The organism is Mycobacterium sp. 1482292.6 (assembly GCF_001672995.1).
GTDB lineage: Bacteria > Actinomycetota > Actinomycetes > Mycobacteriales > Mycobacteriaceae > Mycobacterium > Mycobacterium europaeum_A.
Map to the genome: position 1 here is coordinate 55,786 of NZ_LZKV01000099.1, position 55,464 is coordinate 111,249.

Genomic DNA, 55,464 nt, shown 5'->3' on the forward strand with positions numbered 1-55,464 from the left:
GAGGTCAAGAACCGGTTGGACAGGCCAGGAGGAGGACTGTCGGGCGGGCAGCAGCAGCGCCTGTGCATCGCGCGGGCCATCGCCGTGCAACCCGACGTGCTGCTGATGGACGAGCCGTGTTCGGCGCTGGACCCCATCTCGACGATGGCCATCGAAGAGCTGATCAGCGAACTGAAGCAGGACTACACCATCGTCATCGTCACCCACAACATGCAGCAGGCGGCGCGGGTCAGTGACTACACGGCGTTCTTCAACCTGGAAGCGGTCGGAAAACCGGGGCGGCTGATCGAAGTCGACGACACCGAGAAGATCTTCTCCAACCCGAGCCAGAAGGCCACCGAGGACTACATCTCGGGCCGCTTCGGCTAGCCCGATCGTTACTGCGACGCGGATTTCGCTTCTTCCTCGGGCAGCCTGCCGGTCGCCTGGAAGATGACCCGCCGGGCCACCTCGACGGCGTGGTCGGCGAAGCGCTCGTAGAACCTGCCCAGCAGCGTCACGTCGACGGCCGCGGCGACGCCGTGTTTCCATTCACGGTCCATCAGCACCGAGAACAGGTGCCGGTGCAGATCGTCCATGGCGTCGTCTTCTTCGCGGATCCGGGCGGCCTTCTCCGGGTCGCGGGACAACACCACCTCCTGGGCGCTGTTGCCCAATTCGACTGCGATGCTGCCCATTTCGGCGAAGTAGCCGTTGACCTCCTCGGGCAGGGCGTGCTGGGGATGGCGACGACGGGCGATCTTGGCGACGTGCAGCGCCAGCGCGCCCATCCGGTCGATGTCCGCCACCATCTGAATGGCACTCACGATGGCCCTCAGGTCACCGGCGACCGGTGCCTGTAATGCCAGGAGTACGAAGGCGCTTTCCTCGGCGCGCGCGCTGAGCGCGGCGATGGCTTCGTGATCGGAGATGACTTGTTCGGCTAGCACCAAGTCGGCCTGCAGCAGAGCCTGGGTGGCCCGCTCCATGGCGATTCCCGCCAAGCCGCACATCTCGCCGAGGCGCTCGGATAACTCCGAGAGTTGCTCGTGGTAGGCGGTCCGCATATCAACAAGGGTACGGTCTGTCCGCCCGAAACGGACAGCGCAGCGCCGTCAAAAGCGGTTACTCGCAGGTGGTGTCGGCCGCGTTGGTGACGGTCAGGTCCTCAGGCAGCTTGGCCGGAGCACTGCTCGAGCCGCGTTCGATTTGCAGATTCATCGACGAGCCGCTGGGCGACGGAGTGCTGACCGACTTGAAGTCGGGGCCCAGCACCACCTGCACCACCTGCCCGTAGCCGGAGACCCGCTGCACCTTCGCGTTGGTCAACGAGGACGCGACGGTGGCGGCGGCCTCCTCGTTGCCGGGCGAGAACAGCACCGTCGTCGCGCTCACCGAACTCGGGTAATCGTCGGGTGACATCACGTTGAAGCCGTCCCGCTTGAGCTGGGTGGTCGCGGTGGCGGCCAGACCGCTCTGCGTGGTCGCGTTGGACACCCGCACCGTCACGCCGCTGGGCGAGGTCGTGGTGATCAGCTCGTGTTGGGCCTCGGGCGCCGGCGCCGGCGACTTCTTGGTGGTGGGCGCCTTCGAGGGCCCCGTCGTCGGGGAGGCGCTCAAATTCTGTGCGTTCTGGTCGTTTTCTTCGGGCAGCGGATCATCGTTGATGATGGCATCGAACAGTGCCCGCATGTCGGCCATCCGCGGCGGCTCGTCGCCGTTCTGGTCGGTGACACCGGTCGGGACGGTGACGAAGGTGACGTGCCCGGCCGCGATGCCCTGCAGCGACTGCCCCAGTTGGACCAGGTCCTTGGACTGGACGTTGTCGACGACGGTGTTGCCGATGATCATGTTGACCACGTTGTTGAGCTTGTTGAGGTCGAGCAGGGTGTCCGCGGAGATCAGCGACCGCAGCAGCGACGACACGAACAGTTGCTGGCGTTTGATGCGGCCGTAGTCGCCGTTGACTTCGGTGGTGACCTGGCGGGCGCGCACGTAGTTCAACGCGGTCGAACCGTCGAGAACCTGCCGACCACCGTGTTCGAGGACGGTGCCGAGCTCGTAGTCGTGCAGCGGGGTGCTCGAGCAGACCTCGACGCCGCCCAGGGCATCGACCATTTTCGCGAAACCGGCGAAATCGACGGCGATGAAGTGGTTGATGCTCAAGCCGGACAGTTTCTGGATCTCCTTGACCAGGCACTTGGGGCCGCCGAAGGCGAAGGCGGAGTTCAGCTTGGTCTCGGTGTAGATCGTCTTTGGCCCGTAGGTCTTGGTCTTCGGGTCGTAGAGGGGCCCGTACTTGCCGGTGTCGGGATTCCACGCCTCGCACTGCATCGGGGTGATGGCCAGGTCGCGGGGGAACGACACGGCCACCACGCGTTTCCGGTTGGCCGGAATGTTGACCAGCATCACCGAGTCCGACCGTTCTCCGTCGGCGTCGTCGGTGGTGCCGGCGCCCATGTTGCCGTTGTCACCCGTGCGGGAGTCGAGGCCGACGATCAAGAAGTCCTCGTCGCCGTACTGGCCGCCCGGGTCGCGGATGTCGCTGGAGTTCCGGTCGAGCGCGGCGACGTTGTTGAGCCGGGCGTTCTTCGACGCGCTCCATTGCCACGCCCCACCGGTCATGGCCAACGCCAGCACGGCGGCCAGGGCCGCCGTCGACCGCGCCGCCAGCAACAGCGGACGGCGCCGCCGCCTGGGCTCCGCGGCCTCGATGAATTCTGGGGCCTCGCCGTCGTCCGCGTCGTCGTCGTTGGGATAGTCGGCGGCCTCGAGGGCTCGAAGCTCGGCGACCGCGTCCAGGGAGTAGGCCAGGTCGTCGATCACCTGCGTTGTCTGCAGCTCGATCGGCAGGCCCGGCTCGTCCCCGCTCGGCTCGGGCTCCGGATCCTCGGGAGCGGCGCGGTGGTGAACGGGCCGGTCGGGGGCGCCGATCTTGGCGATCAGGTCCGCGACGCTGACGCCGCCCCCGGCGTGAGAGCCACCCCGGTCGGTGTCGTCCACGGGCGCCTCGACGGGCTCGATGCCGGTGTCGGGCTGCCACCGGTGCAGGCTGTCGTCGGCCGGTGGTTGGAAGAATCGCTCCCAGGGCGCGGCGCCCAACGGCGCCGGGTCCGGCGCGATCGGGCGGGCGTGCGCCCCGCCCGGGCCATGCCGACCATTACGAGTGGCGTCGTTCTCGGCGTCACTCATGTCCTACCGGCCTCCGAAGCTCTGATGCAGACGTCAGCGTGTGCGTGCGTAGTGTCAGCGCAGCGCCGCATCGTGAGCGCTGCTGCTGGTGCCAACCATTTTTTGCCGCCCTCGTGCAGTGGCACGAACCCATCCGCTACCCGAGCGCATGCAACAAAGCCCACATGCTACTGAGTTATCGGTCCGGACGCGATCTCGAGTCGGTCGACTCAGCCCCCGGAGTGCATGACGTCGGCGCCCGCCGGGACCGTGCAGTCGTCCGGGTCGGTCAGCCACCCTTCCGGCAGCACTACCCGAGCCGGTGAGCCCTGCCGGCCGCGCGGGCCCGTCGCCTCGTCCGGGAACGGCACCGTGCCGTCCAGCCGGTCGAGCAGACGGTCCAGCTCGTCGAGCGTCTTGACCATCGCTAGCGCCCGGCGCAGCTCGGAGCCGGCCGGGAAGCCGTGTAGATACCAGCCGATGTGCTTGCGGATGTCGCGCATGCCCTTGTCCTCGCCGAAGTGCGCGGCCAGCAGCTGCCCGTGCCGTCGCACGATGTCGGCGACCTCGCCCAGCGTGGGCGGCGTGGGCGGCGCGCTGCCGGTGAAGGCGGCCGACAGCTCGGCGAAAAGCCACGGCCGGCCCAGGCAGCCGCGGCCGATGACGACGCCGTCGCAGCCGGTGCTGGCCATCATCGTCAGCGCGTCGCTGGCGTCATAAATGTCGCCGTTGCCGAGCACCGGGATCGTCTGCACATGCTGTTTGAGCCGGGCGATCTCGTCCCAGTCGGCGGTCCCGGAGTAACGCTGCGCCGCCGTGCGGGCATGCAGCGCGACGGCGGCCGCCCCTTCGGCTTCCGCGATGCGGCCGGCATCGAGGTGCGTGTGGTGCTCATCGTCGATGCCGATGCGGAACTTGACGGTCACCGGTATGTCGGTGCCCTCGGTGCCGCGCACCGCCGCGGCGACGATCTGGCCGAACAGTCGCCGCTTGTACGGCAGCGCCGATCCGCCGCCGCGCTTGGTCACCTTGGGCACCGGGCAGCCGAAATTCATGTCGATGTGATCGGCCAAGCCCTCGTCGGCGATCATCTTGGCGGCGGCGTAGGTGGTGGCGGGGTCGACGGTGTAGAGCTGCAGCGACCGCGGCGACTCGTCGGGGGCGAACGTCGTCATGTGCAGCGTGGCGGGATGACGCTCCACAAGCGCACGCGCCGTGACCATTTCGCAGACGTAGAGCCCGCTGACGGTGCCGACCTTGGCAAGCTCTAGTTCGCGACACAGCGTCCGGAAAGCGACGTTGGTCACGCCCGCCATCGGAGCCAGAACCACCGGGCTCGCGAGCGCGATGGATCCGATGCGCACCGCTTGGTTACCGCCGGCTCATGGTCAGCGTGCCCGCGGTCTTGTGCAGCTCGAACGCGGTGGTCCGCTTGCCCGTGCGGGCTTCCCGCTCGAGCTGACGTTGCTTGGAAATCTCGAACTTCTCGCAGGTCGCCTCGAGTTCCTTGATCAGCAGCGCGAGATCGTCGCGCATGGCGGCCGCCTCGCCGGTGAAGTCCTCGCGCTCGAAGATGCGCCATTTCTTCAGCACCGGCATGACCACGTCGTCGAGGTGGATGCGCGGGTCGTACACGCCGCCGACGGCGATGGCGACGGCCTTGCGGCGGAACTCGGGCACCTGGTAGCCGGGCATCTGGAAGTTGCGCAGCACCTTGTGCAGCGACCTCATCGCCTGGTTGGGCGCGGCGGCGAACCCGGCGTCGCTGACGTCCCGGTAGAAGATCATGTGCAGGTTCTCGTCGGCCGAGATCTTGGCCAGCAACTGATCGGCGATGGTCTCGTTGCAGGCCCTGCCCGTGTTGCGGTGCGAGATCCGGGTGGCCAGTTCCTGGAACGTCACGTAGATGACCGAGTCGAAGAGGCTCTCGGCAAACAGATCGGCGCGAACCTGGTGGTTCTGGCCGGGGCTGAAGCCGCGGTTCACCACCTCGATGCGCAGCTTCTCCAGTTCGACGGGGTCGACCGCGCGGGTCACCACCAGGTAGTCGCGCAGCGCGATGCCGTGCCGGTTCTCCTCGGCGGTCCAGCGGTTGACCCACTGGCCCCACGCGTTGTCCAGGCCGAAGTTCATCGCGATCTCGCGGTGATAGGACGGCAGGTTGTCTTCGGTCATCAGGTTCTGCACCATCGCGATCTGGGCGACGTCTGACAACTTCGACTGACCGGGCTCCCAATCCTGCCCACCGAGCGCGTAGTAGTTCTTGCCGTCCGACCACGGGATGTAGTCGTGCGGGTTCCAGTTCTTGTGCATGCTCTCGTGCCGGTTCAGGTATTTCTCGACGAACGGCTCGAGCTCGTGCAGCAGCTGTAGGTTTGTCAGCTCCGCTGACATAGGGCCTCCAGTTATCTGTGTCGATGGGTAGCAGTCAATATATCTGTGTACTTCAGTAGCATCAAGTTCCTCGTCCGGCGCGCCAGGTGACGTTTTGATGCCGGTTTCGAGGGTCCGGTTCGGTAGGTCTAGTTGTACGGCTTGCCGATGCGGCGGAATTGAAAACGCGTCACTGCGACTTGCCGAGCTCGTTGGCCGGGACGTAGGGCGCGGCGCTGATATAGAGCATGTTGATGCAGTAATCGATGAACTGCGTGCGGCTGGCACCCAGCTGCCCATGCAGGTAGGCGGTGAACAGGCTCGACAGCCCGCCCACCAGGCTGGTCGCGATCATCTTCTGCAGCACGGCGTCGCCGATGCGGGACAGCTTGCGCTGCAGCAGGTCGATGAAATTGGGCATCCACTCCGCCCCGGAGCGGGTGAGCACCGGCTCGACCGCCGGCGCCAGCAACAGCACGCGTCCGCGGACCGGGTCGTCGACCATCAGCTCGACGAATCGCTCGACGGCCTCGCGCGGGGTCGTCGCCGAGGTCAATGTGTCCATCGCGCGCGTGCACACATCGTCGTAGACCGCGCGCACGAATTCGTCACGGTCGGCGAAGCTTTCGTAGAAGTAGCGCTCAGTCAGCGCGGCCGCGCGGCAAACCGCGCGCACGGTCAGCGCCGGCCCACCGGGGCTGCCCAGCAACTGCACCCCGGCGCTGATGAGGTTGTCCCGGCGAAGCGCGAGACGGCTCTCCAAGGGGACGCCGGTCCAGCGTCCCCGTCGTTGACCCGTCTGCACATCGCTCCTAAGCTCTAAATTGACAACGGTTGTAGTCAGATTTTCACGATACCTACAGGGATCCAATAGTGACTCAAGATACGTCCGCATCGCGCCCTCTGACCAGCGACGTAGCGCGCAGCGACGCGACCGGTACCGCTGAGCAGTCGGTTTCGAGCGACTCGCCCGACGGCGTCGCGGGGGGCTGCCCGGTATCGCCGGCGGGATACGACTCGCCACCCGCACCGCTGGGACCCGATTCGCTGACCTGGCGGTACTTCGGCGACTGGCGGGGCATGCTGCAGGGCCCCTGGGCGGGATCGATGCAGAACATGCACCCGCAACTGGGCGCGGCGGTCATCGACCACTCCACCTTCTTTCGCGAGCGCTGGCCGCGCCTGCTGCGCTCGCTCTATCCCATCGGGGGTGTCGTCTTCGACGGGGACCGCGCGCCCGTCACCGGCGCCGAGGTCCGCGACTATCACACCGACATCAAGGGGGTCGACGAACAGGGCCGGCGCTACCACGCGTTGAACCCCGACGTCTTCTATTGGGCGCACTCCACCTTCTTCATGGGCACCATTCACGTCGCCGAGCGATTCTGCGGCGGAATCACCGAGGAGCAGAAGCGCCAGCTGTTCGACGAACACGTCGAGTGGTACCGCATGTACGGCATGAGCATGCGGCCGGTGCCGAAGTCGTGGGAAGAGTTCCAGGTCTATTGGGACCACATGTGCCGCGACGTGCTGGAGAGCAACTGGGCGGCGCGGGCCGTGCTCGACCTGACCGAGTTGCCGAAACCCCCCTTCGCGCAATGGATTCCGGACGCGCTATGGGCGGCCCAGCGCAAACTGCTGGCGCCGTTTTTCGTCTGGGTGACGGTCGGCCTGTACGACCCGCCGGTGCGCGAGCTGATGGGCTACCGGTGGTCGGCCCGCGACGAATGGTTGCACCGGCGCTTCGGCGACCTCGTTCGCGGGGTGTTCGCCCTGGTGCCGAGCAGGTACCGCAAGCACCCGCGGGCGCGCGCCGGTCTGGACCGCGCCAGCGGGCGGATCCCCCTCGATACGCCGCTGGTGCAGACGCCGGCGCGCAATCTGCCGCCCGAAGACGAGCGCAGCAACCCCAAGCACTACTGCCCGATGGTCTCCTGAGCCGCTTGGGCGACGGACGCGCTACGCGTGGGCGTGACCGTGGACCTCTTCCAGGCCCGCCTGGTGCACGTGCGCGTGGGTGTGTTCGGTCCCGTCGGCGTGAGCGTGTGAGTGTTCGTGCTCGACGTGCTCGTGCTCGTGGGTGGTGTGCGCGTGGGCGTGGGTGACGTCGCCGTGCTGGTGTTCGTGCGCGTGCGGCGCGTCGTGAGTGTGCTGTTCGCTCATCGCTGTTCCCTCCTTGGGTCAAATGCCGTGTGGCTGCTGCCCGCTCAGCGTGCGGCGCTGTGCCGCCGGTTCGGTGGACGGGACGGCTCGGCGACGGCCGTCAGCCCGCCGTCGCCGCGGTGGTGACCGGGGACGCCGGGGCCGGCGTGCTCGGCGTTGAACACCGCATCGATGACGAGTTGACGGACGTGGTCGTTTTCCAGGCTGTAAAAAATCGTCGTGCCCTCCCGGCGGGTGCGGACCAGCCGGGCCATCCGCAGCTTCGCGAGGTGCTGGGAAACCGACGGCGCCGGCTTGCCCACGTGCTCGGCGAGTTCGTTGACCGACATCTCGTGGTCGGTCAACGACCAGAGCACCTGCACGCGCGTGGCGTCGGCGAGCATCCGGAAAACCTCGACGACCAGGCTGGCCTGGTCGTCCGGCAGCCGGCCTTTGCCACTATCTGCATGCATACGCAAATATTAGCGAAGCCCGGTCGGGCTGCCAAGGACACGGTTCAGCAGGACGGGACGACCGTCGCCCGCCGTCCGCCGTTGCGCTCGTTCCAGAACCGGTAGACCTCGACGGCGTCGTCGTTGGGCTCGTAGCGCATCGGCAGGCGGCGCCGGTCCCATGGCTTCGCGAATTCGTCGTAGAACGTGGACAATTCGAAATACTTGCGGTCGTCCAGGTAGTACTGCTCGTAGGTCTCACGGGTGGTCAGGAAGACCACTTCCTTGGGTGAGCAGTAATACAGCGAGCCCAGGCACATCGGGCACGGATGGGCGAGCACGTAGATGGTGGCATCGACGAGGTGCTCGGTGCCCATCTTCATGCACGCCTCGCGGATGGCGAGGATTTCCGCATGCGCGGTGGGGTCGTTGGTCTGGGCCACCTTGTTGGCGCTCTCGGCGAGCACGTCGCCGTCCTGGACGATCACCGTCGCGAAGGGGCGGCCCCCGTCTGCCACGTTTCGGCGCGCCAGGTCGATCGTCCGCTGTGCGAAATCGGTCACGGGCCCTCCTGAAACGGGAGCAGATAGCTCGCAGAGTAGCCCCGCACGGCGGAACCCGAGCCTGTGATACTAACTAGATTGTCTATCTTTTTTTCGGACCCGGTTTCAAAGGGGGCACCATGGCGCGCGCCGAACGTGATCGATGGGATCTGGCGACCAGTGTCGGGGCGACGGCGACCATGGTGGCCGCCCAGCGGGCCCTGTCCTCGGACGCGAAGTTGATCGACGACCCCTACGCTGCGCCGCTGGTGCGGGCGGTCGGTATCGACGTCTATGTCCGGTTGGTGAACGGCGAAATCGCGCCCGGCGGCAACACGGAGTTCGATCCGCAGCGAATGGCGCGCGGGATGGCCTGCCGGACCCGGTTCTACGACCAATTCTTTCTGGACGCCACGCGCAGCGGCATCGGCCAGGTGGTGATCCTCGCGTCGGGGCTAGATTCCCGGGCCTACCGGCTGCCCTGGCCGACGGGCACCGTCGTCTACGAGGTCGACATGCCGGAGGTGATCGAGTTCAAGACCCTGACGCTGGGTGACCTGGGGGCCGAGCCGACGGCCGAGCGTCGCACCGTGGGCATCGATCTGCGCGACGACTGGGCCTCGGCTCTGCAGGCGGCCGGATTCGATCCGCAGGTGCCCTCGGCATGGAGCGCCGAGGGTCTGGTGGTTTACCTGCCCGACGACGCCCAGGACGCGTTGTTCGACAACGTCACCGACCTGAGTGCCTCCGGCAGCCGCCTCGCCTTCGAATTCGTGCCTGACACTGCGGTTTTCGCGGACCCGCGGTGGCGCGCGCACCACGACCGGATGAGCGAACTCGGGTTCGAAATCGACTTCAACGATCTCGTCTACCACGGCCAGCGCAGCCACATCGTCGACCACCTGGGCCGGCGCGGCTGGCAGACCACGTCACAGACCATCGCGGAGTTGCATGCGGCCAACGGGTTTGTCTACGCCGACGACGACGTCGCCGCGGCCTTCGCCGATGTCACCTACAGCAGCGCGGTGCTCGGGCGATGATTGCGGTGCGCGCAGCGGCACCGCGCGCAGTGTGGTGCCCCCACCAGGGCTCGAACCTGGGACCTGCGGATTAATGGTCCATCTGTTCCGACGATTCCCAGTCATGCCTCAAAAGGTGACGTAAGCATGCGTTCGACGCCCACACCAGCTCAATGCTTCCCGAGTGATCCGACTCGTTCCCGATTATTAACGTCGATAAGACGGTGAGCGTGTCTTAATTGTACGGGCGCACATCAGTAAAGCCGCCACCCACGGACGACGGGCAGGTTCGACCAGAAAGGGGAGCGGTGGGCGGTCTGGTGTCGACGTACTCGTTGTTTAGCTCATTCCACAGCAGAATTTCGCTGAAAGAGGAGTCACAGCAGCAAGGTCTGTACCGCGTCATCCAATGTGGAGAGGCCTTGAGAAGGAGGTACTTCCCCGACAGTGAAAACGTCAGCGACCACATCACCCTTCTCGGATCGCTGGTGAAAGACACAGGTATCGAGCCGCTACTCGACGCCGACGTCTTGTTTCGGATGCCAGCAGGCACATACAGCCGATTCGACAACTACGCCGGCAACGGCCAGTCGGCCCTTTTGCAGGAGGTGCGGGACGCACTACAAACGCGTTACCCCCGAACCGTCATCCGCGGCGATGGACCCGTAGTTGTGGTGTCCTTCTCGGAACCCCCCGCTATCGAGGTTGTGCCCGCCGTACTGCTTAGCGAGGGAAGCAACATTGTCTCCGCAAGAGGATTTGTCCCTGTCACACGCGAGGGCGGCCGCTGGGAACACGAGGATTACGGCGCGGAGTGGACCACGCTCAATTCGCTTGACAAATCGGTCAACGGCCAACTCCGCCGCCTGATCTGTTACATGAAAGTATGGCGCCGTCATACAGGCGCTCTAATGAAATCCATCGTTCTCGAGATGATGGCGACTGCATTCATGAGCGGTTGGGACCGTTCACAAACCTCATACACTTATGACGATTGGCTTGTCAGGGATTTTTTAAAGTACATGGTTGACCACTACACAACCACCTATTACACGCCGGGAACCGGCAAGGCCATTGATACCGGAGTCGGTTGGTATGTGGACGCCACCAACTCGGCGGAGGCGGCGGCCAACGCATGCCTCCACCTGGCAGATGATTTGCTGTATCGGTACTACTGGCGGGAGGTTTTCGGGAGTGAGTTCGGTATCTGATGCCTTCATGTCAGACGTTCGACAAACCTACGGACGGCTGGTCTACACACACAAGACACACGAGAAAGAGGCCGAACGGAAGGTCACGCAGAATCTTTGGCTTACCTGGACCAACTTGGTCGTCATTGCAGTCACACTCGCGGCAACGCTCGCGATGCCAGTCCTGAAAAATACGTGGGCGCAGTGGATTCCGGTTGGCTCAGCGGTAATCGCCTTCGGCTTTGCTACGGCGCAGCTCAGCTTCCAGCCACAGCGTGAGGCGGCGGAACAACGTAATGCCGCCAAATCATTCCTGAACCTACGTGACGATTTCGGGCGATTGATCGCGGACGCGCAGGAAAACGCAGACACCAACACCGTCCGGGCGAGATACGACGTGCTGACCGCCCGGTTGGCCGAACTGTACGCCTACGCCCCGCAGACATCAGGGCGCGCCTACCAACACGCGCGAGACGCGCTCGCCGGCGATGAGGAACTCGTATTCACGGATGTCGAGCTGAACCGCATGCTGCCCCAGGAGTTGCGCAGAGGCGGTCGAAGATAGCTGCATCTCCGGACCGTTAAGATTCAGAGAAGCGTTGTGGCACAGTTGATTTCGCCGGCTGGCCTGTGACGGGCGAAGTTGTGCGAAACGTACAGAGCATTTTCAGCAGTGCCGTGTCGGGGTCCGCTGGGGTGGACGGAGGGTTCCCTCCGCCCCCTCTGGGATTAGGTGACTGCACCGCATCTCGCCTTTTGGCGTACCGATGCGGTGGTGCTCAGGGGCGGTGACGCCCTCGGTCAATGATCGCGTCTCTTGCCAGCGGTTCGCTCCGCAACCCGACCAGCGGCATATTCGGCATAATCGTGCGCGGAATGCCAGGGGAGGTTGCCGAGGTGAGGTTCACGTTGGACTTCGGCGATGCGGAGTCCGTTGATGCGCTCGTAGCGGAACGGCATCGACTTGTTCTGCGTCGGATCAAACGCCGTTCCGTCGGACTTGCCGAACCGGCCAACCCATTTCTGCGCGAGCCTGCAGTTGCCCTCGATTATAATTCCGTCCTTACATAGGTACGCCACCACGGTGGTGTACTCTGTTCCTTCGGCGCGATCGAACTCGACACCTTCAGCCAGCATGTCGTATCGATTCTCGCGGTAGTCGCGCTCGCATAGTGCGAATACTTCCGCGCCACCCGCGATGAGGGCCGCATATGCCTCTCGGTTTAGTTCTTGTCGTTCGTGTTGCGCTCGGGCAGCGGCTTGGTCTTCTTGCTCCTTACGCGATGCCTGTTCGCTCTGCTTCGCGGCTCGCTCTGCCTGGATGCGACGAACGCGGTCCTCGAATGACTCGAATGACATGCACCCATTGTCGCCGCATTCGTCTCAAACTTGGGAAATCGCCAAAACTAGGTCCGGTGTGTGCCAACCCCACTGGGCTGAGCCGCGCGGGCAACTCGGACCGAAGTGTCGAACAGCGGTCACTGTTCCTTCGTGTAGGTGGCGGCGGCAGGGCGCAGGTGTCGGCTCTGGCTCGAACGAAAGGAGCAAAGCTCACCGTCATGGCCGGCCCTTGGCCCGGTTGGCGGTGCGGGGTTGACGCCCCGCCGCCGCCAGTCTTTTCATGCGGAGGTCGAGGGCCGGCCCAGCTCACACGATCAGTTCACTCAGGGGCTTGCCCTGCCCGCGCAGGGCAGCCGCTTCCCAGAACTTCAGGGTGTTCGGCTGCAGGTCACACGGCACCCCGACCGGGGTCGTGAGGATGCGGCCGGCGGTGCTGAGCCAGCGGTTGCCGCCGAGGGTCGGAATCTCGTCGGGGTCAAGGCCAAATGTCAAGCATCACCCGACGTCATACACGCGTTGTGGTGCCCCCACCAGGGCTCGAACCTGGGACCTGCGGATTAAAAGTCCGTAGCTCTACCAACTGAGCTATAGGGGCCGCGAAGATTCAGGATACTTGGACCGAAAACGAGGCTCGTTTGAGGATTGGGCACACCGTGACCTAAGCTGACGTGGCTCCCAACGAAACCACGTTGCGAGTACCCCGGAGTGATTCGGTTCTGGCCCCCATCGTCTAGTGGCCTAGGACGCCGCCCTTTCACGGCGGTAGCACGGGTTCGAATCCCGTTGGGGGTACGCGACGCGGTGACGCGGAGCAGCAGCAAGGCCCTGTGGCGCAGTTGGTTAGCGCGCCGCCCTGTCACGGCGGAGGTCGCGGGTTCGAGTCCCGTCAGGGTCGCCAAGCGCGGCGAGGCACTCGCTGCCTTCCGGCCAGGTAGCTCAGTCGGTACGAGCGTCCGCCTGAAAAGCGGAAGGTCGGCGGTTCGATCCCGCCCCTGGCCACCACGGATATGCGACTTCTCGATGTTGCGCGGCGTCAAACCACGTAGGGCGCAATCAGAGTGGTCGCGCCCAACACCACCAGCCCGATCAGGAACGCCACAATCGTGAACCCCATTACCTGACGGACATTCAGTTTCGCGATCGCGAGCAGCGGCAGCAACCAGAACGGCTGGATCATGTTCGCCACCCCCTCGCCGACGGCGACCGCCATGGACATCAGCCCGAGGTAGGCCGGCGAGGTCTGACCGACCGCCCGCGCCGAATCCACCGCGATCGGGCCCTGCACGGCCCAGTGCCCGCCGCCGGACGGCACAAACAGGCTGATGATCAGCGAGCCGATGAAGGTCAGGAACGGCAGCGTGTACTGCGTCGCGCCGCTCACCAGCCCGTGGGCCAGCAGCGTCTGCAGGGGCACGGCCTTGCCGCCGGCGTGCGCGGGCGCATACCCGAGCAGAGCAACCAGACCCCCGTAGAGCGGGTACTGCAGCAACAGCGGACCGGATACCTTGGCGGCGCCGGTGAAGGCCCGGATGAAGCGGATCGGCGTGCGATGCAGCAACGCACTGGTGATCGTGAACAACATGATCATCGACGAGATGTTCAGCGCAAAACCGCTGAGGCAGAAGTAGGCAACGCCCGCGGCGAACACGAGGACATTGAGAATCCACTGGTTTTCCAGCCATTCGGCGAACGATCGCGTGCCCTCGGCCTTGCCCTCCGAGCCGCCCTCCTCCTCGAACACGGCGGGATCGGGCGCCAGGCGCTGCGTTGGCTGCATGCGCCAGATCGCAAGCGCGAGCAGCGCCAGAACGACGAGCACAGACAGCCAGCTGTAGGGCTCGAAGATCGTCAGCTTGAGCGGCACCGTGGCCCCAGTCATCTTGTGAATGACGTTGATTGGGCTGCCATCGTCCGTGTTCGCCAGCGCGATCGACGACGACAGTCCCTGCGTCCAGACGATGAAGCCCATGAACGCCGCCGCGATGAGGTAGCCGAAATGTGTGTCGGTGCAGCGCTTCGCGACCTGGCGGGCGATCAGCGCGCCCGCGACCAGCCCGAGCCCCCAGTTCAGCAGCGACAGTGCGGCGCTCACGCCGAAACAGAGCAGGGCGCCCTGCACCTGGTTGCGCGGCTTGCTCGCGATGTGGACGATGGCCCGTTTCAGCACCGGCGCCTCGGCGAGCGTGTAGCCGGTCACCAGGATCAGGACCATCTGGAAGGCGAAGGTGAAGATGTTCTGCGATCCCCACACGCCGCCGTACCACGCCCTGAGCATGCCGCCCGCCGAGGCGCCCTTGACCAAGAGCGCCACCAGCGCGGCGACGATGACGGTGAGGATGACCGCGAACAGGTAGGGGTCGGGCATCAGCCGTTCGACGTATCGGACACAGAGCGCGGTGAAAGCCTGGATGACGCCGCGTCGTCCGGGTTCGGGTTCTTCTCCTGACGCCGTTGGCCGTTCGGCCTCGGGTGTCTCGGTCGCGGCCTTGGGTTCTTCGCTCGTCGTCATCGACCTGCCCTCGCGTTCTCTGGCCAGCTCGCGTTCGACCGCGCGCATTGGCTGATCGTAATGGCGGAACCGATGAGGTCTGAACCTGACGGCAGATGTCGTGGCTATGAACTGTCCGTGGCCACCACGTTGCGATCCGGGGCGACGGCGTGCCCGGGCCGACGGCCGCCGGCGCCTGCGGCTACTTGAGCATGCTTCCGGCGTCGACGGTGACGGGAAGCCCTGTGATATACCGCGATTCGTCGGATGCCAGGAACAGCACGGCGTTGCTGATGTCCACCGGCTCGACCCAGCCGACCGGCAGTACGTGCATGAACTGCGCGGCGACCTTGAGGTCGTCCGGGCCGGGGTTCTCCAGATCGGGCCGAAACAGCTTCATCGTCCCCTCGTTCATGAACATCGGCGTGTTCACGTTGGTCGGGTGAACGGAGTTCACCCGGATGAAGTGCTGGCCGAGTTCCACGGCGAAGGCTCGCATCAAGCCGACGACGCCGTGTTTTGCGGCGATGTAGTGGCCGGTGTGCGGGTAGGCCTTCAGGCCGCCGACCGAGCTGGTCAGAATGATCGACCCGCCCTTGCCCTGCGAAATCAGATGCGGCACAACAGTTTTGACGGTCTTCCAGACGCCGGAGAGGTTGACGTCAATCATGTCTCGCCAGTCGTCTTCACTGGTCTTGTCCAAAGTCTGTCCGCCGTTGCCGATTCCGGCGTTCGCGCAGATGATGTCCAGGCGGCCGAGCTGTTCGACTCCGCTGTCCACCACGGCCTTCAGGGCGTCGTAGTCGCGCACGTCGACCTCGGCGGTCACGATGCGCCGGTCGAGGCCCTTGATCAGATCGGCGGTCTCGGCCAGGTCGTCGGGCGTCGAGGGTGGGATCTCGCTGCTGCTGCTGATCGGTGCGCAGATGTCGACGGCGATGATGTCGGCGCCCTCCTGCGCCAGCCGCACCGCGTGGCTGCGGCCCTGGCCCCGAGCGGCGCCGGTGATCAACGCGACCTTGCCCTCAACTCTTCCGCCCATGACTGCACCTCACTGATCCGGGAGCCCGGGACGACGTGGCCCGGCGCGTACCTGTCCGTCGACTTTCGATTTAGTCGATCGATCAGGAAGGGTGGCACCATTTGGCCGCAGTGTCAACACTCGCGGGTGCGACCGTGGGATCGGGTGTCACGCCACGGACGCGGTCGGTGCCGCTGTGGCGGAAGCGTCGGGCAGTCCTAGCGAGTCGGCGCCGCGGGCGCTTTGAGCAAGCGCATCCGGCGTTCGACGAAGGCGCGTAACTCGTCGTGGCCCTGGGTGACGCCGACGGCGTTCTCATTGCACAGGCTGCGGGCCACCTGCGCGATCAGCATCGAAATCGCCACCGGGGGATATTCCTCGAGGTCGATCTGGTTGGCGCGCAGCACCATCGTCACAGCGGCCGTCTCGATGTCGCGGACCCGCTCGGCATAGGCCTTGAGTTCGGCGCCAATTGCCTTGCGGTGGTTGGCCAATGCCATGAACTCGGCGTTCAGCGTGGTGACCGCGGAGTCGCTGTTCATCACCCACAGCGCTTGCAGTGGGTCGTCCTCGGTCAGCAGGGCCCGCATGCGCGTCAGTGCGGTCTCGGCACCGGCGCGCAGCACCTCGACGAACAGATCGTCCATCGTCGGGAAGTAGTAGTAGACCAGCGCCTGCTTGACGCCGGCCTCCGCCGCCACCCGCCGCGACGTCGCCGCGGCATAGCCCTCCTCGCGCATGATTCGGGCCGTGGCCTCGATCAGCTTGCCGCGCGCCCCCGCGTCGGCGCCCCTCCTGTTTTGGCGACTCGCCGCCGGGTTGGGCGCGGCCGATTTGCTTGACCGGCCTGGTCGATCCGTGGTAGGCATACCGCATCCTAACAATTTGGTCGATCGATCAGTTTCGGATGATCGCAAGCACGAGTCAATCGGGAGGCAGCGGCCGATGACGACCGCACACCTGCGTGTCCGGGTGGATTCCCGGCTCTGTGAGGCGCACGCCCTGTGTGTGGAGATCGCCCCCGAGGTTTTCGACCTCGGCGACGATGTCGCAACCTGCGAGGAGGAACCCGGTGAAGCGTTGCGCCACAGCGTCGAAGCCGCCGTGGCCGCCTGCCCGCGCCAGGCCATCAGCGTGGTCGCAGAGGACGCGTGACGCGCGGCTTTCTAGCCCGGAAAAGGAATTGAAACCATGACTGAACTCGCCGACGTCGATTACTTCACCGACGCCGACATCGCGCAAGATCCGTATGCCTACTGGGACTACCTGCGTGGCCAGGGGCCGGTGTTCCGCGAGCCCCACTACGGGGTCGTGGCCGTCACGGGGTACCAGGAGGTCCAGGCCGCCTTCAAAGACGTCGCCTCGTTCTCCGCCGTCAACGCGATCGGCGGCCCGTTCCCGCCGCTGCCGTTCACCCCGGAAGGCGACGACATCAGCGAGCAGATCGAAGCCCATCGCCACGAATTCCCCATCTTCGAGCACATGGTCGTCATGGACCCGCCCGAGCACGAGAAGGCGCGCTCCCTGCTCGGCCGGCTGCTCACCCCGCGCCGGCTGCAGGAAAACAAGGACTACATCTGGCAGTTGGCCGACCGGCAGTTCGACGAGTTCATCGCCAACGGCCAGTGCGAGTTCCTCGGCGAGTACGCGAAGCCGTTCGCGACGCTGGCGATCGCCGATCTGCTGGGTGTTCCCGACGAGGACCGTGCCGAGATTCGCCGCAATCTCGGGGCAGGTAACGCGCCGGGCGCCAGGGTGGGCGCGCTCGATCACGAACCCGTGGGCAGTAACCCGCTGCAGTACCTCGACGACCTGTTCAGTGCCTACATCGCCGACCGGCGAGAACGACCCCGCGAAGACGTGCTGACCGGCCTGGCGACCGCCACGTATCCCGACGGCTCGACCCCGCCGCTACTGGAGGTGGTGCGACCGGCCACCTTCCTGTTCGCGGCCGGCCAGGAGACCGTGACCAAGCTGCTGAGCGCGGCGGTACAGGTGCTCGGTGATCAGCCCGAGCTTCAGGCACGGCTGCGTGCGGATCGGAGCCTGATCGGCTCGTTCATCGAAGAGGCGTTGCGCATGCAGAGCCCGACCAAGGTCGACTTCCGGCTGGCCCGCAAGACCACCACCCTGGGTGGGGTGCACATCCCGGCCGGCACAGTCCTCATGCTGTGCCTGGGAGCGGCCAACCGTGATCCGCGAAAATTCGAGAATCCCAACGAGTTTCAGGTTGACCGGAAGAACGTCCGCGAGCACATCGCCTTCGGTCGCGGTATCCACACCTGCGCTGGCGCACCGCTTGCGCGGGTGGAAGGTCAGATCACCATCAACCGGCTCCTGGACCGCACCAGCGACTTCAGGATCAGCGAGGCCAAGCACGGGCTGCCCGCCAACCGGCAGTACCTCTACGAGTCGACGTTCTTGCTGCGCGGGCTCAAGGAACTGCACATCGAGTTCACCCGGGCCGACTGACGCTGGGTGTCGCCTACTAGCCGGAGGAACGTCCGCATTGTTGTAATGCGGCGCGCAGGATCGCGTCCGCGAGTATGAACGCGGGCTTGGCGCGGTCGGCACCCTCCACGGGCAGGTTTGCGGCGCGCCGCAGCACCATGAGGGCCAACCCGCTGTGCGTGGCGTAGGAGACGATCAGCAGGTTGGCGCACGCGTGCGCCCCCTGCACCGTCATCACGTGCTGGCGTTTGCCTTCCCACCCGGGCCAGTTGAAATCGGGCGGTCGCTGCAGCGATGACCAGTTCACGTTGATGGAGGTGACATCGCCGAGCAGAGGCGTCAGTACCGCAACGAGCTCGGGCAATTCATTGGTGATGCGATCCGCGCGCGGCCACCACGCGCCGTCGATATCCCGGCCGAGTTCGCGAGCCACCGAGAGCCGGATGGGAGTGGATTGGCGCCGGGTCCTGACCGCGAAGCTCATCGGAGATACCGCAGCCGGCAGATTGCGCACCTGCTCGCGGCGCCGCCGCGGGCCGCAACGGTCGCAAAATTATCGTGTCGTGTCCTGGCCGGGCTTGCACAACCCATGGGCGGTTCCTTCGCGCTCGGCGTCGTCGGGCCACGGACGCGGACCGACGGAGGAATCACATTGCCCGTGGGGTGTCGCCCGCGGCGATCGTGCGGTAGACCACCGCTGACAACGAACGGCTCGATTTCGACGCTACGCCACCGTTGGCCCACCCGGACGATCGGGTGATCGGCGCCAGCGCGCAAGCAGGACACGGCCTTGGCCGGCCAACTCTGGGGAATTCGCCCGGCGGATGGACTTTGTCATTGCCGCTGGCACGAAATCCCTTGCGGTGCAAGGGATGAGAAAACAGTGTGTGCCATCCACCCCGGTAGGGCGGGATGACGGGTAGGCTGGTAGCAACTGCGAGGATGGGTTACATGGCAATAGAGAACTGGTGCGACGCGGTCGAGATCCACCCATCGCAGATCCGGGTCGGTGACGTTATCGGCACGCGGCGCCCCACCGAATTGCGGCTGACGGTCAAGATGATCAGTGCTCCGCAGAGTGGTCCGGGGCAGTGGACGTTTTTCAGCCGAGACGACAACGGTCAACAGCGGACCAGTACGTTCGGAGAAGGCGAATTGGTCCGCAGGTACGCCAAAGCATCTTGACGTCCACGCACCCCACCGTCGATCAGCGACGTTGAGTGGTGGAGCCGTCGGTGTCGGGCCGATCGGAAAACGTCGGGTGCTCCACCGGTTTTGCGGAGCTTTCGCCCGAGGCGACATGCTTCGGTGCCTCGGGGTGGGAAAACAGGTTCGACTGGTCCATGGGCTGTCCTTCCGAATGAAAAGTTCGGCCGATACGCACTGTTACTGGCGTCGGACGACGATCGAATCGCACGGCGACCTCATTCGTGGTTCGTTCGCGATTCGCGGTGACCGCAAGAACGCGGTTCCTCTCCACTGTACAGGCAGCGGGCGAGTACACGCCGTGTTCAGGTGAAATGCGGCCTGGGCGCCGCTTCCGCCGGTCGCGGGGTGCCATCTTCGGGGTCGATATGCAGATGAAATAGCAAGCGCCACAACTAGTTTAGAAATGGCGCAGGTTCGTGCTACCCTGGGCAGGCATGGGTGTGTTTGGTACATCCGCATTTGATGAGAGAAGTAAGTAAATGACACAGGGAACTGTGAAATGGTTCAACGGTGAAAAGGGCTTCGGCTTCATCACCCCTGACGACGGCACGAAGGATCTCTTCGTCCACTACTCCGAGATCCAGGGCAACGGCTATCGCTCACTCGACGAAAACCAGCGTGTTCAGTTCGAGGTGGAGCAAGGTGCCAAGGGACCCCAGGCGGTAGGAGTCAGCGCCGTCTGAAATTCACATACGTCACGGTGGGCTGGTGCGAATACCTTCGTACCAGCCCACTGCTTTTCTGACGCCTGGACGCCGGTAGCGACGACATCTGGCGCCTCACCCGATCCGGGCCGGCCGACCGGGATAATGACCGCATGCGTCTCGCCTGGGTGCTGCGATCGACCATTGCGGTGTCGCTGGTCTGGGTGGGCGCCGCACTAACGCCACCGGCCTCGGGCGATCCCGATATCCCGCCGGTCGGCGACGCCGCGCGAGCGGCCGGTTTCGTGGACATCCGCAGCGTCGTTCCCGATGCGGTCCTCGATCTGCGCTACGCAACGACGAACAATTTCACCCACACGCAGCTGTATCCCTCCGACGCCAGATGCCTTGTGCACCAATCGATGGCGCCCGGCCTTGCCGCCGCGGCCGGCGCCCTGCGCCCGCAGGGCCACCTGCTGGTGTTCTGGGACTGCTATCGCCCGCACGAGGTTCAGGTCAAGATGTTCCACCTGGTTCCCAACCCCGCGTGGGTGGCACGCCCGGGTCCGTACGCGCACAGCCACGAGTCGGGGCGCTCGGTGGACGTGACGTTCACGACGGCTCAGCAGCCGTGCTCGTCCGGGCTGCATGCCGGCGGGCTCTGCCTGGCCGACATGGGCACCGACTTCGACGACTTCACCTCTCGGGCAACCGCTTTCAATACCCAAGGCATCAGTGCCGACGCGGTGGCGAACCGGGCCGCGCTACGGAACGCGATGAACTACGGCGGGTTGAAGGTGTATTCGGGGGAGTGGTGGCATTTCGACGGCCCGGGCGCCGGTGTCGACCAACCGATTCTCGACGTGCCCGTCGACTGATCTGTCTCAATATATGAGACAGAAATACCATATTATGGGCGGTACGCGTAGTCTTCCAGGCGAGCCACGCAGGCAAGGAAGGCCACCATGGACGACGAACACCGAGCGGCCTACACGCACGGACACCACGAGTCGGTGCTGCGTTCCCACCAGCGACGCACCGCCGAGGACTCCGCGGCCTACCTGCTGGCGCACCTGAAACCGGGGCTGTCGGTGCTCGACGTCGGTTGCGGGCCCGGGACCATCACCGCCGACCTGGCCGCGCGGGTCGCGCCCGGTCCGGTCACCGCCGTCGATCAGGTCTCCGATGTGCTCGGCGTGGCCCGCGCCGAGGTCGAGCAACGGAAGCTGTCCAACGTCTCGTTCGGGACCGCCGACGTGCACAAGCTCGAATTTGCCGACGGCACTTTCGATGTCGTGCACGCGCATCAGGTGCTGCAGCACGTCGCCGATCCGGTGGCGGCGCTGCGAGAGATGCGACGGGTGTGCGCGCCGGGCGGCATCGTGGCGGCCCGGGATGCCGACTACTCGGGTTTCGTCTGGTATCCCGAGCTGCCGGCGCTCGACCTGTGGCGCGACCTCTACCAGCGCGTCGCGCGCGCCAACCGTGGCGAACCGGACGCGGGGCGGCGTCTGCTGTCGTGGGCGCAGCAGGCGGGATTCACCGACATCACGCCCACCGGCAGCCTGTGGTGCTATGCCACGCCCGCGACTCGCGACTGGTGGGGCGGAATGTGGGCCGACCGAATCCTGCACTCCACCGTGGCCCGCGACCTGGTACGCCTCGAGCTGGCCACCGGTGCGCAGCTCGAAGAGATCTCCGCCGCGTGGCGCGAATGGGCCGCCGCCCAGGACGGTTGGATCGCCATACCGCACGGCGAAATCCTTTGCCGCGCGTAGGACTCAGTCGAGGAACAGGTCCGGAATCGGTTGGTCGCCGCCGCCGTAGCGGGACAGGTCCGCGACTCCGGCGGAGTGCAGAACATCGGCGTCGATGTAGCAGTTGCCGGTGGCCTCCCGGCTGGGGCGTGAGACGATCTCGACGGCCGCGTCGGCCATGATCTCCGGGCTGCGCGACGACTCGGCCAGCTTGTCTCCGTCGGCCATATTCGCCACCGCGGCGGTCGCGATATAGGTCTGCGGCCAAAGGCAATTCACGCCGATCCCGGCGTCGGCGAATTCCGCAGCCCAGCCCAGCGACAGCAGCGTCATCCCGTACTTGGACAGCGTGTAAGCGGGGTGGGCCCCCAGCCAGCGCGGGTTCATGTTCACCGGCGGCGAGATGGTCAGCACGTGCGGGTTGGCCGATTTCTCCAGATGTGGCACGCACGCCTTGGTCAGCAGGAAGGTGCCCCGCAGGTTGATCTCCTGCATCAGGTCGTACTTCTTGGCCGGCAACGTGGCGGTCGGTTCCACCGCGATGGCGCTGGCGTTGTTGACACAGACGTCGACGCCGCCGAAGCGCTGCACCGCCGCATCCACCACCCGCTGCACGTCCTCTTCGCGGCGGACGTCGCCGACGACGGCCAGCGCCTTGCCGCCCGCGGCCTCGACCTCGGCGGCTGCCGTGTGAACAGTGCCGGGCAGGCGGGGATGCGGGGTGTCGGTCTTGGCGAGCAGCACCACGTTGGCGCCCTGCCGGGCCGCACCGATTCCGATCGCCAGCCCGATTCCGCGGCTGCCGCCGGAGATGACGACGGTGCGATCGACGAGCGAACCGTTGGGCATGGAGTCTCCTTTTACCTGGTCAACCGTATGGTATTGGCATTCTCTTTTTTTGCAAGTACGTTATTCACCGATGGATAATACGGCCCACACTCCGTCTGGTATCCCGCTGCAGCCCGTCTACGGGCCGGGGGACGTACACGCGGAGCCTCCGCAGCCGGGGGAGTTCCCCTTCACCCGGGGTAACTTCGCGTCCGGCTACCGCGGCAAGCTCTGGACCTTCCGGCAGTACTCCGGCTTCGGCACCGCCGAGGAATCCAACCGCCGCTACCGCTACCTGCTGGAGCAGGGCGGGACGGGGCTGTCGGTGGCGCTCGACCTGCCCACCCAGTGCGGGTACGACTCCGACGACCCGGAGTTCGGCGAGGAAGTCGGCCGCGTCGGCGTCGCGGTGGACACCCTGGCCGACTTCGAGATCCTGTTCGACGGCATCCCGCTGGACAAGCTAAGCACGAGCATGACGATCAACGGAACCGCGGCGATCCTCCTGGCGTTCTACGTCGCCGCCGCCGAGAAGAAGGGAATCCCGCGGGCCAAGCTCACCGGCACCATCCAGAACGACATCCTCAAGGAGTACGCCTCGCGCGGTACCTGGATCTGGCCGCCGGAGCCTTCCCTGCGGCTGATCGCCGACACCATCGAGTTCTGTGCGGCCGAAGTTCCGCGGTTCAACGCGATTTCGGTGGCGGGGGCGCATTTCCGCGATGCCGGGGCCAACGCGGTGCAGGAGATGGCGTTCACCCTGGCCGACGGGGTGACCTATTGCGACACCGTGGTCGAGCGCGGCCGCATGACGATCGACCAGTTCGCGCCGCAGATCTCGTTCTTCTTCTACACCCACGGCGACTTCTTCGAGGAGATCGCCAAATACCGTGCGGGGCGGCGACGTTGGGCGACGATCGTGCAGGAGCGCTACGGGGCGAAAACGGCCAAGGCGGCGATGTTCCGCTTCGGTTGCGTCTGCGGCGGCGCCTCGCTGTACGCGCCGCAGGCCCACAACAACATCGTCCGGGTCGCCTACGAGGCGATGGCCGCGGTGCTGGGCGGTGTCCAGTCGATGTTCACCGCGGCCTGGGACGAACCGTTCGCACTACCCACCGAGGAAACCACGACCCTGGCGCTGCGCACCCAGCAGATCCTGGCGCACGAGACCGGGGTGGCCAGCGTCGCCGACCCGCTCGGCGGCTCCTACTTCGTCGAGGCGCTGACCGATGCCACCGAGGAGCGCATCATCGAGATCATGTCCGACCTCGAGCGGCACGGCGGGATGGTCCAGGCCATCGAGGACGGTTACCTGCAGGGCCTGATCGCCGACGAGGCGTTCAAGCTGCACCAGGACGTCGAAGCCGGCACCCGGCCGGTCGTCGGGGTCAACCGGTTCGTGACCGAGGAGCCCGAGCACGACGTGGTCACCTACGAACTCGACGCGGAGGGCCGCGACCTGCAACTCAAGCGGCTGTCCAAGGTCAAGGCCGAAAGGGATTCGGCCGCAGTGGAATCCACGTTGGCCGCGCTGTCGCGGTCGGCCGAGGGAGACGACAACCTGATGCACAAGCTGATCGATTGCGCCAACGCGTACTGCACGGTCGGGGAAATGGTGTCCGCGCTCAAGGCGGTCTGGGGCGAATTCCAGCAACCGGTGGTGTTTTAGATGACGGCCCGCATTCTCGTCGCCAAACCCGGCCTGGACGGGCACGACCGCGGCGCCAAGATCGTCGCCCGCACCCTGCGTGACGCCGGTTTCGAGGTCATCTACACCGGCATCCGGCAGCGCATCGAAGACATCGCGTCCATCGCCGTCCAGGAGGACGTCGCCGTCGTCGGCCTGAGCATCCTGTCGGGTGCGCACCTGGCGCTGACCGCCCGGACCATCGAAGCGCTGCGCGCCGCCGATGCGGCCGACATCGCCGTCGTCGTCGGCGGGACGATCCCGCACGCGGACGTACCCAAGCTGCTATCGGCCGGTGCGGTAGCGGTATTCCCCACCGGGACACCCCTGGAGAACCTGGTGCGCGAGATCCGCAAACTGACCGACACCCCCGAGCCAGCCCTGGAGGAACCGTGCGCGTCGGAGTAATGATCGGCGCCGAGCGTGGCGATATGGCCCGCAAGGTGGACAGGCTGGTCTCCGACATCGAATGGGCCGAATCCGCGGGCCTGGACACGGCGTGGATGCCGCAGGTACCCAACGACTTCGACTGCCTGACCATGGTGTCGCTGATGGCCGCCCACAGCTCACGCATCGAGCTGGGCACCGCCGTGGTGCCGCTGCAGGCCCAGCACCCCATCGCCCTTGCCCGCCAGGCCCTCTCGACACACGCGGTGGCCGGCGGCCGGCTTGCCCTTGGTGTCGGGCCGTCGCACCACTGGATCGTCCGCGACATGCTCGGCCTGCCGTACGAGAAGCCGGCCGCCTACACCCGCGACTATCTGCAGGTGCTCAACGCCGCCATCGCCGGACCGGGAGACGTTGACGTCGAGAATGATTCGTTCACCGTGCACAACCCGCTGGCGATCGGGGCCGACACCCCGATGCCGGTGCTCGTCGCCGCGTTGGGGCCGGTGATGCTTCAGATCGCCGGTGAACTGGCGGACGGCACCGTGCTGTGGATGGCCGACGAGCGCGCGATCGGCGATCACATCGCACCGAAGATCACCAAGGCCGCCGCCGACGCCGGCCGTCCGGCGCCGCGCATTATCGCGGGCATCCCGGTATGCCTTTGCGAGCCTTCGCGAGTCGACGAGGCCAAGGAGCGGGCCAACCGCATCCTGGGCGAGGCGGAGGTGTCGCCCAACTATCAGCGCCTGCTGGACCGCGGCGACGCCCGCGACGTCGGTGACCTGTGCGCGGCCGGTGACGAGGAACTGATCCTGGGCCGGATGCGCCGGTTCGCCGACGCCGGCGTGACCGATCTGTCGGTGCGGCTGCTGCCGATCGGCGACAATCGCGACGAGCTGGTCGCCTCCAAGCGGCGCACCCGCGAAATGATCGCCTCACTCGCCGCGGAAATGCGTTGACCGCAAACCACTCCGGGCCGCTGGCGGGGGTCCGTATCCTCGAGGTCGGCACCATGCTGGCGGGGCCGTACGCCACCATGCTGCTCGCCGACCTCGGCGCCGACGTCACCAAGATCGAACCCGCCGGCGGCGAGATCTCCCGCAGCGTCGGCGCCACCTACTTCGCCAGCCTCAACCGCAACAAATCCAGCATCACGCTGGACCTCAATTCCGATGCGGGGCAGCAGCGGTTGGGTGAACTGGTCGCGGATTCGCACGCGCTGCTGGTGAACCTGAAACCCTCAGCCATCCGCAGGCTTGGCCTGACCTACGACTCGCTGCGCCGGCACAACGAGAAGATCGTCTGCGTGGCGATCACCGGCTTCGGGCTCTACGGCGGCGACGACCCGGCGTTCGACTACGTGGTGCAGGCGGGCGTCGGCACCGCCGCCCTGACCGGCGACCCGGACGGTCCGCCGACGCTGCCCGGCTACTCGTCGGCCGATAACTCCACCGGAATGACCGCGGCCCTGGGGCTGTTGGCCAAGATCATCTCGGGCACCGGCGGCCAGGTGGATGTGTCGCTGCGCGACGTCATGCTGTCCCAGCTGAACTACCACGCGTCGGCCTATCTCAACGGCGGCGTCATACCGCAGCGCCGCCCCTACGGGGCGCATTCGTATTATGTTCCGGCTCAGCTCTTTCCGACCGCCGACGGATATCTGGCGCTGTTCATCACCCACGACGGTTTCTGGAAGTCGTTCGCCGCGGAAGCCGGCATCGGCGGCTTCGAAACCATGGCCGAGCGAGTCGCGCGCCGCGACGAAGTGCTGGCCGTCGTCACGGCGATGCTCGCCACCGACAGCGCGATCGGCTGGGAGGGGCGACTGCGCCCGCTGGGGGTTCCCGCCGCCGCGGTCCGGAGCCTGCCCGAAGCGCTCGAGGCCACGCCCGAAGTGGTTGTCACAGCGGGTGAATTCCGGTTGGTGGGCAGCCCGATCCACGTCTCGGGGTATGAGCCCGAGTACCGTCCGCCGCCGGAGTTGAGCCAGTAGGCACCTCCGCCGAGCGTCGAATGTGAAGCCAGTGTCACGTTCGGGTCCGAGCGTGAAACCAACTTCACGTTCGGCGTCAGGCGCCCGGCCCGGTGAGGTGAGCCTCGGCCGGCCCAGACCCTGCACGCCGCGACGGCCCGACTCGCCCAGGCTTATCCGGACAGAATCGTGCTGGGGTTAGGCGTCGGCTATCCGGAGCAGGCGGCCAGCGTCGGCCGCGACTACGGGAGCCCGGTGGCCACCATGCGTGACTATCTGCGGGCGATGGACGATCCCACAGTGGTGCTGCTTGGGCCCATTGGCGGTGAATTCGGCGCAGGCATTCACCAATTCGAAGAGTTGGCTCCGGCGCTTCACGCGCTCGGGCGCGTCACCTGATGCGCCCTTGTGTCCGAAAGGCCGACCCGCCTCCGGGCTGACCCCCGGGCTACGTCAGCTACGCGAGCTGCTTCTCCGCGTACAGGCGCGCCCACTCGGCACGCGACCGGATCGACACGTCGACGTCACTTCCCTTGGCGCGCAGGGCCTGCACGGTGGCCTGCTCACGGGGGGTCCGGGCGAACGGATCCCAGCCGAAGAACCGGCAGGCGTTGCCCCAGGTGATCTTGTTGATGTCGGCGTCGTCGGCGCCGGCGGCGTTGAGCTCGGCAAGCACCTGCTCGGGCGCGTCCGGCCAGAAGCAGTCCGAGTGCGGGTAGTCGCACTCCCAGGCGATGATGTCAATGCCGATCTCGTGGCGCAGCTTCAGTGACGTCTTGTCGGTGACATAGCAGGCCAGCGAGTGTTCACGGAAGACGTCGCTGGGCAGCTTGTCGCCGAAGTCACGGCGCAGCCATTTCTGGTTGGTGTAGTGACGGTCGCTGCGATCCAGATAGAACGGGATCCAGCCGATACCGCCTTCGGAGAAGGCGAATTTCAGGTCGGGATAGTTGCGCATGGCCGGGCCCCACAGCAGATCTTGGGCGCACATCGCCGAGACCTGGGTGGCCAGAATGATCAGGTTGTCGATCGGCGCATTCGGTGCCATGCTGATCGCCCCGAACCCGGTGCCGATGTGCAGGCACATCACCACGTTCTCCTCGGACAGCGTGCGGAACACCGGACCCCAGTAGTCCTCGTCGTGGTAGCTCGGAAGTCCTTCCAGGTGCGGCAATTCCGGCATCGTCACCGCGCGGCAACCCTTCGCCGCGACGCGGCGGATCTCGGCGCACATGCCCTCGGGAGTCCAGGTCGGCAGGATCGCGATCGGGATGAAGCGGTCCGGATAGGAGCCGGCCCATTCGTCGATGTGCCAGTCGTTGTACGCCGACACCATCACCAGGGTGACGTCCTCGCGGGTCATGTTGAGGTGGCGGGCCGAAAAGCCGGTGAACGTCGGGAAGCACATCGATGCGAGGATGCCGTTGCGGTTCATGTCGCGGACGCGTTCGTGGACGTCATAGACGCCGGGGCGCATCTCGGCGAAGCCGGCGGGATCGCGGCCCCATTCCTCGGCGGGCCACGACACCACGGCGTTCAGACCGCTGACGCCCTGCGGCCTGCCCTGGTACATCCATTGGTCGACGCCCTTGTCGTCGGTGACGACGACGGGTGCCTCTTCCTTGTACTTGGCGGGAACGTGCCGCAGGAACATGTCGGGCGGTTCGACCACGTGGTCGTCGATGCTCACCAAGATCAGGTCGTCGACCTTCATCAAGCAGTCCTCTCTGGCACAGCGATTCGAACCGAAGTCGGCTAGCCGCTGTGCTCCGTGGTGGTCTCGAGCAGTCGGGGAATCGGCGCCGGGTCGAGCTGCAGGGCGTCCGACATGTGCAGCTGCCCGGCGTTGGCGATCATGTTGTCCAGAATCGCCTGCAGATCGTCGCCCTCGATCTCGTAGATGGCGACGTAGGGTCCTTCGCCGTCGACGGGCCGCAGCCGGCGCGCGGAGACGAACCCGTCCAGGGCCACCAGCTCACCCAGGTGCACCTCGTCGTACCAGGTGTTGTATTCCTGTTCGCGTTCGGGCGAGCTGGGTCGGCTCTCCACGAGGATGATGCCCTTGGCCATCGTCGCCACCTCTCTGGCTGCTACTCGTAGCGCACCGTGACCGAGTCCGTGTCCGGAACGCCCTGGCACGTCAGAATGTAGCCCTCGGCGACCTCGTCCTCCTCGAGAGCGTCGTTGACCCGCATGGTGGCGTGGCCCTCTTCGAGCTTGGCCATGCAGGTGCCGCAGTTGCCGGCCTCGCAGCTGAACGGCGGCTCCAGCCCCGCGCGACGGGCGCTCTCCAACAGCGTCTCGCCCGGGACCCTGGGCACCGAGACCTTCTTGCGGTCGAGGTGAATCGTCACCGTCCCGGCACCGGAGCCGTTTGTTGCCGGATCTGTCACCCCTGGGGTCTCCTCGATGATCCGGGTGACCGTCACTGAGACCGCCCCCTCTCCCGTATTTGCATTCTTCAGTATAGAGAATACTATTCTCACGAAGCGATAGCATCTTCTCAAGACTGTATGGATGTCGGGTCAGCCCGGTCTGTCAGGGAAGGACGGGACGTGACCGAGCCGGCGGCGCTCGTGTTCGAGGAACGGCGATTCAGCGCGCCCGAACTCGACGCGTTGGCCGACGGATGGGCCGCAACCCTGGCAAAAGGCGGTGTCGCCGCGGGCCAACGCGTCGCCGTCATGGCCTCCACCCGGCCGGAATTTCTTGCCGTGGTGCTCGCGATCTGGCGGCTGGCCGCCGCGGCGGTACTCATCAGCCCCGCGTGGAAGCGCGACGAGGTCGACCATGCGCTCGCGCTGACCGAGCCCGCGCACGCCGTCGGGGACCACCCGGTGCTGGCCGGCCTGATGCCGATGCGGCACCTCGACGAGCCGGCCGCGCCCGCGGAGCCGATGGCCGCGTCACCGCCACCCGGGGCCGACGCGGCGCTGGTGTTCAGCTCCGGCACCACCGGCCTGCCCAAGGCCGTCCGGCACACCCACGCCTCGCTGGACGAAGCGGTGCGGCACTGGCGCCAAGCGCTGCAACTGACTCACCGCGACCGGATCCAGGTCGCCACGCCGCCCTCGCACATCCTCGGGCTGCTGAACCTGCTGACCGCGCTGAAGGCCGGCGCCGGTGTGCGCCTACATCCCCGGTTCGACATCGAGCGGGTGCTGCAGCACATCGAAAGTGACCGCATCACAGTGGAAATGGCGGTCGCTCCCATTGCGTTGGCCATCGCTTCACATCCCAGCCTCGAGTCCTATGACCTGTCCTCGCTGCGCTACATCATGTGGGGGGCCACGCCGGTCAACGCACACGTCGCAGAGACGGTGACCCGGCGCACCGGTGTGGGTTGGCTTCCGGCGTACGGGACCACGGAATTGCCTGTCGTGGCGTGCAATCCGATTGAGGACCCGCGCCTGGACACCGTCGGACGGGCGGTGCCCGGTGTGGACCTACGGATCGTCTCACTGGAAACCGGCCAGCCGGTCGGCCCCGGTGAGGTCGGGGAGATCCATGCCCGCGCGGCGTCGCTCATGGCCGGCTACCTGCCGGCGGACGCGACCCGCGAGGCGATCCGTGACGGGTGGTACCGCACCGGAGATGTCGGCTGGCTCGACGCCGGCGGGTGGCTGCGGATCACCGACCGGCTCAAAGAGATGATCAAAGTGCGCGGCTTCCAGGTCGCCCCCGCCGAAATCGAGACGGTGCTGCACAGTCATCCGGCCGTCAAAGACTGCGCGGTGTTCGGGATTCCGGACGGCCTCAACGGCGAAGCCGTCGTCGCCGCGGTCGCGACGTCCGCGCCGGTCGATGCGACAGACCTGACCGCCATGGTGGACGAGAAACTGGCGTCCTATAAGCAGCTGAGCCGAGTGGTGTTCGTTCCCGACATTCCCCGCCTGCCTTCGGGCAAGGTGCTGCGCCGAGTTCTGAAGGAGCGTTATGGATGTACGTCTGACAGCTGAACAACAGCAATTACGCGACGCCGCAGCCAAACTGGCCGACGACCTCGGGCCGGCCGTGGTGCAGGATCTCGACGACCACACGCGAATCACTCGTCTGGACAAGCAGATCGAGAACACCGGCTGGCGGTCGTTGCGTTCCGACGGGGCCTCCGGCGTGGAGGTAGCCATCGTGGCCGAGGAGTTCGGCCGCCGGCTGGTTGACAGCCCCTTCCTCGGCCCGGTGCTGGCCGACGATCTGGGCCGCCACGCCGGTGCGGACGTGTCCGCGGCCACCGTCGCCTTCGGCGATCGGGTTATCGACGCCCGCGGCGCGCGGCGCGCCCTATGGCTCTCGGGGGATGTCGTTCTCGCCGGTGATGTGCAAACCGCACCGGAGAGCGTCGATCTGACGCGGGCCGACGCGACGATCACGGGATCGCCTCAGACGCTGGCGGAAGTGTCCTCCGTGGTCGCCGAGCAGTGGCGGGCCCTCGCCTTGGTCGCCACCACGGCGGACCTGGTCGGCATCGCGAGGGGCGCCCACGCCCTCGCGTGTGACTATGCCAAAATCCGTGAGCAGTACGGCAAGCAGATCGGCTCCTACCAAGCCATCGCCCACCTGCTTGCCGAAAGCCTTGCGCTGATCGAAGGTTCGGTGAGCGTGCTGCGCCATGCCGCGTGGGCGGTCGACGAGCTGGCTCCCGCCGAAGCCATTCGGGCCGCCCAGATCGCCAAGGTGTACTGCGCGCGCGCCACCCGCACCGTCTGCGAGACGGCCATCCAGGTGCACGGCGGTATCGGCAACACCTGGGAATGCGTGGCGCATGTCTATCTGCGCCGCGCCCTCACTTCGACCGAGCTGTGGCCGGTCGCGTTGAAGGAGATCGATTTTGGACTTTCGTGACTCACCCGATGAAGCCGCCTTCCGGGAGCGGCTGCGCACCTGGCTTGCCGCACACGCCAAGGGATTCTCCGGCTCCGGTGACGAGTATTGGGCGCGCATGGCCGACTGGCACCGCGCCCTCTACGACAACGGCTTCTTCGGCCTGTCCTGGCCACGTGACTGGGGCGGTCAGGATCTGGCGCCCGTCTACGACGTCATCGTCGACGAGGAGCTGGTGCGGGCCGGTGCCCCGCCGCGCCCCAGCGTTGGCTATCTGGTGTACGGCATCGGTGAACACGCCAGCGACGACCTGCGAAAGCGCTTCCTGCCCGGCATCATCAACGGAACCGAGCGCTGGTGCCAGGGCTTCAGCGAGCCGGGTGCCGGTTCGGACCTGGCGTCGCTGACCACCACCGCTCGCCTCGAGGGCGACACGTATGTGGTGAACGGGCACAAGATCTGGACCAGTTATTCCGACGTGGCCGACTGGTGTCTGTTGCTGGCTCGCACCGACCCCGAGGCCAAGCGCCACCGCGGCCTGTCGGCGTTCGTCCTGGAGATGAAACAGCCCGGCGTGCAACAGCGCCCGCTGCAGATGATCAACGGGGTGACCAACGAATTCGGTCAGGTGTTCTTCGACGGTGCCAAGGTGCCGGCGGACCGGATGGTCGGGGCGCCCGGTGACGGTTGGGCGGTGGCCATGACCGTCGTCGGGCACGAACGCGAGCCCTCCACTCTCGGCTACGCGGCGCGCTACGGCAAGCTTGTCCGAGAGTTGTTGTCCCGCAACGACGGCGAGGTGCCCGAGGAACTGGCCTGGGCCGCCGTCCAGTCGGATATGCTGACCCACCACGTGCGCCGGCGGCTGTCCGAACAGCTCGACGGGGTCTCGCACGGTTCGGAAGGATCGCTGGACAAGCTGTTGATGACCTGGGTCGAACAGTCCGTCGGGCACGCCGCCCTGGCCGTGGCGGGCACCCGGGATCCAGATCTGCTCAGCGCCTACCTGTACAGCCGAGCGCAGAGCGTCATGGGCGGGACGTCGCAGATACAAAAGAACATCATCGCTTCACGAATCTTGGGATTGTAGAGAGTGATCGCGAACGCGGGCGCAGCCCGGGTGAAGCGGGTCACGACCGTAGTAGGAGTGATCGCGAACGCGGGCGCAGCCCGGGTGAAGCGGGTCACGACCATGGCAGGAGTGATCGCGATCGCGGGCGCAGCCCGGGTGAAGCGGGTCACGACGATCGAAGGAGTCTGACGTGTACGACATGCCTACCGAAATCGACGTTCAGGCCGACGGTGCCTTGCGCATCATCACGCTCAACCGGCCCGATTCGCTCAACTCGGTCAACGACAACCTGCACGTCGGCCTCGCGCGGCTCTGGCAGCGACTCACCGATGACCCCACCGCCCGCGCCGCGGTGATCACCGGCGCGGGCCGGGCGTTTTCGGCCGGCGGTGATTTCACGTATCTGGAGGAGCTGGCGAACGATGCCGACTTGCGCGCCAAGACAATTCGCGACGGACGCGAGATCGTGCTGGGCATGGCGCGGTGCCGGATTCCGGTGGTGGCGGCGGTCAACGGCCCCGCCGTCGGACTGGGCTGCAGTCTGGTGGCGCTCAGCGACATCGTCTACATCGCCGAAGACGCCTATCTGGCCGACCCGCACGTGCAGGTCGGCCTGGTGGCCGCCGACGGTGGGCCGCTGACCTGGCCGCTGCACATCAGCCTGCTGCTGGCCAAGGAATTCGCCCTCACCGGAACCCGTATCGGCGCACAGCGGGCCGTCGAGCTCGGCTTGGCCAATCACATTGCCGACGACCCGGTTGCGGAGGCGATCGCCACCGCCAAAAAGATTCTGGAACTGCCGCAGCAGGCGGTCGAGAGCACCAAGCGCGTGCTCAACATTCACCTGGAGCGGGCCGTGCTCGCCAGTCTGGACTATGCGCTGTCGGCCGAGAGCCAGTCATTCCTGACCGAGGACTTCCGGGCCAACGTCGCAAAGTTCAACGCGGCCAAGAAGAACTGAGGTGTAGCGGCGCGACGGCCTCACGAGTCATGCCGGCGCAGGAAGTCACGCATCACCGCGTCGAACTTGTCGGGTTCCTCGATGAACGGCATGTGAGCACTGGATTCGAACAACTCGAACCGTGAACCCGCTATACGGCGGTGCATCTCCCACATGTGTTCGGGAACGCATTCGTCGTACTTGCCCGCGAGAATCAGTGTCGGCAGGGTTATTTCGTGGAGCCGGTCGACCACATCCCAGTCCCGGATGGTGCCGACGATGTGAAAGTCGCTGGGGCCGAACATGGTCTCGAAGATCTCGGTGCCCATGTTCCGGAACGCATCCTCGAGCTCTGGCGGCCAGGGGCGCACCCGGCACAGATAGGTTTCGTTCCAGGTCCGGATGGCGGCCTGATAGTCGGGAGAGTGCGTGGTGCCGGCGGCTTCATGGCGGTCGATGGCGGCTTGGGTGGCCGGATCCAGCTCGGATTTCAAGCGCCCCACCATCTTCGCGAACTCCGGGATGGACGCGATGCTGTTGGAAATGATCAGGCTCGCCGTCCCGGCGGGGGCCGCGTCGAGCGCGTATTGCTGGGCCAACATTCCGCCCCAGGAGTTACCGAACAGATGGAAGCGGTTCAGGCCCAGGGCCCGCACCACCGCGTCCACCTCCGCCACCGAGCGCTGCATCGTCCAAAGCTCGCGATCGGGTGGGCATTCGGAGTGCCCGCAACCGAGCTGATCCCAGAAGATGACCTCGCGCTCTGTCGCCAACCGCGCCAGCGACCGCAGGTAGTCGTGCGGCAGGCCAGGCCCGCCGTGAACGACGAGCAATGGAAGACCCGCGCCGCCTCCGGTCCGCTTGAACCACACGTGGCCGCCCGGGACCGCGACCATGCCCTGAGTCATTCATCCACCATCGCAAATCGAGGGGTTTCCCGCACTGTGACGCCGTTGACACGGGGTTGTCTCGTGGCGCTGATTTGAGTCAGGGCGGCGGTGACGGGGCGAAGAAGATTTCTTTGACCTCGCGCAGCGCGTAGAACACGAGCACGTAGCCGGCGAGGGGGTCCGCCCACCACCAACCGGCGATGCTGTTCAGCAGCAAGCCGAGGAGCACCGCGGCCGCCAACAGGCCATCGACGAGCGTGACGCGGCCCTCAGTGGTGAGCACGGGGTTGCTCAGGGCGGCACCGGTTCGGGCCTTGCCGGCCGCAAGCGCGAACATCGTCACCGCGGTGATCGCCGTCCATGCGATCCCCAGGCGCGAGGGCTCGGGGTGAAAGCCGGTGACGAGGACCATCGTCGACTGCACCGCCAGGTAAATACTTAGCGCCGCAAAGGCGACGCCGATGAGCCGCAACGCTTTTCGTCGACGGGCCGCTCCTGTTCCCGACAGCTCCCAGATCACCACCGATGAGGCGCCGATCTCGATCAGCGAGTCCAGACCGAACCCGGCCAGCGCCACCGATCTGGCCGCGATGGCGGCCGACGCGAGGATAACGATGCCAACCACGTTCCAGGCCAGGGTGGCGTATTCGAGGGCAAATCCGCGCCGCAGCAGAGACCGGCGGGCGGCCTCGTCCAAGTGGCTCATCGCAGTCAGTCTCACATACCGGCATACCGCCATGGCCGATATCGTCGAAGGACGGTGCAGGAAACCTCGACGTTGCCGGGCGTGGTTGCCGCAGCAGCCGCGTTTCCGGCAGGATTTCCCAGTGCAGGAGCTGCGGGGCCAAACGGGGAGGAACGGCAATGACGAGTGTTGACAATCCGATTCCGGCGCAAGACCTTTCGGGAATCGTCGGGCACCGCTTCATCTACACCTACGCCAACGGTTGGCAATACGAGATGTACGTCAAGAATGCCACCACCATCGACTACCGGATCCACTCCGGGCACGTCGGCGGCCGCTGGGTCAAAGGCCAGCACGTCGACCTCGTCCAACTCGACGATGACAGCTTCAAACTCTCGTGGTCCGAACCCACCGGCACCTGCGTGGCCGTCAACGTCTTGCCCGCCAAACGCCGCGTTCACGGGGTCATCTTCTTTCCCCAGTGGATCCGGCAGCACGGTGAGCGCACCGTCTGCTTCCAGAACGAACACCTGGATGAGATGCAGGCCTACCGGGATCAAGGCCCGACCTACCCGATCTACGAAGTCCCGGAATTCGCCTACATCACCCTGTTCGAATACGTCGGTGCCGACGACGAGAGCGTCATCGACACCGGTCCCGAACATCTGCCCGCGGGATGGGCCGACCGCACCAACTGATCGGTGGGCGATTGTTGCGACTCACACTCTCGCAATGAGAGAATATGATTCTCACTGGACGTGCGAGTGCCGCTGCGGCCCCGTACCCGCTGGCTGAACTGGAGAACGACCCGTGTCTGAAGCCGTCATCGTGTCCGCCCTGCGCACCCCCATCGGCACCGCTCGCAAGGGCACGCTGCGCGATACCAGTGCGTTCGACCTGGCCCACCACGTCGTCAGCGAGGCCGCCAAGGATCTGGACCCGACGCAGGTCGACGACGTGATCCTGGGCGAGGGTCTCTACGGCGGGGGCGTGCTCGCCCGCCACGCCGCCGTCACCGCTGGGCTGACGCAGGTGCCCGGATTGGCCAACAACCGGCACTGCGCGGCGGGGCAGGCGGCCGTGCAGACCGCGGCCGCCGGCGTGCGCGCGGGCATGGACCAGCTCGTCATCGCCGGGGGCGTGAACTCGGCGTCGACGTCACCGCGATCGCGGATGCAGGTGGACGGCGAGTGGGTCGACTGGTTTCCGCCGACCCACCCGGACCGGCCCGACGCCCCCAACATGGACATGTCGATCACCGTGGGCTGGAACGCTGCGGTCAAGGCCGGCGTGAGTCGCGAGGAGATGGACGCCTGGGCGCTGCGCTCACACCGCAACGCCATCGCCGCCATCGACGAAGGCCGCTTCAAAGAGGAGATCGTGCCGATCGAGACCCCGCACGGGTTGTTCGCTGTCGACGAGCACCCGCGCCGGGACACCAGCATGGAGAAGCTGGGCGCGCTCAAGCCGCTGCACCCAGAAATCGAGGGCTTCTCGATCACCGCCGGCAATGCCTGCGGCGCCAACGACGGCGCCGCGGTGCTGACGATTGCCAGCGACCGGCTCGGGTTGCCCGCGCTCGCCACCATCCGGTCCTGGGCATCCGTCGGCGTCGACCCTGCGATCACCGGCCTGGCGCCGGTGGAAGCGATACCGAAAGCCCTTAAGCGAGGCGGATTTTCGATCGCCGACGTGGACCTGTTCGAGATCAACGAAGCGTTCGCCGCGATGTGCGTGGCCACCATCAAGCTGCTCGAGCTCGACCCCGACAAGGTCAACGTCAGCGGCAGCGGTTGCTCGCTGGGCCACCCCGTCGCGGCCACCGGCGCCCGGATGTTGGTCACCCTGGTGCACGAGTTGCGCCGCCGCGGCGGCGGCATCGGCGTCGCGGCGATGTGTGCGGGCGGCGGGATGGGCGCGGCGACGGTGATCGAGGTCGCGGCTCCATAATGCGTACATGATCATCGCTGATCTGATTGCCCGCGCGCGCAACGGATCTCCCCGCGCGGTCGGTCGCCTGCTCAGCCTCGTCGAGGGCGACCAGCGCGACGAGGTCTTGGCGAATATCGGGTCATCGCCGGGCGGCATGGGCCCGGTCGTCGGCATCACCGGTCCCCCGGGGGCGGGAAAGTCGACGACGGTCGCCGCGCTGGTCAGTGCCTACCGCAAGCGCGGTTCCCGGGTGGCGGTGTTGGCGGTGGACCCGTCGTCCCCGTTCAGTGGGGGTGCGCTGCTGGGTGATCGAATTCGGATGGCCGCCCATATCAACGACTCCGACGTCCTGATCCGTTCGGTGGCCACCCGTGGGCACCTGGGCGGCCTGGCCGCCGCGGTTCCGGCGGCCATCCGGTTGTTGGGGGCGATCGGGTATGACGTCGTCCTGCTGGAGACGGTGGGGGTGGGCCAGTCCGAGATCGAGATTGCCGCCGTCGCCGACCCGACGGTCGTCATCCTCAATCCCGGTGCGGGCGACGCGGTTCAGGCGGCCAAGGCGGGCGTGCTGGAAGTCGCCGACATCGTGGCGGTCAACAAGGCGGACCGCGACGGTGCCGAACAGACGGTTCGGGATCTGCGGGCCGAAACCAGTGCCATGATCGTCTCCCTGATCGCCGCCCGGGGCGAGGGCATCGACGACCTGATGGCCGCCATCGAGGACCATCGCCGCACCGACAGCCGTGCCCGCCGGCTGGCGCGGGCGCGGGCGCAGATTCTCTCCCTCGCGCAGACCAGGCTGCGGACCCAGCCGGATCTCGACCGGCTCGCCGAGGCGGTCGTCGACGGCGACCAGGACCCCTACGCGGCCGCCGATCAGCTGATCTCACCTCCCACACCCCGGACCGATTGAGCCCGGCTGTCCCCCAATCGGGGGAACGGGCATTCATCACGTTTGCGGGCCGATCGGCGGAGGTGCCACCCCGCGCAATCGCCCTACGTTGAGGTCGTGTTCGACGCGGCGGCCACCTCGGCCAGCGAGTTAGGAGATCCGGCATGACGCACACCCCCCAGCCTTTGGCAGCGCTCGACCGTGATGACCACCTGGAGCTGTATCGGCGAATGTGGGTACTGCGACTGCTCGACATGGCGTTGGAGGAGCTCGAAATCGACGGCCTGATCGACGACGCCACGCGAACCGAATTCGGCCAGGAGGCGGTGGCGATCGGCGCGGTTGCGGCTCTGCGGCCCGGCGATCTCGTCAACGCCACCACCCAGCAATTCCGGCACGCCCAGCAGGTCGGCCTGGCCCTTCCCCTAGGCCCCGCCATCGCCGACATGATCGGCCCGCGGCGCCGTGTCGGCGCCGGGGTCGCCGACTGGAAACGGTCGATGGCCAACGAAAGCGCTCTGGGGCAATCGACTATGTTCGCGCTGGGTGACGCCAACACGCAGCGCCTGACCGGCGAGGGCAACGTCAGTTTGTGTGCCGTCGGAGGCCGCGACACCCACTCCGTCGAGTTCACCACGGCCGCAAAGATTGCCGTGCAATGGCGGCTGCCGGTGGTGTTCGTCGTGGAAAATATCCGCGGTGGAACGAACGCGCGCCGGCGCGCCTACGAATTCGACGCGATGCCCATGCTGTCGGTCGACGGCAGGGACGTTGTGGCGGTGGCCGACTCGGTCGCCGAAGCGGTGCACCGCGCGAGCGCCGGTGACGGCCCCGCCCTGGTCGAGGCGATCACCTATCAGACGAACCACCCCATTGCCGTGGATCCGTTGGTCTTCGCACGCCGCCAGCTGATCGCGGCCGGCGGCAGCGGCGATCACCTCTGCGAGGTGGAACGCGGGGCACGCCACCTGATCGCCGAGGCCATAGCGTCGGCCAAAGCAGTGGTGCGGGCGCGGCAGATCGCGTCCACGCCCAAGCCGAATCCCTGGTCGGCCGCTAGCTGAGCAGACCTTGCCGCATTGCCTCGGCGACGGCGGCCGCGCGATCGCCGACGCCGAGCTTCTCGTAGAGGCGTTGCACGTGCGTTTTGACCGTCGACGGGGCCACGAAGAGCTCACCGGCGATCGCGGGGATGCTTTGACCGCGGGCGATCCGGTTGAGCACCTCACGCTCGCGCGCACTGAGCACGGGTGCCGACGGCTCCGCACGCTGCCGGATCTCCGCGGCAAGACCACCGACGAGCGCCGGTGCCACCACGTCGCGGCCCTGCGCGCAGTCGAGCACGGCCTTGACGATCTCGCTGCGCGTCGAGTCCTTGAGCACGAACCCGGCGGCGCCCTGTTGCAACGCCTGGTACACGATCGCCGACTCGTCGTGCGCGGAGATCAGCAGCACCCGGGTGGGCAACCCCTGCGTCCGCACCGCCGCCGCCACCTGGGCGCCGTCCAAGCCGGGCATCCGGTAGTCGAGCAACGCGACGTCGGGCACGTGCGACTTGATCAATTCCAATGCGGCAGAACCGTCTTCCGCCTCACCGACGACGTTCACCGAACCACTCGACGACAGGGCCCGCACCACGCCCTCGCGAAAAAGTGGGTGATCATCGCCGACGACCACGCGCACCTTTTCCGGGCTAGCCGCGCCGACCATGGCGACGAGTGTAGCGGTTTGCGGAGCAGCGACGTTCGCGATCTCCGGACGGCCCGATGAGTCAATTTCCCGTTTGCTTCGGGGTGACGGACGCGGATGAGTACGGTGATCGGGTGGTGGTAGCCGGTGACGCAGAGCTGGAGCGGGTGCGCACGGTTCACCAGTTGCGCTCGTACCGCATCGGCTCGGTGCTGCGCATCGGAGTGGTCGGCCTCATGGTCGCGGCCATGATCATCGGCACCAGCCGATCGGAGTGGCCGCAGGAAAGCGTCCTGATCGTCCTGTACACACTCGTCGCGCTCTGTGCATTCGGGCTGGCCTTCGCCCCTTTCCGACGCTGGATCGGGATGGGCCGACTGGTCGCGATCGGCCGGCTGGAGCCGTTTGCGTTCACCGTCATCGACATCGTCGCGCTGACGGTGTTTCAGCTGTTGTCCACCAACGGGATCTACCCGCTGCTGATCATGGCCATGCTGCCCGTCCTGTTGGGGCTGGACGTCTCCTCGCGCCGGGCGGCGGTGGTGCTGATCTTCTCCATGCTCGGGTTCGCCATTGCCGTACTACAGGATCCGGTGATGTCGAGCGGGGACAGGTTGGCCGAGGCGGGGTTTCGGTTCCTGCTCTATGCATTCCTTTGTTGCGCGGCCTTTCTGGTGGTGCGCATCGAGGAGCGCCACACCCGCTCGGTGGCCGGATTGAGCGCGCTGCGGGAGGAGTTGCTGGCCCAGACGATGAACGCCTCGGACGAGGCGGCGCGCCGGATCTCGGAATTCATTCACGACGGACCGCTGCAAGACATCCTGGCGGTGCGCCAGGAGCTCGTCGAACTGGACGGGGCGTTCGAGGGCGACGAGCGGGTCGGCCGGGCGCTGGGCGGCTTGCAGCTGGCCTCGGAACGGCTGCGGCAGGCCACTTTCGAGCTGCATCCGGCGGTGCTCGAGCAGGTCGGGCTGGGGGCCGCCGTGCAGCAGCTCGCCGAGTTCACCGCGCAGCGTTGCGGCATCGACATCAGCACAGAGATCGAATACTCGGGGCGCCGCGACATCGACGCCGTCGTGTTCGGGGTGGCGCGCGAGTTGCTGTCCAACGTGGTCCAGCACGCTCGGGCCCGGCAGGCGACGGTCATGCTCGGGGTCACCGACCGGACCTGTGTCTTGCATGTGGTCGACGACGGTGTGGGGTTGCGCCAGGAGACGGTGGCGCGGCGGCTGGGCGAGGGGCACATCGGGCTGGCATCGCATCGAGCTCGGGTGGAAGCCGCCGGGGGAGCCTTGATGTTTCTCGATGCCCCGGTGGGAACCCATGTCTGCGTCGAAGTGCCGTTGAGGAATTGACCGCTCCGCGCACTCGTGAACGGCACGCATTAGGTGAATTCCATCCGCGCTAGCACCGGCGCTATCACGAACGAAAGTCACCTACTGGTTCGGCGGAGGTTCACCACGGAGCGCCATCACCGTGCCACATGCTGAACGGTTTGCGCCACCGCGCTCGGCGGCGCCCATCGACAAACCCCTATTTCAGGTCGACCGACTTCCCGGTGGCGGCCGCATGGCCCGCACGGTAGCCGAAAACCATTGCCGGGCCCAGTGTTCCGCCGGCGCCGCCGTAGGCCCGTCCGGTCACGCCGCCCATCGCGTTGCCCGCGGCGAAAAGACCCGGTATCGGCTCGCCGCCGACGTGCAGGACGCGGGCGTCGTGATCGGTGCGGGGGCCGCCCTTGGTGCCCATTGCGCCGATGCTCACCGGCACCGCGTAGAAGGGCGCGGTGTCGATGGGGCCCAAGGTCTTACCGGCCGGGGTGGTCGCGCTGTCGTCACCCCAGTAGCCGTCGTACGCGCTCGAGCCGCGACCGAAGTCGGGGTCCGCGCCGGCGGCTACGTGACGGTTCCAGCTCTCGACGGTGTGGGCCAGACCGTCGGCGTCGATACCGGTCTTGGCGGCCAACTCGGCGAGGTCTGCCGACTCGCAGAACCAGTCGGGGACGGGCTGCCCCGGCTCGATACCGAGAAATCCATAGCGCTGCAGGTGAATCGAATCGAACACCATCCATCCGCGGTCGTTGACGTAGCCGCCGCGAGGGTCCAGGTAATGAAAGGCGCCGGCCATCGAGTTGTAATCGCAGGCCTCGTTGACGAAGCGGCGGCCGGCCGAGTTGACGATGATGCTGCGCGGCCGCGTCCTTTCCAGTCGCACGCTGCGGCTGCGGGGCTTGCCCTCGATGGTGTCGCCCGGGATTTGCACGATCGGTACCCACCACGCTTCGCACATGTTGGCCAGGTCGGCCCCCTGCTCCATCGCCATGCGCAAGCCGTCACCGGTGTTGTTGGGCGGCGAGACCGCCCCGTGCATGGGGCCGCGCAGAAAGGCTTGTGTCAGAGCGGGATCCCACTCGAAGCCGCCGGTGCCCAGGATGACGCCATGCCGGGCGCGAACACTGATCGTCCCGTCCGGCAGGGCCACGCGCACTCCGGTGACCTCTCCGTCCTCGGCGATGAGACCTTCGGCGCGGGCATTGGTGTGTGGGGTCACCCCCGCATCCAGCAGGCCCTTGAGCAGTCCCGCGATCAGCGCGGTGCCGGCCACGCACAGATGGCTGGTTCGTTCGTCGATCGCCGCGTGCAGGCGCGCCCTGGTCTCGGCATCGAAACCGACGTTGGACCAGTCGGCCGGGAAAGACGTGATGCGAGTTGCCCATTCGCCCAACTGAGCCAGGTCGAAGGGGGCGGCGCTCAGCGACCTGCCACCGGCCGGTTGTCCGCCCGGTAACTCGGGACGATAGTCGGGAAAGCCGGTGGCGATCTCGAACTGAAGACCGCTGTGCGCCTCGATGAAGTCGAGCATCGCCGGCCCGGTGCGAACGAACGTTTCCACCAGCTCGTCGTCCATCGAACCGAGCGACTGCGCGCGCAGATATCGCAACGCGTCAGCCGGGGTCAATTCGCCGTCCGGAGAACGGTTGTGGGCGGGGATCCACACTATGCCACCTGACACGGCCGTGGTCCCGCCGACGGTCGAGGCCTTTTCGTAAACCTCCACCGAGGCACCCGCCACGGCTGCGGTCAGCGCGGCCGTAAGGCCGGCACCACCACTGCCGAGCACGACGACATCGGCTTCGTGGTCCCATGACATGGACTGCTATCCCTTCAGCTCAGTGGCTAGCTCAGGAGCTCCGACAACTGCTTGGCGGCTTTCACGACCGCGTCCTTCCCGCGCATCACCACGTCTTCTCGGTGTGAGATGAGGTTGATGCACGTCGGTGGCGAGGGCACCGGGCGGCGCACCCCGACGGCCAGGCCGTAGGTGTTCGGTTCGATCTCGCCGTAGGTCGTCACCCAACCACGTTCGCGCGCACGGGAAACCAGCTCCCGTTCGCCCGGACGCGGAGGCATGCACGCGAGCAAGGCGATCCCGGCCGCGCCGCGGTCCAGCGGATATCGGCTGCCTTCGTGAAACGAGAGCTGGTAGGCGACGTGGCTGGGCACGATCACCGCGATCGCCACCTGCTGGTCGCCTTCGGCGATGAGCAGCGACACGGTCGTGCCGAGCTCGTCGGCCAGCGCGCGCAGCGTCGGCAGACTCACCTGGCGCACATTGCGGTCGAAGGAAGCGCCGAGCACGGCCAGGCCCGCCGCCGGACGGTAGCGCCCGTCCTCTCCCTTGGCCACCAGCCGGAACTCGGCCAACGTCGTGAGCAGTCGGTAGGCGATGGTGCGGTGCACCCCGACCTGGTCGGCGAGCTGCTGCACCGTCAACCCGCTGGGCGAGTCCGCCACCATCTGCAGCGCGGTCAGGCCCCTGGCCAGGGTCTGCGAGCCGGTACCGGAGCCCGTCACAGCCTTGACAGACCTTCCCGTGAGAGCGAAGCTCTATATATAACGCACATTAGTGTGCGATATTAGCACATTAGGTAAGCCGAACACGAGAACGAGATTTCCCCGATCTGGAGGCCGGACAGCACCGTGGCGGAGTTCGAGAGCATCTGGAGCGATCTGCAGGGCGTCGCGTTTGAGCAGGGCTACCTCGACGCCGGAGGAGTGCGGACGCGCTACCTGCGAGCCGGTGATCCCGGGAAGCCGGTGTTGGTCTTGTTGCACGGATCCGGCGGACATGCCGAGGCCTATGTGCGCAACCTGGCTGCGCACGCCGAGCATTTCTGGACCTGGTCGATCGACATGCTCGGCCACGGGTACACCGACAAGCCGGGCCACCCACTGGAAGTCGCCCACTACGTCGAGCACCTGATGGCCGTGCTGCGCACCATCGGTGTCGACCGTGCCTACCTCAGCGGCGAATCGCTCGGCGGCTGGGTGGCCGCACGCGCGGCCATCGACCACCCGGATGTGGTTGAGCGGCTTGTGCTTAACACCGCCGGTGGCTCCCAGGCCGATCCCGTGGTGATGCAACGGATCATCACGCTGTCCATGGCGGCCGCCGAGGACCCGACCTGGGAAACGGTGCAGGCGCGCATCAAATGGCTGATGGCCGACAAGTCCAAGGGCTACGACGACCTGGTCGCCAGCCGCCAGCGCGTGTATCGCCAACCGGGGTTCGTCTCGGCGATGAGCGACATCATGGCGCTGCAGGATCCCGAAATCCGGGCGCGCAACATCCTCGGCCCGGACGAATACGGCTCGATCGTCGCCCCGACGCTGGTGCTGTGGACCAGTGACGATCCGACCGCCGACGTCACGGAGGGGCGTCGCATGGCGTCGATGATCCCGGGCGCCCGCTTCGAGGTGATGCCCGGTTGTGGCCACTGGCCGCAGTACGAGGACGCCAAGACTTTCAATCGCCTGCATCTCGATTTCCTGCTGGGCCGGTGATGGTCGCACCAAAGCGGGAGGTGGGTGACATCGAAACCGATGTCCTGGTCGTCGGCGCGGGCCCGGTCGGGTTGACCCTCGCCAACATCCTTGGCCTGCAAGGTATCCGAACCATGGTGGTCGACGAGCGGGACACCCTCATCGACTATCCGCGCGGCGTCGGACTGGACGACGAGGCGTTGCGGACCTTCCAGTCGATCGGACTCGCCGACCGGGTGCTGCCGCACACGGTGCCCAATCAGATCTTGCGCTTCGTCGACGCCAAGCGTCGCGTGCTCGCCGAAATGGCCCCGCCGGACGCACGTTTCGGTTGGCCGAAACGAAATGGCTTCGTGCAACCCCTCGTCGACGCCGAATTGTTGGCCGGCTTGGACCGATTCGAGCACGTCCAGGTGCGCTGGGGACGCCCGATGACCGCATGCCAGGAAAGCGCCGACGGGGTGACCGTCGAACTCGGCGGCGGTGGTGACAACGACGGCGACACCGCACGCCTGCGGGCCCGTTACGTGGTCGGGTGCGACGGCGGCCGCAGCATGACCCGCCGGGTGATGGGGGTGTCGTTCGACGGGACGACGTCATCGACGCGCTGGCTGGTGGTCGACATCGCCAACGACCCGCTTGGCCACCCGAACAGCGAGGTCGGCGCCGACCCCGAACGCCCGTACGCCTCGATCTCGATCGCCCACGGAATTCGCCGCTTCGAGTTCATGATTCACGCCGACGAGACCGACGAACAGGCCGAAGATCCGGCGTTCCTGACCAAGATGCTGGCCCGGATGGTGCCTCACCCCGACCGGGTCGACGTCATCCGGCGCCGCGTGTATACCCACCACTCGCGGATCGCCGGCGCGTTCCGGCGGGGCCGGCTGCTGCTGGCCGGCGACGCCGCCCACCTGATGCCGGTGTGGCAGGGGCAGGGTTACAACAGCGGGATCCGGGACGCGGCAAACCTCGGTTGGAAGCTCGCCGCGGTGGTGAGCGGGCGGGCCGACGACAAGCTGTTGGACACCTACGACGTGGAACGCCGCAAGCACGCCCGCGCCATGATCGACCTGTCGACCATGGTGGGGCGGGTGATCTCGCCCACCAACCGCCGGGTGGCGAACGCGCGAGATCTCCTGATCCGGTCGGCGTCAATCGTGCCGTCGCTCAAGCGATATGTGCTGGAGATGCGGTTCAAGCCGATGCCGCGTTATGAGCACGGAGCCGTGGTGCACGCTGCGCCGGGACGTGCCGATTCGCCGGTGGGAACGCTGTTCATCCAGCCGCGCGTCGACACCCGAGATCGGCAGGACGTGTTGCTCGACGATGTGCTTGGTTCTTGGTTCGCCGTGTTGTGCTGGAACAACAACCCCCGCAAAATCCTCGGCGACGTCGCGTTCGCGAACTGGAAAGCGTTGGGCGCGCGCTTCTTCGCGCTCCGACCGGCGACCCAGCTGCACTGGGCGGGGCACGACGACCCCGATGTCGTCGTGGTGGGTGATCGGCATGGCGGCCTAAAGTCCTGGTTCGACACGCACTCGGAGTCGGTGCTGTTCCTGCGCCCCGACCGGTGCGTCGCGGGCGCCTGCATCGCTCAGCGCGCGCCGGACCTGAGCGCCGCGCTTATCGATGCGCTCACACTCACGCCGCGAGGGGGTGAATTGCAAAATGGCACTGGCTCTGTGCTGTATGTCGCACAGCCCTCTCCTGAATCTTCCGGGGCCGTCGCGGGACCTGCTTGATGATATCGAGGGCGCAATCGCGCAAGCCCGGCGATTCGTCGAAGACTACGACCCCGAACTGGTCGTCAGTTTTTCCCCGGATCACTACAACGGCTTCTTCTACAAGGTGATGCCGCCCTTCTGCATCGGCACCAGCGCCCGCGGAGTGGGGGACTACGGCACCCACGCCGGCCCGCTCAACGTGCCGGAAACCCTCGCGGCCGACTGCGCGAAGGCGGTCCTCGACGCTGGCGTCGACGTCGCGGTATCGGCCAGCATGGACGTCGACCACGGGACGGTCCAGCCGCTGGAGAAGCTGTTCGGCGACGCCACCTCGCGTCCGGTGATACCGATCTTCGTCAATGCGATCGGGGTACCGCTGGGCCCGATGCACCGTTGCCGCGCCCTGGGTACCTCCGTCGGCAATTACCTTGCCACCCTGGACAAGCGCGTCCTGATTCTGGGATCCGGCGGGCTGTCGCACAGCCCGCCGGTGCCGAGCTTGGCGACCGCGCCCGCACCGGTGCTGGAGCGGATCGTGCACGGCCAGCCGATGACGTCCGAGCAGCGCCAGGCCCGGCAAGCCGCCGTCATCGACGCGGCCAAGAGCTTCGCCGCCGGTGACAGTGAGCTGCAGGCACTCAACCCGGCGTGGGACCACCGCTTCCTGGAGATCATCGACGGGGGATGGCTGAGCGAACTGGATGGATGGTCGAATTCGTTCGTCGCTCACGAGGGCGGCAGCTCCGCACAGGAGATCCGCACGTGGGTAGCGGCATTCGCGGCGCTGGAAGCGGTGGGGCCCTACGAAACCACCGGGCGCTACTACAAACCAGCGCCCGAACTGATCGCCGGGTTCGCCATCAGAACGGCACTTCCGAAATGACGGCGGCCTCGGACGATTTCGATCACGTCGTCGATGTACTCATCGTCGGATCCGGCGGTGGCGGTATGACGGCCGCACTGACGGCCCAGGCGGCCGGCCTCGACGCGTTGGTGATCGAGAAGTCCTCGCACTTCGGCGGTTCCACCGCTCTGTCCGGCGGCGGCATCTGGGTCCCCGGTGCCCCCGCGCAGCGGCGGGAGGGCTATGTGCCCTCGCCCGAGGGCGTCGTGGAATACCTCAAACGGATCACCGACGGCCTGGTCAGCGAGGCACGGTTACGGCAGTACGTCGAGACGGCACCACAGATGCTGCAGTTCTTGGAGCAACTGTCCGGATGGTTCGAATTCGTCTGGAAGCCCGGCTATGCCGACTACTATCCCGAGTTGCCCGGGGGCTCCGAACTGGGCAGCACCATCAACGTGCCGCCAATCGACCTGCGGAAGTTGGGTGCCGACGAGCAGAAGCTGCTGCAGCCGCTGGCGCTGGCACCGAAGGGAATCTGGCTGGGCCCCAAGGAATTGCGCACATTCTACCGCATCAGGCAGTCATGGGCAGGCAAGGGTGTGCTGCTCAAATTGATTTCGCGGATGGTCCGGGCCCGGGTGTTCGGCGAGCGGATGGCCGCCATCGGTCAGTCGCTCGCGGCCCGGCTCCGGCTGGCGCTGCGGGAACGCGGCATCCCGCTGTGGCTGGAGTCGCCGATGGTGCGACTGCTCACCGATTCCGAGGGGGCGGTCACCGGAGCGGTGGTGGAACGCGAGGGCGACACACAGCGCGTCGGCGCACGTATGGGCGTCATCCTGGCGTCGGGGGGATTCGACCACGATCTGGCCTGGCGCAAAGAACTTCTGCCCGAGGTGGACCAGGACTGGAGCTTCGGCAATCCCGCGGCGATGGGCGACGGTATCCGCGCCGGCCAACAGATCGGCGCCGCAACGGATTTGCTGGACGAAGCCTGGTGGTTCCCGGCGATCCAGTGGCCGGACGGCCGGATGCAGTTCATGCTCAACGAGCGGATGATGCCGGCCCAGTTCATCGTCAACGGTGCGGGCAAGCGCTTCATCAACGAGGCGGCTCCCTACATGGACTTCGGCCACGCCATGATCGAGGGCCAGAGGTCCGGCATCACCCACATCCCCTGCTGGCTGATCACCGACCACAGATCGTTCAATCGCTACGTCGTCGGTGGACACCTGCCCATACCGAAAATTCCGGGGGCGCCGGTGCCCACCGGCCGCAAAATCCCATCGGCCTGGCTGGAATCCGGTGTGGTCAAGGCGGCCATGTCATGGGACGAGATGGCGGCCAAGATCGGCGTGCCCGCAAGCCAGCTGACCGAAACTGCCCGCCGCTTCAACGAACTCGCCCGCAAGGGACACGACGACGATTTCAACCGCGGCGACAGCGTGTACGACAACTACTACGGCGACCACACCCTGCCCAACCCGAACCTGTACCCCCTCGGCGATCCGCCGTACTACGCCTTCCGGATCGTGCTCGGCGACCTGGGCACCTCGGGCGGTCTCCTGACCGACGAGCACGCCCGCGTGCTGCGGACCGATGGCACGGTGGTGCCCGGCCTCTACGCAGTGGGTAACACCTCCGCACCGGTGATGGGCCGCAGTTACGCCGGTGCCGGGGCGACCATCGGCCCTGCCATGACCTTCGGCTACGTCGCAGCGAAACACGTTGCGGCACAGGCAGCCAACCGAGCCGCTAATACTCATAGGAGGTAACGATGAAAATTTCGCTGTTTTACGAATTCGCCCTGCCGCGGCCCTGGGCGCCCGACGACGAACACGTCCTGCTGCAGGACTGTCTCAACGAGGTCGAGGCCGCCGACAAGGCGGGCTTTTCCACCGTGTGGCTGACCGAGCATCACTTCCTCGAGGAGTACTGCCACTCGACGGCCCCGGAGATCTTCCTGGCCGCGGCCAGCCAGCGGACCAAGAACATCCGGCTGGGGTTCGGCATCATGCACCTGCCGCCGGTGGTCAATCACCCGGCGCGGGTGGCCGAGCGCATCGCCACGCTCGACCTGCTGTCCAACGGCCGCGTCGAATTCGGCACCGGGGAATCGTCGTCGGTCGGTGAGCTCGGCGGATTCAACATCGACCCCGCCGACAAGCGGGCGCAGTGGGAAGAGGCCCTCGAGGTCTCGATCCGCTGCATGATCGAAGAACCGTTCACCGGGTTCAACGGCGAGCATGTCCAGATGCCGGCACGCAACGTCATCCCCAAGCCGCTGCAAAAGCCGCACCCGCCGGTGTGGGTCGCCTGCACGCGGCCGGCCAGCGTGCAGATGGCGGCGCAAAAGGCCATCGGCGCTTTGAGTTTCGCCTACACGGGTCCCGGTCCGCTGACCGAGCGGGTGAACGGCTACTACAAGGAGTTCGAGGAGAACGGCGTCCCGGTCACCCCCCGCATCAACCCGAACATCCTGGCCATCGGCGGCGACCTGTCGATGATGGTCGCCAAGACCGATGAGCAGGCCCTGCAGCGGCTCGGACAGGGCGGCGGATTCTTCTCGTTCGGAATCATGCACTACTACATGACGGGGGTGCACACGCCGGGGCGCACCGGGGTGTGGCAGCGCTATCTCGAAGAGGTGGAAAAGGATCCGACGCTGGCGTACGGCCCCGGCCGGGGTGCGATCGGATCGCCGGCCACGGTGCGCGAGTTCCTCCGCGGCTACGAAGAAAGCGGCGTCGACGAGATCATCCTGCTGCTCAACCCGCGCAGCCACGAGGGCACCATGGAATCCATCGAGCTGATGGGCTCCGAGGTGCTTCCCGAGTTCATCGAGCGCGACGCGAAGGCCGTGGCGGAAAAGGCGAAGCGGCTGGAGCCCGTCATCGAGAAGGTGGAGTCGCGTCGCCCGGAATCGACCGCACCGCAATTCGACGAGGATTACTCGTTTGGTGGGCTCCCGACTGGCCGCGGCGGTAAGTTCACCGCCAGTGAGATCCCCGAAGCCATGGCGGAGATCAACGAAGGCCGCGTGCAGGCGGCGCAGCGCGCGAAGGAACAGCAGAAGTAAACCGGAGAATTTCGAGGCGAGCCTTGGGAGCAATCGACGAGCTGTGGCGCTACGACGGTCGCCGTGCGGTGGTCACCGGATGTGCCTCCGGCATCGGCGAACACGTGGTGCGGCAGCTCAGCGAGCTCGGGGCCGAAGTCATCGGCCTGGACAAGCGACGGCCGGACTTCGCGATCGACGGGTTCCACGAGGTCGACCTGGCTGATCGGACATCGATCGAGTCGGCGGTAGCCGACGTGACCGGTCCGGTCGACGCGTTGTTCAACGTCGCCGGCGTGTCGTCCGGGATCGGCGACCCGCTGCTGGTGGTGACCGTCAACTTCCTGGGGATGCGCCATCTCACCGAGGCGCTGATACCGAAGATGTCCGCGGGGTCGTCCATCGTGAGCGTGTCATCGCTCGCGGCGGCCGCCTATCGGGAGCACCTGCGGGAGGTGGCGCCGCTGCTGCATACGGCGACGATGCAGGCGGGCATCGACTGGTGCCGTGAGCATCCCGACGTGCTGGGTACCGGCTATCAGTTGTCCAAGGAAGCGATCATCCTGTACACCATGCGCAGCGCCACGCCACTGGGCGCGCGGGGAATCCGCATCAACTGCACGGGTCCCGGCGTGACCGAGACGCCGATCCTGGACCAGCTGCGCACCGCCTACGGGCAGGGCTTTCTCGACGACATCCCCAAGCCGCTGGGTCGCGTTTCCGAGCCCGCCGAGCAGGCCTCGGTTCTGCTCTTCCTGAATAGCGATGCCGCCAGCTATATTTCGGGCCAGGTGTTGTGGGTTGACGGCGGAAACGTGGGCGCCGCGATCGCTGGCGAACTCGAGGAAGGACGTGCTCCGTGGCCAGTGTGACCGACTTTCGCCGGGCCGCTCGCGATGTCAGTAACTGGGGCCGCTGGGGCGATGACGACGAGCTCGGCACGCTGAACTTCATCACCTCCGAAAAGATCGCCCAGGCAGCGGGTTTGGTCCGCCACGGCAAGGTTTTTCCGCTCGGGGTGGACTTCGGGTCGTCGGGGCCGCAGGGCGCCTTCGGTTTTCGGCACAATCCCATTCACGTGATGACGGTGGATGGTGGTGACGCCAGCACGCTCGCTCACTACGGCCCGAATTGGGATCGCAACCCCACGGCGGCGCAGATGGGTCCGTACTTCGTCGACAACCTGTTCAGGTTCAACGACGACATGATCATCATGCCGCTGCAGGCGGCCACCCAGTGGGACGCGTTGTCGCACGTCTACTACGACGACAAGCTCTACAACGGGATTCCGGCGGGGTCGGTGACCAGCCTCGGGGCCCGCCACCTCGGCATCGAGAAGGTTGACGGCAAAGGCATCACCTCGCGCGGTGTCCTGCTGGATGTGGTGCGCCATCGCGGCGCTGAGGTCTTCCTGGAGCATGGAAAACCCATCACTCCAGCCGAATTGGACGATGTCGTCCGCTCCCAGGGCGTGACGATCGGGCGCGGTGACATCCTGCTCATTCGCACCGGCTGGTGGACGAGGTTCCTGCAGACGGGCAACAAGACCGAACCGTATTCCGGCCTGGACTGGCAGTGCGCCCAGTGGCTGCACGATCACGAGATCGCCGCGGTCGCGTCCGACAATCTCCAGGTCGAAGACCCGGTGTCCGGGGTTGACGGCGTGTTCTTGCCGTTCCACCTGTTGACGCTGCGCGACATGGGCCTGATGCTCGGCGAGTATTGGGACTTCACGGCACTGGCCGCCGACTGCGCCGCCGACGGTGTGTACGAGTTTCAACTCATCGCACCGCCCCTGAGATTCGTTGGGGCAGTGGGCTCGCCGGTGAACCCGATCGCGATCAAGTGATGCAGCGCCAAACGCTGTCGGTCGATGGGCTGACCACCAGCTATCTGGAAGCCGGCGACGGCGACCCGGTGGTACTGCTGCACGGTGGTGAGTTCGGCGCCGGCGCCGAACTGGGGTGGGAACGCAACTTCGCCGCGCTGTCGGCACGGTATCGGGTCTTGGCGCCCGACCAGTTGGGATTCGGGCAATCCGCGAAGGTCATCGATTTCGTCGACGGCCGCGGCATGCGGATCCGGCATGTGGCACGGTTTTGCGAGTTGCTCGGGGTCGACTCGGCGCACTTCGTCGGCAATTCGATGGGCGCCATCAATCTGCTCACCGATGCCACGTCGGAGACCCCGCTGCTGCCGGTTCGCAGCTTGGTGATCATCTGCGGCGGCGGAGAAATCCAGCAGAACCGGCATTTCGAGGCGCTGCAGAACTATGACGCCACGCTGCCGGCGATGCGCCGCATCGTGGAGGCGTTGTTCTTCGACCCCGGCTATCCCGATGACGACGACTACGTACGGCGTCGTTACGAGTCGAGCACCGCGCCCGGGGCGTGGGAAGCCATCGCCGCGGCCAGGTTTCGCCGCCCGGGAGCCACGCCGTCGGCGACGCCATCGAGCGCTCGCGCCTACGAACGCATCGGCGTGCCCACATTGGTCGTCGAAGGGGGAGGCGACAAACTCCTTCCGGCCGGTTGGGCCGCCGAGATCGCCAAGCAGGTCGACGGCGCCCGCTCGGTGGTGGTCGAGGAGGCCGGACACTGCCCCCAGATCGAGCAGGCCTCGGTGGTAAACCAGATGCTGCTGGGTTTCCTGGGCGCGGTCTGAACGTCAGAAGACGTAGTCCAGGCGGGTCATCATTCCCGCCACTTGGTGATAGGTGTTGTGGCAGTGCATCACCCAGGTGCCGGGATTGTCGGCGACGAGCACGGCGGCGAGCTTCTGCTTGGGCAGCACCATGATGGTGTCTTTGCGGGCGCCCGGGCTCCCGTCCGCCTTGATCACCTGGAATGTGTGCCCGTGCAGGTGGATCGGGTGATACATCATCGTGGTGTTGTCGAACGTGATGGTCGGCCGTTGCCCCTGGTGCACGTGCAGCGGATTCGTCTTGCCGTAGGGCTGCCCGTTGATCGTCCAGTTGTATTGCGTCATGTTGCCGCCCAGGACCACGGGCAGGTTGAGCCGGGGGTCCGGGCGGCCAAGGTTGACCGGCGTTGTCGCGGTGAACATCTCGACGGTGCCCACCCGCTTGGTGAGTTCGGCGGGTTGAAACTGCGGGTCGGGTGCGCTGCCGGCCCCGGTGGAAAGCACTGCGCGGGCCAGGCCGTTCTTGCCTTCGGCGACCGCGACTAATGGGAAGACACCGTCCGCGGCGGTCACGGTGACGTCGTAGCGTTCGGCCATGCCGATCAGCAGGGCGTCGACCTGCGCGGGCACCACGGGGTAGCCGTCGGTGTGAGTCACCGTCATCGCGTGACCGGCCAGTGCCGCCCGGAAGGTGGTGTCGGAGGCGGTGTTGATGAAGCGAATGCGGATGCGCTGGCCTGGTTTGGCATTAAAGGTCATGGGCGAGGCGGGAATTCGCCCGTTGGCCAGATAGTACGGGTAGGCGATGTCTCCGGCGTCGCCGCCAAGGAGGTCGCTGGTGCCGACGCCCGCCGCCGGAGGCGGGGGCGCGGCGCTCGTCGAGGCTGTCGGGCTGGTCGACGTCGTCTCCGACGCCGATGAACTTGTCTCCGTCGTCGTGGTCGTCGTGGTCGTCGGCGTCGTCGTTTCGGGCGCGTTCTGCGGAGGCTTGTTCGGGTTACTCAGTTCGCTGTAGAGCTGCTGGGGACTCTTTCCGGCGCCGTCGGTCCAATCGTCGAGGACGACGATCCACTCGGCGTCGTAGTTGCCCTCGGTCGGGTCGTCGACGATGACCGGCAGATACAGACCGGTGTCCTCGTCGAGGCCGGTATGCGGATGTGCCCAGTAGGTCCCGGAATTCGGCACCGAGAACCGGTAGGTGAAATCCTGGCCGGCCGCGATGTTGGGGGTCGCCGGCTCGGCGCCGTCCATGTCGTTGCGTAGGGCGATGCCGTGCCAATGCACCGATGTCGGATGGTCGAGTCGGTTGGACACCGTCACCTCGACCTCGTCGCCGATGCTGGCGCGGATCACCGGGCCGGGGATGCCGTTGCCGAAGGCCAGCGTGCGGACGATCGGTCCACCCAGGTCGACCTGGACCTGTTGGGCCGTCAGCTTGGCGGTGACGGTGCGGCCGCTATGCGGTCGGGCTGCCTCGGTTTCGGCGATGGCCGCCGACATCCGGGCACTGCCCGACGGCTCGGGCTTGGTTTGACTGCACGCCGTCAGCGCCAACCCGCCGGCGATGCCGGCGGCCATGAAACCGCGCCTGGTGAGCCGAGTTCTGTCGAAGGGCGCGCCGCTGGTCGGTTGCACGGGCAATTGGTGCTCCTCGTCTTTGGTTCGCCCCAACGTTCTCGTGCTTGGATGCTAGGCGGAGCGCAACAGCCAGCGCTAGACCTTTCGCTTATCGGGCGGGTGCGCGGGCATGCTCGAACAACGCTGCGGCGGCTTGCCCCCATGTGAGAGTGACCCCGCGCGAACGCTTCTGGGCCGAAAGGACCTCACACAGCCACACCGCCCCCATCGACATGCAGGGTCGAACCGGTGACAAAGCTGGACCGCGGAGAACTCAGGAAGAGCACCGCCTCGGCGATCTCGGACGGGAAGGCGGTGCGGCCCAACGGCAGCGCCCGCCCCAGGTCCTCGTTGACTTCCCCCCATTCCGCGGCCACGCCGGGCGTGCGGGTGGGCCCGGGCGCGACGCTGTTCACCCGCACCCCGGCCGCTCCGAATTCGGCGGCCCAGGTGCGGGTGAGCGATTCCAGCGCGGCTTTGGAAGCGCTGTAGCCCGAGGCGCCGGGAATTCCCTTGAATGCGGCCATGGTGGTGATGTTGACGATGCTGCCACGGCCGCGCTTCAGCATCCCCGGGATCAGGCCGGCTACTAGGAAGTACGCACCGCGAACGTTGGTGTCGAACAACGTCTCGAAAGACGCCGCATTCTGTTCGACCGTCAACGCCGACGGAAAAGTGCCGGCGTTGTTGACGATGATGTCGACCTCACCGCACTGTTGCACAAGCGAATTCACCGACTCGAGATCGGCCATGTCGGTCTGGATAAACCGCGCGTTCGGGCCAATCAGCGCCACCGCTTGCGCACCTCTGACCGGATTGCGACCCGTGACAATCACGGTGGCGCCCTCGCTTGCGAGCAGTCGCGCGGATTCCATTCCGATGCCCGCCGTCCCGCCGGTGATGACGGCGGTGTGGTCCATCAGCTCCATCGGACTCACCTGTAAAAACCTCTTACTTGGCGCCGCTGGGTGTCTGGGAAGCCATCCAGGCGCTGAAGGTGGTGGGGTAGACGACCACATCTTCACCATCGATGGGAACGATGCTGCGTTCGTCGAGCACCGCACCGTAGTAGCGGGCACCGGTATCGGTAACCACCTGGCGCGCATCACCCGTTACCGCAAACCTTGCCCGGATGAAGTCGTCCATGCCTTGCTTTTCGGGGCCGGCGATGTTGA

The 55,464-nt window shown here is 66.3% G+C and carries 59 protein-coding genes, 4 tRNA genes and 1 pseudogene (2 of these 64 cut by a window edge); 36 read left to right on the forward strand and 28 right to left on the reverse strand.

Annotation, left to right across the window (positions count from 1 at the left end; translation table 11 throughout):
- Positions 1-369, forward strand: partial view of a phosphate ABC transporter ATP-binding protein PstB gene (pstB, locus tag A5624_RS10270; protein WP_066865555.1) — the 3' end only. 408 nt of this gene lie to the left of the window's left edge; the window shows 369 of its 777 coding nt (coding positions 409-777); the start codon falls outside the window, past its left edge; the stop codon is at positions 367-369.
- An 8-nt stretch (positions 370-377) separates the two neighbouring features.
- Here pstB and phoU read toward each other — a convergent pair whose 3' ends face one another.
- The 5 genes from phoU to A5624_RS10295 all read right to left on the reverse strand — a co-directional run bounded on the left by phoU (position 378) and on the right by A5624_RS10295 (position 6,328).
- The gene (phoU, locus tag A5624_RS10275; protein ID WP_064951288.1) at positions 378-1,046 is read right to left on the reverse strand and encodes a phosphate signaling complex protein PhoU; all 669 of its coding nucleotides are present in this window, start codon (positions 1,044-1,046) and stop codon (positions 378-380) included.
- Between the two features lie 58 nt (positions 1,047-1,104).
- Positions 1,105-3,171: an LCP family protein gene (locus A5624_RS10280; RefSeq protein WP_066865557.1), complete on the reverse strand. Its 2,067-nt coding sequence runs from the start codon at positions 3,169-3,171 to the stop codon at positions 1,105-1,107.
- Between the two features lie 209 nt (positions 3,172-3,380).
- On the reverse strand, positions 3,381-4,514 hold the full coding sequence (dusB, locus tag A5624_RS10285) for a tRNA dihydrouridine synthase DusB (protein ID WP_066865560.1): 1,134 nt from the start codon (positions 4,512-4,514) through the stop codon (positions 3,381-3,383).
- Positions 4,515-4,521: 7 nt separating this feature from the next.
- On the reverse strand, positions 4,522-5,544 hold the full coding sequence (locus A5624_RS10290) for an acyl-ACP desaturase (RefSeq protein ID WP_066865563.1): 1,023 nt from the start codon (positions 5,542-5,544) through the stop codon (positions 4,522-4,524).
- A gap of 169 nt (positions 5,545-5,713) precedes the next feature.
- On the reverse strand, positions 5,714-6,328 hold the full coding sequence (locus tag A5624_RS10295; protein WP_156748973.1) for a TetR/AcrR family transcriptional regulator: 615 nt from the start codon (positions 6,326-6,328) through the stop codon (positions 5,714-5,716).
- Between the two features lie 68 nt (positions 6,329-6,396).
- Between A5624_RS10295 and A5624_RS10300 the strand changes: the two genes are divergently transcribed.
- On the forward strand, positions 6,397-7,461 hold the full coding sequence (locus A5624_RS10300; protein WP_066865569.1) for an oxygenase MpaB family protein: 1,065 nt from the start codon (positions 6,397-6,399) through the stop codon (positions 7,459-7,461).
- Between the two features lie 21 nt (positions 7,462-7,482).
- Here the strand turns inward: A5624_RS10300 and A5624_RS10305 are convergent, their stop codons facing one another.
- The 3 genes from A5624_RS10305 to A5624_RS10315 are packed head-to-tail and all read right to left on the reverse strand — an operon-like array spanning position 7,483 to position 8,680.
- Positions 7,483-7,686, reverse strand: coding sequence for a zinc transporter Slc39a7 (locus A5624_RS10305; protein ID WP_066865572.1), 204 nt, complete (start codon positions 7,684-7,686; stop codon positions 7,483-7,485).
- 44 nt (positions 7,687-7,730) lie between these two features.
- Positions 7,731-8,138, reverse strand: a complete 408-nt coding sequence (locus tag A5624_RS10310; RefSeq protein ID WP_066865575.1) for a metalloregulator ArsR/SmtB family transcription factor — start codon at positions 8,136-8,138, stop codon at positions 7,731-7,733.
- A gap of 44 nt (positions 8,139-8,182) precedes the next feature.
- Complete coding sequence (locus A5624_RS10315) at positions 8,183-8,680, reverse strand: nucleoside deaminase (RefSeq protein ID WP_066865579.1); 498 nt, start codon at positions 8,678-8,680, stop codon at positions 8,183-8,185.
- 119 nt (positions 8,681-8,799) lie between these two features.
- On the opposite strand from A5624_RS10315, the gene A5624_RS10320 reads away from it, so the two are divergent.
- The 3 genes from A5624_RS10320 to A5624_RS10330 all read left to right on the forward strand — a co-directional run bounded on the left by A5624_RS10320 (position 8,800) and on the right by A5624_RS10330 (position 11,433).
- Complete coding sequence (locus tag A5624_RS10320; protein ID WP_066865582.1) at positions 8,800-9,699, forward strand: class I SAM-dependent methyltransferase; 900 nt, start codon at positions 8,800-8,802, stop codon at positions 9,697-9,699.
- A gap of 287 nt (positions 9,700-9,986) precedes the next feature.
- The gene (locus tag A5624_RS10325; protein ID WP_066865585.1) at positions 9,987-10,889 is read left to right on the forward strand and encodes a nucleotidyltransferase; all 903 of its coding nucleotides are present in this window, start codon (positions 9,987-9,989) and stop codon (positions 10,887-10,889) included.
- Positions 10,873-11,433 carry an SLATT domain-containing protein gene (locus A5624_RS10330; protein ID WP_197518942.1) on the forward strand — a complete coding sequence of 187 codons (561 nt, stop codon included), beginning with the start codon at positions 10,873-10,875 and terminating at the stop codon, positions 11,431-11,433. Before A5624_RS10325 ends, A5624_RS10330 begins: the two co-directional genes overlap by 17 nt.
- 236 nt (positions 11,434-11,669) lie before the next feature.
- Here A5624_RS10330 and A5624_RS28145 read toward each other — a convergent pair whose 3' ends face one another.
- From A5624_RS28145 to A5624_RS10345, 3 genes are all read right to left on the reverse strand, one after another.
- Positions 11,670-12,227, reverse strand: a complete 558-nt coding sequence (locus tag A5624_RS28145) for a hypothetical protein (protein ID WP_156748975.1) — start codon at positions 12,225-12,227, stop codon at positions 11,670-11,672.
- A 288-nt stretch (positions 12,228-12,515) separates the two neighbouring features.
- Positions 12,516-12,701: a hypothetical protein gene (locus A5624_RS10340; RefSeq protein ID WP_066865594.1), complete on the reverse strand. Its 186-nt coding sequence runs from the start codon at positions 12,699-12,701 to the stop codon at positions 12,516-12,518.
- Between the two features lie 27 nt (positions 12,702-12,728).
- A tRNA-Lys gene (locus A5624_RS10345) sits at positions 12,729-12,804 on the reverse strand.
- A gap of 124 nt (positions 12,805-12,928) precedes the next feature.
- On the opposite strand from A5624_RS10345, the gene A5624_RS10350 reads away from it, so the two are divergent.
- From A5624_RS10350 to A5624_RS10360, 3 genes are all read left to right on the forward strand, one after another.
- Positions 12,929-13,001: transfer RNA gene (locus A5624_RS10350), tRNA-Glu, on the forward strand.
- A 29-nt stretch (positions 13,002-13,030) separates the two neighbouring features.
- Positions 13,031-13,107: transfer RNA gene (locus A5624_RS10355), tRNA-Asp, on the forward strand.
- A gap of 27 nt (positions 13,108-13,134) precedes the next feature.
- Positions 13,135-13,211: transfer RNA gene (locus A5624_RS10360), tRNA-Phe, on the forward strand.
- 31 nt (positions 13,212-13,242) lie between these two features.
- Here the strand turns inward: A5624_RS10360 and A5624_RS10365 are convergent.
- From A5624_RS10365 to A5624_RS10375, 3 genes are all read right to left on the reverse strand, one after another.
- Complete coding sequence (locus A5624_RS10365) at positions 13,243-14,619, reverse strand: TIGR00366 family protein (RefSeq protein WP_066865855.1); 1,377 nt, start codon at positions 14,617-14,619, stop codon at positions 13,243-13,245.
- Positions 14,620-14,899: 280 nt separating this feature from the next.
- Positions 14,900-15,739: a mycofactocin-coupled SDR family oxidoreductase gene (locus tag A5624_RS10370; protein ID WP_066865597.1), complete on the reverse strand. Its 840-nt coding sequence runs from the start codon at positions 15,737-15,739 to the stop codon at positions 14,900-14,902.
- Between the two features lie 197 nt (positions 15,740-15,936).
- On the reverse strand, positions 15,937-16,482 hold the full coding sequence (locus tag A5624_RS10375) for a TetR/AcrR family transcriptional regulator (protein ID WP_066865858.1): 546 nt from the start codon (positions 16,480-16,482) through the stop codon (positions 15,937-15,939).
- 196 nt (positions 16,483-16,678) lie between these two features.
- On the opposite strand from A5624_RS10375, the gene A5624_RS10380 reads away from it, so the two are divergent.
- Together A5624_RS10380 and A5624_RS10385 are read left to right on the forward strand one after the other, a co-directional pair.
- On the forward strand, positions 16,679-16,873 hold the full coding sequence (locus A5624_RS10380; protein ID WP_066865861.1) for a ferredoxin: 195 nt from the start codon (positions 16,679-16,681) through the stop codon (positions 16,871-16,873).
- 36 nt (positions 16,874-16,909) lie between these two features.
- Positions 16,910-18,190 (forward strand): cytochrome P450, encoded by a 1,281-nt coding sequence (locus tag A5624_RS10385; RefSeq protein WP_066865601.1) that lies wholly within the window; start codon positions 16,910-16,912, stop codon positions 18,188-18,190.
- Between the two features lie 16 nt (positions 18,191-18,206).
- Here the strand turns inward: A5624_RS10385 and A5624_RS10390 are convergent, their stop codons facing one another.
- Positions 18,207-18,653, reverse strand: coding sequence for a DUF5994 family protein (locus A5624_RS10390; RefSeq protein ID WP_066865606.1), 447 nt, complete (start codon positions 18,651-18,653; stop codon positions 18,207-18,209).
- 467 nt (positions 18,654-19,120) lie between these two features.
- Between A5624_RS10390 and A5624_RS10395 the strand changes: the two genes are divergently transcribed.
- Positions 19,121-19,354, forward strand: coding sequence for a hypothetical protein (locus tag A5624_RS10395; protein WP_066865864.1), 234 nt, complete (start codon positions 19,121-19,123; stop codon positions 19,352-19,354).
- 22 nt (positions 19,355-19,376) lie between these two features.
- Here A5624_RS10395 and A5624_RS28565 read toward each other — a convergent pair whose 3' ends face one another.
- The gene (locus A5624_RS28565) at positions 19,377-19,514 is read right to left on the reverse strand and encodes a hypothetical protein (RefSeq protein WP_197498060.1); all 138 of its coding nucleotides are present in this window, start codon (positions 19,512-19,514) and stop codon (positions 19,377-19,379) included.
- Between the two features lie 343 nt (positions 19,515-19,857).
- Here A5624_RS28565 and A5624_RS10400 point away from each other — a divergent pair, with 343 nt between their 5' ends.
- The 3 genes from A5624_RS10400 (at position 19,858) to A5624_RS10410 (ending at position 21,800) form a co-directional block, all read left to right on the forward strand.
- The gene (locus tag A5624_RS10400) at positions 19,858-20,061 is read left to right on the forward strand and encodes a cold-shock protein (RefSeq protein WP_066865609.1); all 204 of its coding nucleotides are present in this window, start codon (positions 19,858-19,860) and stop codon (positions 20,059-20,061) included.
- Between the two features lie 134 nt (positions 20,062-20,195).
- The gene (locus A5624_RS10405) at positions 20,196-20,900 is read left to right on the forward strand and encodes a M15 family metallopeptidase (protein WP_066865612.1); all 705 of its coding nucleotides are present in this window, start codon (positions 20,196-20,198) and stop codon (positions 20,898-20,900) included.
- Between the two features lie 87 nt (positions 20,901-20,987).
- Positions 20,988-21,800: a methyltransferase domain-containing protein gene (locus A5624_RS10410; RefSeq protein ID WP_066865615.1), complete on the forward strand. Its 813-nt coding sequence runs from the start codon at positions 20,988-20,990 to the stop codon at positions 21,798-21,800.
- Positions 21,801-21,803: 3 nt separating this feature from the next.
- Here the strand turns inward: A5624_RS10410 and A5624_RS10415 are convergent, their stop codons facing one another.
- Complete coding sequence (locus A5624_RS10415) at positions 21,804-22,628, reverse strand: NAD(P)-dependent oxidoreductase (RefSeq protein WP_066865617.1); 825 nt, start codon at positions 22,626-22,628, stop codon at positions 21,804-21,806.
- A 70-nt stretch (positions 22,629-22,698) separates the two neighbouring features.
- On the opposite strand from A5624_RS10415, the gene A5624_RS10420 reads away from it, so the two are divergent.
- From A5624_RS10420 to A5624_RS28150, 5 genes and pseudogenes are all read left to right on the forward strand, one after another.
- Positions 22,699-24,276 (forward strand): methylmalonyl-CoA mutase family protein, encoded by a 1,578-nt coding sequence (locus tag A5624_RS10420; protein ID WP_066865620.1) that lies wholly within the window; start codon positions 22,699-22,701, stop codon positions 24,274-24,276.
- A complete protein-coding gene (locus A5624_RS10425) occupies positions 24,277-24,702 on the forward strand; it encodes a cobalamin-dependent protein (protein WP_066865623.1) in 426 nt (141 codons plus the stop codon). It abuts the gene before it with no gap.
- Positions 24,687-25,643 carry an LLM class F420-dependent oxidoreductase gene (locus tag A5624_RS10430; RefSeq protein WP_066865629.1) on the forward strand — a complete coding sequence of 319 codons (957 nt, stop codon included), beginning with the start codon at positions 24,687-24,689 and terminating at the stop codon, positions 25,641-25,643. The genes A5624_RS10425 and A5624_RS10430 overlap by 16 nt, the downstream gene beginning before the upstream one ends.
- Positions 25,640-26,677, forward strand: coding sequence for a CaiB/BaiF CoA-transferase family protein (locus tag A5624_RS10435; RefSeq protein ID WP_066865632.1), 1,038 nt, complete (start codon positions 25,640-25,642; stop codon positions 26,675-26,677). The genes A5624_RS10430 and A5624_RS10435 overlap by 4 nt, the downstream gene beginning before the upstream one ends.
- A 105-nt stretch (positions 26,678-26,782) precedes the next feature.
- A pseudogene (locus A5624_RS28150) lies at positions 26,783-26,956 on the forward strand (LLM class flavin-dependent oxidoreductase); the annotation flags it as partial.
- Positions 26,957-27,113: 157 nt separating this feature from the next.
- Here the strand turns inward: A5624_RS28150 and A5624_RS10445 are convergent.
- Genes A5624_RS10445 through A5624_RS10455 form a run of 3 tightly spaced genes read right to left on the reverse strand, consistent with a single transcriptional unit; the run spans position 27,114 to position 29,085 of the window.
- Positions 27,114-28,370: an amidohydrolase family protein gene (locus tag A5624_RS10445; protein WP_066865638.1), complete on the reverse strand. Its 1,257-nt coding sequence runs from the start codon at positions 28,368-28,370 to the stop codon at positions 27,114-27,116.
- Between the two features lie 41 nt (positions 28,371-28,411).
- Positions 28,412-28,726 (reverse strand): DUF4286 family protein, encoded by a 315-nt coding sequence (locus A5624_RS10450; protein WP_066865640.1) that lies wholly within the window; start codon positions 28,724-28,726, stop codon positions 28,412-28,414.
- 20 nt (positions 28,727-28,746) lie between these two features.
- Entirely contained in the window at positions 28,747-29,085 is a 339-nt protein-coding gene (locus A5624_RS10455; RefSeq protein ID WP_066865642.1) for a 2Fe-2S iron-sulfur cluster-binding protein, read from the reverse strand.
- Positions 29,086-29,211: 126 nt separating this feature from the next.
- On the opposite strand from A5624_RS10455, the gene A5624_RS10460 reads away from it, so the two are divergent.
- The 4 genes from A5624_RS10460 (at position 29,212) to A5624_RS10475 (ending at position 33,510) form a co-directional block, all read left to right on the forward strand.
- On the forward strand, positions 29,212-30,615 hold the full coding sequence (locus A5624_RS10460; protein WP_066865645.1) for a class I adenylate-forming enzyme family protein: 1,404 nt from the start codon (positions 29,212-29,214) through the stop codon (positions 30,613-30,615).
- On the forward strand, positions 30,593-31,498 hold the full coding sequence (locus tag A5624_RS10465; protein WP_066865648.1) for an acyl-CoA dehydrogenase family protein: 906 nt from the start codon (positions 30,593-30,595) through the stop codon (positions 31,496-31,498). Before A5624_RS10460 ends, A5624_RS10465 begins: the two co-directional genes overlap by 23 nt.
- Complete coding sequence (locus tag A5624_RS10470; RefSeq protein WP_066865651.1) at positions 31,485-32,567, forward strand: acyl-CoA dehydrogenase family protein; 1,083 nt, start codon at positions 31,485-31,487, stop codon at positions 32,565-32,567. Before A5624_RS10465 ends, A5624_RS10470 begins: the two co-directional genes overlap by 14 nt.
- A 172-nt stretch (positions 32,568-32,739) precedes the next feature.
- A complete protein-coding gene (locus tag A5624_RS10475; RefSeq protein ID WP_066865654.1) occupies positions 32,740-33,510 on the forward strand; it encodes an enoyl-CoA hydratase/isomerase family protein in 771 nt (256 codons plus the stop codon).
- Positions 33,511-33,530: 20 nt separating this feature from the next.
- Here A5624_RS10475 and A5624_RS10480 read toward each other — a convergent pair whose 3' ends face one another.
- Complete coding sequence (locus A5624_RS10480; protein WP_082972358.1) at positions 33,531-34,385, reverse strand: proline iminopeptidase-family hydrolase; 855 nt, start codon at positions 34,383-34,385, stop codon at positions 33,531-33,533.
- Positions 34,386-34,476: 91 nt separating this feature from the next.
- Positions 34,477-35,085, reverse strand: a complete 609-nt coding sequence (locus tag A5624_RS10485; protein ID WP_066865660.1) for a cation transporter — start codon at positions 35,083-35,085, stop codon at positions 34,477-34,479.
- 158 nt (positions 35,086-35,243) lie between these two features.
- Here A5624_RS10485 and A5624_RS10490 point away from each other — a divergent pair, with 158 nt between their 5' ends.
- The 4 genes from A5624_RS10490 to A5624_RS10505 all read left to right on the forward strand — a co-directional run bounded on the left by A5624_RS10490 (position 35,244) and on the right by A5624_RS10505 (position 38,952).
- Complete coding sequence (locus A5624_RS10490) at positions 35,244-35,762, forward strand: phenolic acid decarboxylase (RefSeq protein ID WP_066865663.1); 519 nt, start codon at positions 35,244-35,246, stop codon at positions 35,760-35,762.
- A gap of 112 nt (positions 35,763-35,874) precedes the next feature.
- Positions 35,875-37,014 (forward strand): thiolase family protein, encoded by a 1,140-nt coding sequence (locus tag A5624_RS10495; RefSeq protein WP_066865666.1) that lies wholly within the window; start codon positions 35,875-35,877, stop codon positions 37,012-37,014.
- A 7-nt stretch (positions 37,015-37,021) separates the two neighbouring features.
- Positions 37,022-37,909, forward strand: coding sequence for a methylmalonyl Co-A mutase-associated GTPase MeaB (gene meaB / locus A5624_RS10500; protein ID WP_066865668.1), 888 nt, complete (start codon positions 37,022-37,024; stop codon positions 37,907-37,909).
- A gap of 164 nt (positions 37,910-38,073) precedes the next feature.
- Positions 38,074-38,952 (forward strand): thiamine pyrophosphate-dependent enzyme, encoded by an 879-nt coding sequence (locus A5624_RS10505; protein ID WP_197518943.1) that lies wholly within the window; start codon positions 38,074-38,076, stop codon positions 38,950-38,952.
- On the opposite strand, the gene A5624_RS10510 is transcribed toward A5624_RS10505, so the two are convergent.
- On the reverse strand, positions 38,945-39,598 hold the full coding sequence (locus tag A5624_RS10510; RefSeq protein ID WP_066865675.1) for a response regulator transcription factor: 654 nt from the start codon (positions 39,596-39,598) through the stop codon (positions 38,945-38,947). The two genes, A5624_RS10505 and A5624_RS10510, sit on opposite strands and share 8 nt — an antisense overlap.
- 113 nt (positions 39,599-39,711) lie before the next feature.
- On the opposite strand from A5624_RS10510, the gene A5624_RS10515 reads away from it, so the two are divergent.
- Positions 39,712-40,932 (forward strand): sensor histidine kinase, encoded by a 1,221-nt coding sequence (locus A5624_RS10515; RefSeq protein ID WP_156748976.1) that lies wholly within the window; start codon positions 39,712-39,714, stop codon positions 40,930-40,932.
- A 178-nt stretch (positions 40,933-41,110) separates the two neighbouring features.
- Here A5624_RS10515 and A5624_RS10520 read toward each other — a convergent pair whose 3' ends face one another.
- Positions 41,111-42,727, reverse strand: coding sequence for an FAD-dependent oxidoreductase (locus tag A5624_RS10520; protein WP_066865681.1), 1,617 nt, complete (start codon positions 42,725-42,727; stop codon positions 41,111-41,113).
- Positions 42,728-42,753: 26 nt separating this feature from the next.
- Positions 42,754-43,431 carry an IclR family transcriptional regulator gene (locus A5624_RS10525; protein ID WP_066865690.1) on the reverse strand — a complete coding sequence of 226 codons (678 nt, stop codon included), beginning with the start codon at positions 43,429-43,431 and terminating at the stop codon, positions 42,754-42,756.
- 126 nt (positions 43,432-43,557) lie between these two features.
- Between A5624_RS10525 and A5624_RS10530 the strand changes: the two genes are divergently transcribed.
- From A5624_RS10530 to A5624_RS10565, 8 genes are read left to right on the forward strand one after another with little or no spacing between them, the layout of a single operon-like run.
- Positions 43,558-44,421: an alpha/beta fold hydrolase gene (locus A5624_RS10530; RefSeq protein WP_066865693.1), complete on the forward strand. Its 864-nt coding sequence runs from the start codon at positions 43,558-43,560 to the stop codon at positions 44,419-44,421.
- Complete coding sequence (locus tag A5624_RS10535; protein WP_066865697.1) at positions 44,421-46,145, forward strand: bifunctional 3-(3-hydroxy-phenyl)propionate/3-hydroxycinnamic acid hydroxylase; 1,725 nt, start codon at positions 44,421-44,423, stop codon at positions 46,143-46,145. Before A5624_RS10530 ends, A5624_RS10535 begins: the two co-directional genes overlap by 1 nt.
- Positions 46,093-47,010 carry a 3-carboxyethylcatechol 2,3-dioxygenase gene (locus A5624_RS10540; RefSeq protein ID WP_066865700.1) on the forward strand — a complete coding sequence of 306 codons (918 nt, stop codon included), beginning with the start codon at positions 46,093-46,095 and terminating at the stop codon, positions 47,008-47,010. The genes A5624_RS10535 and A5624_RS10540 overlap by 53 nt, the downstream gene beginning before the upstream one ends.
- On the forward strand, positions 47,007-48,746 hold the full coding sequence (locus A5624_RS10545; RefSeq protein ID WP_066865703.1) for an FAD-binding protein: 1,740 nt from the start codon (positions 47,007-47,009) through the stop codon (positions 48,744-48,746). The genes A5624_RS10540 and A5624_RS10545 overlap by 4 nt, the downstream gene beginning before the upstream one ends.
- Positions 48,747-48,748: 2 nt before the next feature.
- Positions 48,749-50,050, forward strand: coding sequence for an LLM class flavin-dependent oxidoreductase (locus tag A5624_RS10550; RefSeq protein ID WP_066865706.1), 1,302 nt, complete (start codon positions 48,749-48,751; stop codon positions 50,048-50,050).
- Between the two features lie 23 nt (positions 50,051-50,073).
- Complete coding sequence (locus A5624_RS10555) at positions 50,074-50,901, forward strand: coniferyl-alcohol dehydrogenase (protein ID WP_066865709.1); 828 nt, start codon at positions 50,074-50,076, stop codon at positions 50,899-50,901.
- A complete protein-coding gene (locus A5624_RS10560) occupies positions 50,889-51,878 on the forward strand; it encodes a cyclase family protein (RefSeq protein WP_066865712.1) in 990 nt (329 codons plus the stop codon). Before A5624_RS10555 ends, A5624_RS10560 begins: the two co-directional genes overlap by 13 nt.
- A complete protein-coding gene (locus A5624_RS10565) occupies positions 51,878-52,693 on the forward strand; it encodes an alpha/beta fold hydrolase (protein WP_066865716.1) in 816 nt (271 codons plus the stop codon). Before A5624_RS10560 ends, A5624_RS10565 begins: the two co-directional genes overlap by 1 nt.
- A 3-nt stretch (positions 52,694-52,696) precedes the next feature.
- Here the strand turns inward: A5624_RS10565 and A5624_RS10570 are convergent, their stop codons facing one another.
- The 3 genes from A5624_RS10570 to A5624_RS10580 all read right to left on the reverse strand — a co-directional run.
- Positions 52,697-54,313 carry a multicopper oxidase family protein gene (locus A5624_RS10570; protein WP_066865867.1) on the reverse strand — a complete coding sequence of 539 codons (1,617 nt, stop codon included), beginning with the start codon at positions 54,311-54,313 and terminating at the stop codon, positions 52,697-52,699.
- A 182-nt stretch (positions 54,314-54,495) separates the two neighbouring features.
- A complete protein-coding gene (locus A5624_RS10575; protein WP_066865718.1) occupies positions 54,496-55,218 on the reverse strand; it encodes an SDR family NAD(P)-dependent oxidoreductase in 723 nt (240 codons plus the stop codon).
- Positions 55,219-55,240: 22 nt separating this feature from the next.
- Positions 55,241-55,464, reverse strand: partial view of an SDR family oxidoreductase gene (locus A5624_RS10580; RefSeq protein ID WP_066865870.1) — the end only. It continues 544 nt past the right edge of the window; the window shows 224 of its 768 coding nt (coding positions 545-768); its start codon lies off the right edge, out of view; its stop codon occupies positions 55,241-55,243.

What these genes read in the sequence shown, in the direction of transcription:
- phoU (WP_064951288.1), bottom strand. Translation starts at nt 1,046, where the DNA reads ATGCGGACCGCCTACCACGAGCAACTCTCGGAGTTATCCGAGCGCCTC.
- A5624_RS10280 (WP_066865557.1), bottom strand. Translation starts at nt 3,171, where the DNA reads ATGAGTGACGCCGAGAACGACGCCACTCGTAATGGTCGGCATGGCCCG.
- A5624_RS10290 (WP_066865563.1), bottom strand. Translation starts at nt 5,544, where the DNA reads ATGTCAGCGGAGCTGACAAACCTACAGCTGCTGCACGAGCTCGAGCCG.
- A5624_RS10305 (WP_066865572.1), bottom strand. Translation starts at nt 7,686, where the DNA reads ATGAGCGAACAGCACACTCACGACGCGCCGCACGCGCACGAACACCAG.
- A5624_RS10310 (WP_066865575.1), bottom strand. Translation starts at nt 8,138, where the DNA reads ATGCATGCAGATAGTGGCAAAGGCCGGCTGCCGGACGACCAGGCCAGC.
- A5624_RS10320 (WP_066865582.1), top strand. Translation starts at nt 8,800, where the DNA reads ATGGCGCGCGCCGAACGTGATCGATGGGATCTGGCGACCAGTGTCGGG.
- A5624_RS28145 (WP_156748975.1), bottom strand. Translation starts at nt 12,227, where the DNA reads ATGTCATTCGAGTCATTCGAGGACCGCGTTCGTCGCATCCAGGCAGAG.
- A5624_RS10370 (WP_066865597.1), bottom strand. Translation starts at nt 15,739, where the DNA reads ATGGGCGGAAGAGTTGAGGGCAAGGTCGCGTTGATCACCGGCGCCGCT.
- A5624_RS10385 (WP_066865601.1), top strand. Translation starts at nt 16,910, where the DNA reads ATGACTGAACTCGCCGACGTCGATTACTTCACCGACGCCGACATCGCG.
- A5624_RS10390 (WP_066865606.1), bottom strand. Translation starts at nt 18,653, where the DNA reads ATGAGCTTCGCGGTCAGGACCCGGCGCCAATCCACTCCCATCCGGCTC.
- A5624_RS10395 (WP_066865864.1), top strand. Translation starts at nt 19,121, where the DNA reads ATGGCAATAGAGAACTGGTGCGACGCGGTCGAGATCCACCCATCGCAG.
- A5624_RS28565 (WP_197498060.1), bottom strand. Translation starts at nt 19,514, where the DNA reads ATGGACCAGTCGAACCTGTTTTCCCACCCCGAGGCACCGAAGCATGTC.
- A5624_RS10400 (WP_066865609.1), top strand. Translation starts at nt 19,858, where the DNA reads ATGACACAGGGAACTGTGAAATGGTTCAACGGTGAAAAGGGCTTCGGC.
- A5624_RS10405 (WP_066865612.1), top strand. Translation starts at nt 20,196, where the DNA reads ATGCGTCTCGCCTGGGTGCTGCGATCGACCATTGCGGTGTCGCTGGTC.
- A5624_RS10410 (WP_066865615.1), top strand. Translation starts at nt 20,988, where the DNA reads ATGGACGACGAACACCGAGCGGCCTACACGCACGGACACCACGAGTCG.
- A5624_RS10415 (WP_066865617.1), bottom strand. Translation starts at nt 22,628, where the DNA reads ATGCCCAACGGTTCGCTCGTCGATCGCACCGTCGTCATCTCCGGCGGC.
- A5624_RS10420 (WP_066865620.1), top strand. Translation starts at nt 22,699, where the DNA reads ATGGATAATACGGCCCACACTCCGTCTGGTATCCCGCTGCAGCCCGTC.
- A5624_RS10425 (WP_066865623.1), top strand. Translation starts at nt 24,277, where the DNA reads ATGACGGCCCGCATTCTCGTCGCCAAACCCGGCCTGGACGGGCACGAC.
- A5624_RS10445 (WP_066865638.1), bottom strand. Translation starts at nt 28,370, where the DNA reads ATGAAGGTCGACGACCTGATCTTGGTGAGCATCGACGACCACGTGGTC.
- A5624_RS10450 (WP_066865640.1), bottom strand. Translation starts at nt 28,726, where the DNA reads ATGGCCAAGGGCATCATCCTCGTGGAGAGCCGACCCAGCTCGCCCGAA.
- A5624_RS10465 (WP_066865648.1), top strand. Translation starts at nt 30,593, where the DNA reads ATGGATGTACGTCTGACAGCTGAACAACAGCAATTACGCGACGCCGCA.
- A5624_RS10480 (WP_082972358.1), bottom strand. Translation starts at nt 34,385, where the DNA reads ATGGTCGCGGTCCCGGGCGGCCACGTGTGGTTCAAGCGGACCGGAGGC.
- A5624_RS10485 (WP_066865660.1), bottom strand. Translation starts at nt 35,085, where the DNA reads ATGAGCCACTTGGACGAGGCCGCCCGCCGGTCTCTGCTGCGGCGCGGA.
- A5624_RS10490 (WP_066865663.1), top strand. Translation starts at nt 35,244, where the DNA reads ATGACGAGTGTTGACAATCCGATTCCGGCGCAAGACCTTTCGGGAATC.
- meaB (WP_066865668.1), top strand. Translation starts at nt 37,022, where the DNA reads ATGATCATCGCTGATCTGATTGCCCGCGCGCGCAACGGATCTCCCCGC.
- A5624_RS10510 (WP_066865675.1), bottom strand. Translation starts at nt 39,598, where the DNA reads ATGGTCGGCGCGGCTAGCCCGGAAAAGGTGCGCGTGGTCGTCGGCGAT.
- A5624_RS10520 (WP_066865681.1), bottom strand. Translation starts at nt 42,727, where the DNA reads ATGTCATGGGACCACGAAGCCGATGTCGTCGTGCTCGGCAGTGGTGGT.
- A5624_RS10535 (WP_066865697.1), top strand. Translation starts at nt 44,421, where the DNA reads ATGGTCGCACCAAAGCGGGAGGTGGGTGACATCGAAACCGATGTCCTG.
- A5624_RS10540 (WP_066865700.1), top strand. Translation starts at nt 46,093, where the DNA reads ATGTCGCACAGCCCTCTCCTGAATCTTCCGGGGCCGTCGCGGGACCTG.
- A5624_RS10545 (WP_066865703.1), top strand. Translation starts at nt 47,007, where the DNA reads ATGACGGCGGCCTCGGACGATTTCGATCACGTCGTCGATGTACTCATC.
- A5624_RS10550 (WP_066865706.1), top strand. Translation starts at nt 48,749, where the DNA reads ATGAAAATTTCGCTGTTTTACGAATTCGCCCTGCCGCGGCCCTGGGCG.
- A5624_RS10565 (WP_066865716.1), top strand. Translation starts at nt 51,878, where the DNA reads ATGCAGCGCCAAACGCTGTCGGTCGATGGGCTGACCACCAGCTATCTG.
- A5624_RS10575 (WP_066865718.1), bottom strand. Translation starts at nt 55,218, where the DNA reads ATGGAGCTGATGGACCACACCGCCGTCATCACCGGCGGGACGGCGGGC.